This is a genomic window from Amycolatopsis roodepoortensis (assembly GCF_024628825.1).
Classification (GTDB): Bacteria; Actinomycetota; Actinomycetes; order Mycobacteriales; family Pseudonocardiaceae; genus Amycolatopsis; species Amycolatopsis roodepoortensis.
This window is the reverse complement of sequence record NZ_CP102415.1, coordinates 2,888,417-2,944,213: the sequence shown is the minus strand read 5'-3', so window position 1 is coordinate 2,944,213 and position 55,797 is coordinate 2,888,417. Positions and strand designations below refer to the sequence as shown.

Genomic DNA, 55,797 nt, shown 5'->3' with positions numbered 1-55,797 from the left:
TTCGCCTACAACGTCGCCGCGCTGCCGCTGGCCGCGCTCGGCCTGCTCAACCCCATGATCGCGGGGGCCGCGATGGCGTTCTCCTCGGTGTTCGTCGTCACCAACAGCCTGCGGCTGCGACGCTTCAGGACCGGACCAGCCGGGCGATGGCGTCGGACGCCTCCCGGACCTTGAGGTCGGCCTCTTCACCGCCGGCGGCGGCGGCGTGGACCACGCAGGTGGCGAGGTGCTCGTCCAGCAGTTCGAGGGAGAACGACTGCAGCGCCTTCGTGGCCGCGGACACCTGGGTCAGGATGTCGATGCAGTACTTGTCCTCTTCCACCATCCGCTGCAAGCCGCGGATCTGCCCTTCGATCCGGCGCAGGCGCTTGAGATAGGCCTCCCGCTCGGTGCCGTAGCCCGTCATTCCGCACCCGTTCTCTCGTCGTTCCCTGTCCTCGACCACTATACCCTCCCCACGTATATGCGTGGGTTGGCCGAATTCCAGGATGCCAGGATGTCGAGGACGATCCGGCGGCTCCGACTCCTGCGTGAGTGGCCGGGGCACCGGCCGCCGGACGACCAGGAGGAACACCGATGAAGTACATGATCATGATCACCATGAACCCCACCGCCTGGGACGCGCTCCCCGAGGAGGAGCGCAACGAGGTGGTCGCGCGCATCGACCCTTTCATGAAGAAGCTCACCGAGAGCGGCGAACTGCTGGGGACGCAGGCGCTGGCGGAACCGAAGGAGAGCACGGTGGTCCGGGTGCGTGACGGCGTCCCGGTGGTCACCGACGGCCCGTTCGCGGAGTCGAAGGAGTACCTGGCCGGCTTCTACCTGGTCGAATGCGACAGCAAGGAGCGCGCGATCGAGATCGCGGGCCAGATCCCGGACGCGCATATCAACGCGATGGAGATCCGGCCGGTCGTCTTTTCTTCAGGCGACCCCGCCTAGGTCGCGGCCGCTTCGGTGCCGGTGCGGGCTTCGGGCCTGCTCCGGCGCTGAACGGGCACTTCCGGTTTCGGTGTGGGGGACACGGCAAGCACCGAACCGGCCTCGGTGAGCAGCTCTCGGCAGCCGACCAGCTGTTTCAGCACGTCGTCGCGCAGGCGGAGGGCCACGTCGGCCTTCTGCCGCGCTTCGGCGACCAGGCGCTCGCTCTCCGCGGCGGCGTCGTCGAGCAATTGTTTCGCCCGGGCCTGCGCGGCCTCGTCCCGTGCTGCGAGCGCGCGCATCGCCTCCGCGCGGCGCAGCGACATGGCGAGCTCGAAGTCTTCGGCGACCCGCTTCCGTTCCGCCTCGGCCTTGGCGGCCTGCTCGGCGGCGCGGGCGGTGATGTCCTCGGCTTCTTCGCGGGTGAGTTCGAGCATCCGGCGCGAGCGCTCCTGCAACGCGTCCGGCGCGATCGGGACACGGCTGATCCGGTCGACCGTGGCCTTCAATTCGCGAATGTCCTCGCGCGCGCCGGTGAGTTCGGCGTCGAGAGCCTCTTCGCGGCGGAGAGCCTCGTCGCGTTCGGCTTCCACTCGTCGTAGTTCGGCTTCCACCTCGCGAACGAATTCCCGGACCTGCGCGCGATCGAAACCACGCCACGCCAGATCGAAGCCGGGCATCTCCATTGGTCACCTCCACAGTGGTCGATGTGTCGCCATTGGGCGCTTTCTCTTGCCACACGGGGCTTTCACCGACCAGTGTGCCTGAAGCCGCGGCGACACGCGCCACGGGTGGGTGGTCTTTGCGTTGAACGGTACGCGCAAGCGGGAAGAAGCGTGAAGCCGGCGAACCGGTGGGAGAATGGACGACCATCGCTTACCCCTACTGGAGGTGGCCGCGTGACGAGCAGCCGAATTCGGGTCCCTGGCTGGAATACGGCGACAGCGGCCGAAGGGTATCGGCAGGTCAGAGAGAACTTCGCGATCTTGCTCGCCGATCACGCCGGTGCCGCCGAGCGGGCCGTCCCGGCTTGTCCACAGTGGACCGTCCGGGAGCTGGTCGCGCATCTGGCCGAGATCTGCGATCGGGTGATCACCCGGTTCGGTGGCGAGGCCTGCCCGGTACCGGAGACGGCGTCGGCCGCCGAAGTGCTGAAACTCTGGCTCGAACGCGGCCCCGAGGCCGACACCCTCCTCGCCGCCGACGGCGACGGGAAGGGCCGCGGCGACATCATGGTGATGGACGCCTTCACCCACGAGCTCGATCTCCGGTACGCGCTCGGCGTTCCGCCGCCCGGGGCGCACGCCGCCTGGCTGCGGGGATTCGAAGTGCTCGTCCGCGGCCTCGGCGACTCGCTCGGCAGGCACGGACTGCCCGGCATGCGGATCGAGACCGAGGGCGCGACCTGGGTCGCGGGTACCGAGCCGGTCGCGGCGGTGCTTTCGGGTGCGCCCGTGGACCTGTACCGGTCGCTCGCCGGGCGTCGGAGCCCGGCCCAGATCGCCGCCATGGACTGGCTTGGCGATCCCGAGCCGTGGCTCCGGGCCTTCACCTGGGGGCCGTTCGCCCCGCCGGAGGAGGAGATCGAGCGGTGATCAGCCGGTCGGGGACATCGAGGACAGCGCCGCGGCCAGCGCGAGCACCACGGCGACGATCAGCACCTCGACCCCGACGCTGATCCGCAGTTTCCGCAGGTCGGCGGTCACCACACCGGTACCGCCGCGCCCGGAGATCCCGCGCCGCACGGCGTTGCGGCTCACGTTCGCCACCAGCAGCAGCGCGGTGAATCCGGCCAGCTTCGCCACGAAGAGGATGCCGTAGGCCGACGTCCAGAGCGCCTCGACCGACGGCACGAGCCGGAAGCCGAGGTAGGCGCCGCTGACCACCATGATCACGATCGACCGGGTGGCGATCGGGTGGAACCGCGCCAGCGCCGGTTCGGCTTCGGATGCCGAATACGTGCCGCGCAGGAGCACGGCCAGCTGGATCAGCCCGCCGACCCAGACGGCCATCGCGCCGAAATGCGCCAGATCGGCGCTGACCGAGAGGAACATGATCTTGTCGGCCACCGCGTGCCCGGTCGCGGAGAAGCTCAGCATCACGATGAACCCGGCGGCGATGCCGAGGTTCTCGTAGCGAGAGCGCAGCCGGTCCGGCAGGTCGCCCGCGAGCAGCCGTCGCACGATCACAGCGAGCGCGACGATCGCGGCCAGGCGCAGGAGCAGGAGCTTCCCGTACGCCACCCGCAGGGTCGCCTCGATCAGTGCCGGATCGAAGATCGCGCCCGCCCCGCGGCCCGCGACGTACGGACCTTGCAGCAGGAATCCGGCCACGGCCGTGACCCCGGAGACCCAGATGCCCGCGCGGATCAGCTTCCGCGCCGACGGATCGGTGCGGCCTTCCGGGCGGCAGACCAGCAGGAACACCAGCCCGCCCAGCAGCGCGACACCACCGAAGGAGCCCCAGCGGAAGGTGGTGAACAGCGCGTCGGTCACCGGGTCGGTCCCGGTGGAGGCGGACACCGCGCCCGCCGACGTGATCAGGGGACCGGTGCCGATCACGAAGGCGATCGTGCCGCGCACCGGATGCGAATCCGTCGAGACGAAGGCGTACTCGACGAGGTAACTGCCGTCGGGAAGATCGGGCTCCAGTTCGACGGCGACCTCTTCGGCGACCTCGCCCGGCTGGAAGACCGGACCGGCCACCACGTCGGTGCCTTGCTGGTCGAGCACCTTGATCGAGTTCGGCTGGATGCCGATGTTCTCCGACAGGGTGAGCGAGACCCGGGCGGGGGCCGAGGTGAGCCGGGCGCCGTCGGCGGGGTTCGAGGAAAGGAGTTCGACGTGGGCCGAGGCCGGGGCCGCGGTGAGCACCGCGACCCCGAAACACGCCGCCAGCAACGCCAGTAGCGCGAAGAGCCTCCTGGTCACGACGCCGCGGTCGCCAGCTCACGCCGGCTTTCGGGCGAGCACGTGCACCCGGTCAGCTCCCGCTCGGCGGCGGGGGCCTTCCGGTGCACGATCATCGCGATGATCATCGGGATGGTGACGATCGTGTTGTAGAACAGGTGCAGTTCCACGCGCGGGATGAACAGCTGGATGATGCTGCTCGGCGCGGTGCCGCCGCCGAGCCGCCAGCCGGTCTGCGCCTGGATCAGCAGGAGCAGGTGTTCGATGTGGTGCCAGAACTGCAACCCGAGCGCGAGGTTCCACCACTGCCGCGAACGGCCGGCGAAACCTTTGCGCAGGGCGAACAGGAAGACCAGCATGACGATGGCGTAGCCGTAGTGCAGCCATTCGGAGCTGATCAGTTTCGGGAAGGGGATCCCGAGTACGCCGCGCGCGTCCGGGGTCTTCCAGCCCAGGGCGTAGATCTGGAACGCCTGCACCAGGTGTTCCGCCCAGTGGGCCACGACCACCACCGCGAAGGAGAGAAGAGCCGCGCGGTGGTATTTCCCGTTGAGCGCGGCGAGTAGACCCGGACGCGAATCGAGTGTGGCCATGAAGGGCTCCTATAACGAAAGACCGACCGGTGACGGATCCTGACGATAGCCCGCGATCCGGAGGTTTCCGTTACTCCGGATTGCTGATCCGACCTGCGGTATTACGCCGGATGGCTCAACGGACGACGATTCCTTCGGTCACTTTCGGAGCCGCGGGGATGTGGAACAGTTCCGCGAACAGTTCGAGGTATTCGAAGGCGCCTTCGAGGCGGATCTTGCCGGTTCGCGTCGCGTCGGCGGCGGTGAGGTCCCCGGTCAGGAGGTCCTTGATGAACGGGCCGAGCGGTTCGATGACCGCGTCGGCGCCGGGGTGCGCGCCCTCCGCGACCTTGAGCGCGCCGTCCTCGACGATCGCGTGCAGGATCATCTCGCCCGGGTAGCGCAGTTCGTAGGTGACCTGGACGCCCTTGGCCTTCTCGCTCCGGAAGGTCGTGTACAGCGAGAGGATCGCCGAGTCCAGGGTGAAGACGTCGTCGGCGGACGGCTGCCCGAGCGACCGAGCGCCCCAGAGGCCGAGGTCCAGCACGATCTGGTCGAGTTCGCTGCCGTACTCGGTGAGTTCGTAGACCACCGCGGCGTCGAGCTGGGGGAGCAGGCGGCGGCGGAGCACCCCGGACTGCTCGAGTTCGTTGAGCCGCGCGGACAGCGTGCTCGGCGGGATCTTGGGCAGGCCTGCCTGCAGCTCGGTGAACCGCTTCGGGCCGAGGACGAGGTCACGGACGATCAGCAGTGACCAGCGTTCGCCGATGATCTCCAGCGCCCTGGCCAGACCGCAGAACTGTCCATAGGTACGAATGCTCATCCGTCGATCCTCACTTTCGTTCCGTTGCGGGGAGTGGTGTTCACGCGGGTTCACCCTCGGACAGCAGGCCGTGGTGCAGTACCTGCAGTTCGTCACAGGGCTCGACGCCGAGTTCGTGGTTGAGCCGGGTCCGCACCTGACGGTACGTGGCGAGCGCGTCGGAACGCCGCCCGCTGCGGCCGAGCACGCGGATCAGCTGCCCGTGCAGGGCCTCGTCCAGCGGGTTCGCGGCGACCAGGGACCGCAGTTCGCCGATCAGCTCGTGCCGCATCCCGGCCGCGATGTCCGCCTCGATCCGCAGGTGCAGCGTGCTGCGCCGCTGCTCGACCAGATCGACCGAGTACGCCGACAGCACCGGTCCACAGTGGACGTTCGCGAGCGGCGGGCCCGACCACAGGGCGAGCGCGGAACGGAAGGCCTTCGCCGCTTCGGCGTGCTCGCCTCGCAGTTGCAGCTCCCGGCCCCGCTGCTGCAGCTCCTGGAACTCGAAGACGTCCACCTGCTCGGGGGCGATCCCGAACACGTACCCCGGCGGTTTCGTCGCCAGCATGGTCTCACCGTACGGGGCGAGCTCGTTCTCCTCGATGCACTTGCGAAGCTGGTAGACGTAGGTGTGCATGGTGGTGCGGACGCTGCGCGGCGGGTCGTCGGCCCACAGTTCCCGCACGATCGTGTCGATGGGGACGATCTTCCCCGGGCTCATCACCAGCATGGCGAGCACCTGCAACAGCTTCGGTGTCGTCGGCGCGTAGTCGATCCCGTCCCGCACGAGTTCGAGCGGGCCGAGGAGGGTGAAACGGAGGGGGCTTGCGGGCGCGACCGGAATCGGGTTGGGTGCCGAGCCGTGGTGCGTGTCCGCTACTCGTGATCCGGTGTACATCGCAAGCGCCCTCCAGCTCGATACGCGTCGAGACCTGATTCCCAGTACTTCGACAGTGGCAGAGCGGCCCGGCGCGGGCCAGTGAGCCGTCCACCAGCTGTCGCGTGCGTGCGTCCCGGAAGAACGTGGGTTTTTCATGTCCGAGGCGTGAATCGCGCACTGGCCGGGGTGGAGCCCGCCGAGCAGGATTCGAGAATCGAACCGACCTACTGGGGGTCTTCATGCGCGAGGCGTCTTCCACGACCGGCTCGATCAACGGCGCGCTGGGGTTCAAACGGCATCTACGCGCGGAGATCCGCGAGGGGAGCGGCGCCTACCTGTTCTCCGAACAAGGGGTCATCGCGATGCGCGGCGCGCAGGTCGCGTCGGTGGCGGCCCTGCTCGACGGCACCCGCGACCTGGACGGGCTCCTGGCCGCCCGCCCGGACGGAATGAGCGCCGAACAGGTCACCGGCGTGCTGGCCAGGCTGGTCGAGGCGGGTCTGGTCACCGTCCACGTCCCGGACGAGATCAGCGGGGACGAACGCGCGCTCGCGTACTGGGACGCGTGCGGTCTCGACGCCTCCGCGGTGGCCAGCCGTCAGAAGCCGGCGACGGCGAGCCTGACCGCTGTCGGCCGGGGCATCGACACGTCGCAGGTGGCGAGCGGGCTGGCCGCGAGCGGGATCGAAGTGGTCGGCACGGCGTCCGAACTGGCCATCGTGCTGTGCGACGACTATCTCGACCCGCGGCTGGCGGAGATCGACGCCGAGCACCGGCGTACCGGGCGGCCCTGGCTGCTGGCCCGGCCGTCGGGTGCGCAGGTGTGGATCGGCCCGATCATGCAGCCCGGCCGGTCCGGCTGCTGGCACTGCCTGACGAACCGGCTGTGGGGGCACCGGCACGCCGAGGCCTGCGTGCAGGAGGTCCTCGGGCACGACGGCCCCGCGTCGTTCCCGATGCCCGCCGTGCCGCCGCTGACCGCGGCCGCGTCGCACCTCATCTCCCTCGAAGCGTCCAAATGGCTGGCGGGACACCGCTATCCGGGGCAGCAGGCCGTGTGGATCCTGGACACGCTCGACCTCCAGGGGCGCCTGCACGAACTGCGGCGCCGCCCCCAATGCCCCGAATGCGGTGACGAGGGGATCGTCGCCGCGCGGACGGCCGAGCCGGTGGTGCTGCGGGAGGCCAAGAAGGCGACGTCGGGCGGTGGCGGGCATCGGACCCTCACCCCGGTCGAGGTGCTCGACCGCTACGGCCACCTGGTCAGCCCGGTCACCGGGATCGTCAAGGAGATCTCCCGCGACCCGCGGGCGCCGGCGTTCGTGAACGCGTACCACTCCGGCAAGAACGTCGCGCGCCGCGTGCGCGGCGAGGCCGGGTTGCAGGCCGGGCTGCGCGGGGAGAACGGCGGCAAGGGCGCGAGCCCGATCGACGCCGAGGTCGGCGCGCTGTGCGAGGCGATCGAGCGGTACTCGGCGAACTACCAGGGCGACGAACTGCGGATCCGCGACACCTTCCGCGCGCTCGGCGAGGACGCCGTCCACCCGAACTCGTGCATGCTCTTCGACGAGCGTCAATACGAGGGCCGCGCCGAGTGGAACGCCCTGCACGCCGACTTCCAGTACGTCCCGGAACGGTTCGACACCGAGGCCGCCATCGACTGGACGCCGCTGTGGTCGCTCACGCGGCAGCGCCGCAAGCTGATGCCGGCCGCGTACCTCTATTACGGGGTGCCGTGGGAATGCGGGCTCACCGGGATGCGCGCGGACTCCAACGGTTGCGCGGCCGGAAGCAGTATCGAGGACGCGATCCTGCAGGGACTGCTCGAACTCGTCGAACGCGACGCCGTCGCGCTGTGGTGGTACAACCGGCTTCCCGTTCCCGGCGTGGACATCGCTTCGTTCGACGACCCGTGGGCCGAGGAGATGGTCGGCCAGTACGCGCGCGCCGGCCGGGAACTGTGGATCCTCGACCTGACGGCGGACCTCGGTGTCCCGGTGATGGTCGCGCTTTCCAGGAGTATCGTCGGGCCCCGCGAAAACGTCATGATGGGTTTCGGCGCCCACCTGGATCCCAGGACGGCGCTGCGGCGGGCGGTCAGCGAGCTCAACCAGTTGATCCCGGCGGTGCTCGCGAACGACGTCGAACTCGACGACCCCGACGCGGCACGATGGCTCCGGTACGCGACGGTCGCGAACCAGCCGTATCTGCTGCCGGCGCCCGGCCGATCGGCGAAACGGGCCGCGGACTTCAAGTTCGTCCGTCGTCCCGACGTCCGTGACGACGTGGAGTGCTTGGTACGGAGGCTTTCCGTGCTGGGAATGGAGACGCTGGTGCTGGACCAGACGAGGCCCGACATCGATCTCCCGGTGGTCCGGGTGGTCGTTCCGGGGCTGCGTCCGTTCTGGAGCCGCTTCGCCCCCGGACGGCTGTTCGACGTACCGGTACGCCTGGGCAGGCTCGCCGAACCGACTCCCTACGAGCGGTTGAATCCCTTCCCCATGTTCTTGTAGATCAAGCTGGAGCAACAGTTGACGACAGATCCCCTCGGCGGTGTGGCCGAAACGATCCCCCTGTGGTCGCTCACCGACGACAGCCTCGTCGAAATCAGTGAGGACGGCTCACTGGTGGTCGTCACGCGCTGGGGTGAGCACGAATTCCCGCACGCGGAACCGCTGGTGGTGGAATCGTTGCGGCGCATGGCCTTGGGGCCGGTGTCGCTGGCGAACGTGACGTCGTCATGGGAGCCCGTCGAACGGGAACCCGATCTCGAAGGCGAACTGAGCTGGACGGCCGAGGGCGCCGACGCGCTGCGGCAGGTGCTCAAGGAACTCGGCGGCTCCGTGGTGCGCTCGCTGGGTCTCGCCGACGGCCGCGGACCGCTGCTGTCGGTGATCCCGGTCGTGCTCGCGCCGGTGTTCGCACCGGTGGCGATCCCCGCCACGCGCCCGATCCGGTTGTCCCGCTTCAGTTCCCTGCGTTCCGACGCCGACGGGATGGGGCTGGAGTCGCCGTCCGCGCGTTATCGCGTGGTGCTGTGCCAGCCGTGGGCGGTGCACGTCGCGGCGACCCTCGCGACGGCGAAGTCGGTCGGGGAGATCGTGACCACGACCGGGATCGATCGCGTCGTGGTGGGCCCGATCGTGTCCTATCTGGTCGCCGCGGGGGTCGTCCAGGCCGCCGGGGAGAACGGCAGGTTCGCCGAGGACGACGATCCCGAACTGGGCGTGTGGTCTCCGGACGAGTTGTCGTTCCACACCACGAGCCGCACCTGGCGGCCCGGCGGCCCGGCCGATCTCGCCGGGCTCGGGAATCCGCCGGTGGTCAAGGCTCCCACCGGTGAAGGCCCGAGCTACTCGTTGTTCCGGCCGGATCTGGCCGAGCGCGCGGAAACCGATCCGACGCTGACGGCGTTGTTGGAGAACGACCACAGCTGCCCGGAGTTCACCGAAAGCGTGTTGTCGGCCGAGCAGATCGGCGAATTCCTGTTCCGTGGCGCGAGAATCCGGTCGATCGGGCCCGCGCATCTTCCGAACGGGCCCGCGCACAGCGCCTCGCAGCGCCCGTATTTCAGCGTCGCCTGCCTGTACGAACTCGAGCTGTACGTGTCGGTGAACCGCTGTTCGGGGCTGGACCGCGGGATCTACCACTACGATCCGCTCGACCACCGGCTCAGCCTGGTCAACGACGACGTGGCCGATCTCGACGAGATGCTCGACATCGCGATGATCGGCGGCGGCAACCATCGTCGGCCCTCGGCGCTGATCACCGTCACCGCGCGGACGCCTCGGATGGCGTCCGTGCTCGGCGGTGGCGCGTACGCCACGACGCTGGCGCATGTCGGCGCGTTGCAGCAGACGCTCTATCTCGTCGCCCGCGCCATGGGGCTGGCCGCGCACGCCGTCCCGGTGGACGCCGGCGACCGCGTCGACCGCGCCCTCAAACTCGACTGGCCCGCCGAGGTGGGCGTCGGTGAATGCGTGCTCGATCTTCCGGTGGACGCCGTGGGGGAGTGAACGGCGAGGTGGTCGTGAGTGGCGTTTCGGGTTAGAACCCGAAACGCCACTCACGACCGTCCGCCGATCGCGCAAGTTCGGACAAGACCGCAGGACCCATCTCGATCGCTCGTCGAGCCCGCTGAAATCACCGACGCGTTAGCTGGCGTACAGAGAAAAGCGACAGCGAATCCGAGGTTGGTCTGATGCAGCTACGAACAGTCGCCATGGCGGCGAACGAGAAAGGCGTCACCGAACCCGGTCGGCACCCTGAGCCGGCGTCTCCCTTGCAACCCGCGGTGCTGCAGGCCATCTCCGCGATGCACGCGAGGTATTTCGACCCGATCACCTTGAGCGACCTGGCACAGGAAGTCTTCGTCAGCCCGTTCCATTTCTCGCGGATCTTCGCGAAGGCGACCGGGGTCACCCCCGGCCGCTACCTCACCGCGATCCGGCTCTTCGAAGCGAAACGACTGCTGCTGACAACATCGCTGACGGTGTCGGACATCGTGTGCAGCGTCGGCTACAGCAGTGTCGGCACGTTCACGAGCCGCTTCACCCGTGCGGTCGGGATGACCCCGACCCAGTACCGCGATCCCGAGGTCGGCGAGCTGCTGGTGGCGATGGCGCCGCACTTCCAGCGGCTGCCGACCCTGGAAGCGTTGCACAGCGCCGGAATGGGCAGCCCCACGATGCGAACCGGTACCGGCACGATCAGCGTGCGGGTCGAGACCCCGCGCGGGGCAGGCCCGGCGACCGTCCTCATCGGACTGTTCGCCGAGTCGATCCCGCAGTGCGGCCCGGTCGCCTTCGGTGGCAGGGCGAACGTCCTGTCCGCGGACATCGAGATCCAGAACGTCCCCGAGGGCCGGTGGACCGTCATCGGGGTGGCCGAGCACGCCGCCGGGACCGCGGCGTCGTCGTTCTCCGTCGGCACCCTGCCCGGCCGCGTCGACATCACCCGGTACGGCATGGTGCACCTCCGGATGCCGATGCGGGCGCCGTCGCCGACCGACGCGCCGATGGCGATCACCCTCGCCGACGGCCCGGCGCCTGCCGGGAACCGGATGGTCGCGCCGGCGCCCGGCTACCTGCGCGCGGTGGCCTGACCGAAAGTCGTTCCCGCGTTCTCCCGGTCTCGCAAACCGGGAGAACGCGGACGCAACCGTGGAGTAGCTGGGCTATCGCCACGCATGTGACGCTTTAACCGATCCGGAATTCGAATCCACCCGATAGGGGGAGAGTGCGTTGGGCAATGGTTGGCGCACGATCAGACGCCGCATGATCACGCCGGACGTCTCCGAGACGTCACTGGACAAGCGCGGTTTCCACAAGAAGAGCCCGGCCGCTCAAGAATTGCTGGAGACCGTCGGTGAGAAATTCCTGCTCGGCTACGCGCACGCGGTCGAAGCGCGGTCCGTCGGGCAGGCGGAAGAATGGCTCGAGCGTATTCCGGTGAAATACCGCGGCTTCGCCTACGAAGGCGCGGGAATGGGTTACGGAATGCTGGACGGGCTGCCCGGCGGCGGCCGCCGTCACATCGAGGGATTCCTCGACGGGCCCGGTGAGAAGCACGACTACATCATCTACGTCGGCGTCGGCTGGGCGATGGCGCGGCTGCCGCGCTTCCGCTGGCCCTCCGCCGACGACTTCGACCCGTTGCTGCGCTGGCTGGTGCTCGACGGCTACGGCTTCCACCAGGCGTACTTCAAGACGGCGAAGTACATCGACGGTCAGTTCCAGGACCCCGGCTTCTCCTGGCCGCCCGGCAACGACGGGTACGCGCTGCGCGCGATCGACCAGGGGATCGGGCGGGCGCTGTGGTTCATCTGCGGTACCGACGTCGATCTGGTCGCCGACGCGATCGCGCGCTTCCCGGAGCGGCGCCACGGAGACCTCTACGCCGGAGTCGGGCTCGCCTCGACCTACGCCTGCGGGGTCACCTCCGACGAACTGCTGAAACTGGCCGAGTTCGCCGGTGAGCACCGCGGGAATCTCGCCCAGGGCAGCGCTTTCGCCGCCGAAGCCCGCGTCCGCGCCGGGCTGCTGATCCCCGAGACCGAGGTCGCCACGCAGGCGATCTGCGGGCTGCCGGCCGAGCGGGCCGCGGCCATCACCCAGGAGGTGCGCCCCGCGACCGTGGTCGACGGCGAACTCCCGGCTTTCGAAACCTGGCGACAGCGCATCGCCGAAGCGATTCTTTCTGGAGGTGCAGGGAAATGACCGCGACCTTGGGCTGGCTCCGCAAGCAGCTTGCGGGCATCGTGGCCTTGGTGCTGATGGCGGGTCTGTTCGTGGTGGCCCAGCTGCCTACGGTCTCGACCGCCGAGGCCGACACGATGGCCTCGAAGTACGCGTTCGAACCACTCACGATCGCCTTGCCGGAAGCGGCGAAGAGCCAGTCGATCCGGACGGTGAACAAGGACTACGAGCACATCCGGGCCTGGATCTCGTCGGTCGGCGCCGCGATCGCGGTCAACGACCTCGACGGCGACAAGCTCGCGAACGACCTGTGCTTCGTCGACCCGCGCAGCGACCAGGTCGTCATCACGCCGACGCCGGGCAAGGGCGGCGACCGCTACGCGCCGTTCGCGCTCGACGCGGCGCCGCTGCCGATGGGCAAGTACATCGCGCCCATGGGCTGTGTGCCCGCGGACTACAACGAGGACGGCCGGGTCGACCTGCTGGCCTACTACTGGGGCCGCACCCCGATCCTGTTCCTCTCGAAGCCGGACGCCACGAAGCTGGAGCCGAAGGCCTACGAGCCGGTGGAACTGGTGCCGGGCAACAACTCCAAGAACGGCGAGTACTCCGGTCCACTGTGGAACACCAACGCCGCTTCGGTCGGTGACTTCGACGGCGACGGCCACCAGGACATCTTCATCGGCAACTACTTCCCCGACAGCGCGGTGCTGGACGACCGTGTCCAGGGCGGGGTCGAGATGAACAAGTCGATGTCGCACGCGGACAACGCGGGTGGCAAGTACATCCTGCGGTTCACCGGCGCCACCCAGGGCGCGAAGCCGACCGCGTCGTTCGCCCTCGACGACAAGGCCATCCCGGCCGACGCCCAGGGCGGCTGGTCGCTGGCGGCCAGCGCGACCGACGTCGACGGGGACAACCTGCCGGAGCTCTACATCGGCAACGACTTCGGCCACGACCGCCTGCTGTACAACAAGTCCCGCCCCGGTCACGTCGAGTTCGCCGAGGTGAAGGGCGTCCGCGGGCCCAACGAGCCGAAGTCCAAGGTGCTCGGCAACGACTCCTTCAAGGGCATGGGCGTCGACTTCGCCGACCTCGACCACGACGGTCTCTACGACCTGTACGTCAGCAACATCACGACGTCCTGGGGCATCGAGGAAAGCCACTTCCAGTTCATGAACACCGCCAAGGACACCGCGGATCTGCGCGGCCGTCTGCAGGGCGGCGAGGCGCCGTGGGTCGACCGCAGCGCGCAGGCGGGCACCGCGTGGTCCGGCTGGGGCTGGGACGTCAAGATCGCCGACTACAACAACAGCGGCGAATCGGTGATCACGCAGGCGACCGGGTTCGTCAAGGGCGACGTCAACCGCTGGCCGCAGCTGCAGGAACTGGCGACCTCGAACGACGAACTGCTGAAGCACCCGTCCTTCTGGCCGAACATGGTGGCCGGTGACGACGTCGGCGGCGACCACACCCTGCACTTCTGGGCCAAGAGCGCCGACGGCCGCTACACCGACCTCGCCCCGCGCCTCGGGCTCGCGGTCCCGGTGCCCACCCGCGGTATCGCCACCGGTGACGCCGACGGCGACGGCAAGCTCGACTTCGCCGTGGCCCGCCAGTGGGAGCAGCCGATCTTCTACCGCAACGTCAGCCCCGACTCCGGGTCGTACCTGAACCTGAAGCTGGTGCACGACAAGGCTTCGGCGGACGGTCCGCTCCAGGCGGCGGGCACCGCGGCGATCGGCGCGCAGGTCACCGTCATCACCCCCGACGGCAAGAAGTACATGGACCGGGTCGACGGCGGCAGCGGCCACTCCGGCAAGCGCAGCCACGAGATCCAGATCGGACTCGGCAAGGTCACCGGGCCGGTGAAGGTCTGCCTGCAGTGGCGCGACCTGACCGGGCAGATCCGCACGCAGGAAGTCCAGCTGACCCCGGGCAGCCACACCTTCCAGCTCGGCGCTCAGGCTAAGGAGAAATGACCGTCATGGCTGAGCAGACACTCACGGCACCGAAGAGCAACAAGACGATCACGGCCCTTCGCCGGTTCGCGATCTCGATCACGATCTTCAACATCATCGGCTACACCGTGCTCGGTTTCGAGCAGCCCTACACCTATCCGTTCATCGCGCTGGCCACGGCGTACGCCACGGAGATCCTGCTGGAGATCATCGGCGCCCGGGCGCAGGGCCGGGGCGTCCGCTTCCGCGGCAACGGTTTCAAGGGACTCGTGGAGTTCCTGTTCCCGGCGCACATCACCGGTCTCGCGCTGAACATGCTCACCTACGTCAACGACCAGGTGCTGGTCATGATGTTCGGCGTGGTGGTCGCCGTCGGCGCCAAGTGGGTCCTGCAGGCCCCGGTGCGGGGCCGGCTGCGGCACTACATGAACCCGTCGAACTTCGGCATCACGATCATCCTTCTGGTGTTCCCCTGGGCGAGCATCGCGCCGCCGTATCACTTCACCGAGCAGGTCGACTCCTGGGTCGGCTGGCTGATCGTCGGCATCATCATCGTCTCGGGCACCGTGCTCAACGCGATGCTGACGCAGCGGATGTGGCTGATCGGCGCGTGGCTGATCACCTTCGCCCTCCAGGCGATCATCCGCGGGTGGATGTTCGACACCGCGATCCCCGGCGCGCTCGGGATGATGACCGGGGTGGCGTTCGTGCTCTACACGAACTACATGGTCACCGACCCGGGCACGACACCGTCGAAGCCCGCGTCGCAGATCCTGTTCGGTTCGGGCGTGGCGCTGGCGTACGGGTTCTTCATGGTCGTACACGTGGCGTATGGCCTGTTCCTCGCCACCGCGCTCGTCTGCCTCATCCGCGGCGCGTTCCTGTGGGGCCTGCACTTCTCCAAGAAGGCCACCGAGAAGTGGGAGGCCGAGCAGGCGAAGTCGGCCGAGATCACCTCCCTGCCCAAGCCGGCCGAGAAGCCGGAGACGGAAACCGGGGCCGTGGCGGCATGACCTCCGGTGCGGAAACCAGCCGGGCGGCGCGTCTCGCGCCGCCCGGCCCGCCGCGCCGGGCGACCTTCGGTCTGCTGAAGAAGCTCTTCACCGACCGGCTGGCGCTCATGTCGGATTCGGCCCAGGTGCACGGGGACGTCGTCCGGATCGCGATCGGTCCCAAGACGATGTACCTGGTGAACCACCCCGATCTGGCGAAACACGTGCTCGCGGACAACGCGGCCAACTACCACAAGGGAATCGGCCTCCAGGAGGCAAGGCGGGCGCTCGGCGACGGGCTGCTCACCAGTGACGGCGACGTCTGGAAGAAGCAGCGCCGGACCATCCAGCCGGTGTTCCAGCCCAAGCGGATCGCGCGGCAGGCCACGGTCGTCGCGAACGAGGTCGAAGGCCTCGTGAAACGCTTGCGGGACACCGAAGGACCGGTGGAGATCCTGCACGAGATGACCGGGCTGACCCTCGGTGTGCTCGGCAAGACGCTGCTCGACGCGGACCTCGGCGGCTTCACGTCACTGGGGCATTCGTTCGAAGCCGTGCAGGACCAGGCGATGTTCGAAGCCGTGACACTGAGCATGGTCCCGCAGTGGGCCCCGCTGAAGAAGCAACTGCGGTTCCGGGAATCGCGGGCCGACCTCCGCCGGATCGCCGACGAGCTCGTCGAGCAGCGGCTGGCCAACCCGGTCGAGAACGGCGAGGACGTGCTCTCGCGCCTCATCGCGACCGACGGGACCCGCGAGCAGATGCGGGACGAGCTGATCACCCTGCTGCTGGCCGGGCACGAGACGACGGCGAGCACGCTCGGCTGGGCGTTCCACCTGCTCGACGAACATCCCGACGTCTTGGCGAAACTGCGTGCCGAGGCCGACGCCGTACTGGGCGACCAGCTGCCGACCCACGACGACCTGCACCGGTTGCCGTACACGGCGAGGGTCGTCGAAGAGGTCATGCGGCTGTATCCGCCGGTATGGCTGCTGCCGCGGGTGGCGCAGGCCGACGACGAGATCGGCGGCTATCACGTCCCCGCCGGATCCGACGTCGTCGTCGTGCCCTACACGCTGCACCGGCACCCGGAGTTCTGGCCGGAGCCCGAGAGGTTCGACCCGGACCGGTTCGATCCGGACCGGCCGAGCGGACGGCCCCGGTACGCCTACATCCCGTTCGGCGCCGGGCCGCGATTCTGCATCGGCAACAGCCTCGGCGTGATGGAGGCCGTCTTCGTGCTGACGATGGTCCTGCGCGACCTCGAACTCAGGAAGCTCCCCGGCTACGACGTGGTCCCCGAGGCGATGCTGTCGCTGCGGGTGCGGGGCGGGCTGCCGATGACCGTGCACACCAGGAACAGGAGGTAGGTTCCGTGGATTCGGACGAACAGGTCAAGGTGTCCACTTTGGAGGCCTACGCGGACACGATCGTGCCGGGGGAGAAGCGGTTCCCCGGCGACCATGCGATCGCCGGCGCGTCGAAGGGGCCGGGCGCGGTCGTGGCGGGCGCGCTCGAACTGCTGCACACCGACGCGACCGGGGTGACCGTCGGGCTGCCGTATCTGGCGCAGTCCCTCAACGAACACGCGAAGGGCTACGCCAAGGAGCACGACCTCACCCTCGACGAGTCGCTGCCGCCGTTCGTCGCGCTGTCCTTCGAGCACCGGACCGCGCTCGTGCGGTCGCTGACCGCGCCCGGGCATCCGGAGAAGGACGGCTGGGTGAGCCTCGCCCTGTTCTGCAACATGTCCTTCGACAGCGCCGCGCACAAGCACACCGCCGAAGCCATCGCCGAAGGGCACCCCGGCCTGCTGGCGATGGGCTACACCGCGCCGGACGAAGACGGGCTGTGGCGGTTCCCGAAGTTCTCCTATCGCCGCGAGCTGGCGCGGCTCCACCCCGACACGACACCTTCCGGGAGCCCCGCATGACTGCCTACGACAAGACCGACGTCGTCATCGTCGGCAGCGGGTTCGGTGGCTCCATCCCCGCCTACCACTTGGCCGCGGGCGGGGCGAAGGTCACCGTGCTGGAACGCGGGCCGTGGCTGGAGACGAAGGACTTCGAGCACGACTATCTGCTCGGCTCGTCCTACACCCGGGCCTTCGATTTCGTCGTCGGCGACGGGATGAGCGTGCTCGGCGGGAACTGCGTCGGCGGCGGTAGCGTGGTGTACTTCGCCGCGATGCCGCGTGCGCCGAAGTTCGTGTTCGAGCGCCACGGCAGCATCGGCCGTCGCATGTGGCCTTCGGCGATCACGCGGGACACGCTGGAGCCTTGGTACGACCGGGTTTCGGAATCGCTTCCGGTGTCCAAACAGGACTGGAACGACGTCTCGTACGCGGGTGGCCTGTGGGCGGCGTTCTGCGACCACTCCGGCCGGACCGCCAACCCGGCGCCGGTCGCGGTGGACAACGACCGGTGCGTGAACTGCAACTTCATGATGGCGGGCTGCCGGTTCGACGCGAAACGCTCGCTGCTGACCAACTACCTGCCCGCCGCGCTCGCGCACGGCGCGAAGATCCGGCCGCTGCACGAGGTCCAGCGGATCGAGCGGATCGACGGCGGCGACTATCGCGTGCACTTCAACGTCGTCGACGACGAGGACTACCGCCTCCAGTCCGGCAGCGGGACGATCGACGCGAAGATCGTCATCATCGCCGCGGGCGCCGGCGCGACCCCGGTGATCCTGCAGCGTTCGGAGGCGGCGCTGGGCACCATGCCGCACGGGGTCGGCCGGTACTTCTCGGGCAACGGTGAGCGGCTCAACACCGCGATCATCAACGAGGAGCGGGTCCGCGAGGTGCTCGGACTGTCCCGTGAGGACGGGAAGGTCTACGAGGCCAACCACATCGGCAAGGGCCCGACCGTGGCGAACTGGGACAAGCTCGACGGTTCGCTGCCGGAGTACGAGCGGTACTCGCTGGAGCAGCTGTACTTCCCGCCGGGACTCGGCACGATCCTGGCGCAGGTGCCGGACGGTGACGAACCGCGTTGGTTCGGGGCGCAGAAGAAGGAGATCCTCAAGAAGTGGGCCTCCTGGCTGACCATCTTCTTGATGACCGAGGACGACAACGAGGGCGTCTTCGGCGCGCCGCCGCCCACCGGCAACGCCTACCGCATCTCGCAGCAGATGCTCGGCCGCGGTCCGCTGAAGTACGACCCGACGCCGAACACCCGGCACGGCTGGGCGCTGGCCGACGCGGAGTGCAAGGAGATCCTCGAAAAGGACGGCCTGGCGAAGGTGGCGCCGTGGACCAACGACGTCGTCGGCGCGTACACCGTGCACCCGCTGGCGTCGTGCCGGATCGGTGACGACCCGGCGACCTCGGCACTGCACCCGAACCACGAACTCCGGGATCACCCCGGGATCTTCGTGACCGACAGCGCTTCCGTACCGGGCGCGCTGACGGTGAACCCGGCGATGACGATCGCGGCGCTGGCCGAGCGTTCGGTGCCGGGTATCGTGCGGGCGCTGCAGGCTCGCGGCGTCGATGTCACCTACGGCGCTCCCGCCCCGGACGGCTCCATCACCGGGCGGCGTGCTGTCAGCAAGCTGTCGCTGGTCGCCGGGAACTGATCATGGCGCCTGCGCTGGTGAAACTCGCGCTGAGGCGTGCGTTACGCGAAGTCCGGTACGTCCGGCCGGTGTCTTTCGGCCGGGCGACCGGGCTCGTGCGCGACGTCTACGGCCGGCTGGAACGCGACTTCGGCATGCTGGCCCCGCCGGTGGCACTGCATTCGCCGTCGCCGGACGTGCTCGCGGCGAGCTGGGTGATGCTGCGGGAGTCGTTGGTGGCGGCCGGAGAGACGAGCCGGGCGGACCGGGAGATCGTCGCGACCCTGGTGTCGCAAGAGAACTCGTGTCCGTACTGTGTCGAGGTCCACGGGATGGCGCTGGACTCGCTCGGGCGCTCTTCGGAGGCCTCGGCGATCGCTTCGGGGCGGCCTGTGGCGGACCCACGCGCGGGGACCCTTTCGCCGGGTGCCCGTGCGGAGCTGACCGCGGTCGCGTTCGCGTTCCACTACCTGAACCGGGTGGTGAGCGTGTTCCTCGGGCCGTCGCCGTTACCTTCGTCCGTGCCGGATTCGGCGCGTGCCAAGGCCAAAGCGGTTCTGGGGCGGTTCCTTCGTCCGGTGGAGGATGCTTCGCCGGGGGAGTCGCTGGAGCTGCTGCCCCCGGGGTCGGGGGATTTCGGTTGGGCCGCGGGTAATCCCGTGGTCGCGGATGCCTTCTCCCGTGCTTCGTCGGTGTTCGCCGCATTGGCGGTGCCTTCGGCCGTTCGGGAGGTCGTCGAGCGAGAACTGTCTACTTGGGACGGTTTGCCGCCTGGGCTGAGCCGGTCCTGGGTGGATGCCTTCGACGGTCCCGGGGTCCGGTTGGCGTTGGTGGTCGCGAAGGCGCCTTACCAGGTCGACGACGCTCTGGTCGCGGCCGCGGGACTGGGTGATCGAGAGCTGGTCGAGCTGGTGGGGTGGGCGAGTTTCACGGCCGCCGCTCGTGCTGTTTCGGTCGCTTCGCCACGTGGTCGGTGAGGCCGCGCGGCCGGTGTCGTGTCGCGAAAGCCACTTTCGGGACGTCTGATGTCCCGAAAGTGGCTTTCGCGACGTCGTGGGCTTCGGGCCCGCCTCCCTCACTGTGTGGATTTCGGTGCGTTGGATGACTCGAAATCCACCCAGCCCGGTGAGACCGTCCCTGTCACGACCGGTGTGTGGAAATAGGGGCACTCAACGTCCATATTTCCACGCGCCCCACAATGGAACGCCCTTTGTCGCTCGCGACCCGGTCGAGAAGTGCTCGAATCTGGCGCCTCGGTCACGGCTTTTGTCCCGTGTGGACAGCCGAGGACGCGCCGATGCCGCCGGATGACGGCCCACCTTCAACAACCAGAGAGAAGACTTCGCACCCGCCGCCGGTTCATGCTTGACCGGACTGCGCGAACGGACGGTGGCCGCGTTTCTGGGGACAGAGCCCGGCGCCGGGACCGGATTCCGTGACTTGAGTGTTGAGAGCTAGGGGAGTGCGGTGGCATGAGCGTTGAGCGGATTTCGATTGTCGGTATCGGTCTCCGATACCCGGACGCCGGTTCCCCGGAAGAACTGTGGGAGAACGTCCTCGCCGGCCGCAGGGCGTTCCGGAGACTGCCCGACGAGCGGATGAACCGCGAGGACTACTACTCGCCCGACCCCAAGGCGCCGGACCGTTTCTACGCCCAGAAGGCCGCGGTCCTCCGCGACTGGGAATTCGACCGGATCAAGTACAAGGTCGCGGGCAGCACGTTCCGTTCGACCGACACCACGCACTGGCTGGCGCTCGACGTCGCCGCGCAGGCGCTGGCGGACGCGGGGTTCCCCGAGGGCGAAGGGCTGCCGCGGGCCGCCACGGGCGTCGTGATCGGCAACAGCCTCACCGGTGAGTTCTCGCGCGCCAACATCATGCGGCTGCGCTGGCCGTACGTGCGCCGCACGGTCGCGGCGGCGCTGGCCGAGCGCGGCTGGGCCGAGAGTGACACCGCCGAATTCCTCCACGATCTCGAGGCGCAGTACAAGGCCCCGTTCCCCGCGATCGACGAGGACACGCTCGCGGGCGGGCTGGCGAACACGATCGCCGGCCGCGTCTGCAACTTCTTCGACTTCGGCGGCGGCGGGTTCACCGTGGACGGCGCCTGCTCGTCTTCGCTGCTTTCGGTGGTCACGGCGGCGAACGCGCTTTCCGAGGGAGACCTCGACGTCGCCATCGCGGGCGGTGTCGACTTGTCGATCGACCCGTTCGAGGTGATCGGTTTCGCCAAGACCGGCGCGCTCGCCAAGCGGGAGATGAAGGTCTACGACGCCGATTCCAACGGTTTCTGGCCCGGCGAGGGTTCCGGCATGCTCGTGCTGATGCGCGAGGACGACGCGATCGCGCAGGGCAAGCGGATCTACGCCAGCATCGGCGGCTGGGGTGTCTCTTCCGACGGCAAGGGCGGCATCACCCGTCCGGAGGCCTCGGGTCACCGTCTCGCGCTCCAGCGGGCGTACGAGAAGGCCGGCTACGGCGTCGAAACCGTTTCCTACTTCGAGGGCCACGGCACCGGGACCGCGCTGGGCGACGCCACCGAGATCGAGGCGCTCTCCACCGCCCGCCGCGACGCCGACCCGCTCGCCGACCGCGCCGCGCTGAGCACGATCAAGGGCAACATCGGCCACACCAAGGCCGCGGCCGGTGTCGCCGGGCTGATCAAGGCGACGCTGGCGGTGTACCACCAGGTCATCCCGCCCGCGACCGGCCACTACGAGCCGCACGAGTCGCTGATCGGCGACTCCGCGCGGATGTACGTCCCGACCGAGGCCGGGCTGTGGCCCGCGGACCACCCGGTCCGCGCGGGTGTCTCCGCGATGGGCTTCGGCGGCATAAACTCGCACGTCACCGTCACCGAGGCGCCGGGCGCGGCCCGGCGCAAGGAACTCGACGAGCGGACCCGTTCACTGGTCGCCGGACGGCAGGACAGCGAACTGCTGCTCCTCGACGCCGACGACGCCGCGTCGCTGCGCGGCAGGCTGACCGGTCTGCTGGAAGTCGTGCCGAAGCTCTCGCTGGCGGAGCTCGCGGACCTCGCGGCCACGCTTTCCGCGGAACTGTCCGGGAAACCGGTCCGCGCCGCGATCGTCGCGACCAATCCCGAGGACGCCGAGCGCAAGCTGGCCAAGCTGCTCGACCTCCTCGGCGAGGGAGAGCCGGAAGTCTTCTCCACCGGCGACGGCATCTTCGCGGGCTCCCGCGGCAAGGACCCGAAGATCGGTTTCCTGTTCCCCGGCCAGGGTTCCGGACGCGGCACGGTCGGCGCGCTACGCAAGCGCTTCGCTCACGCCGACGACATCTATCGCGCGGCCGCCCTTTCGACCGGCGCCGACCAGGTCGCCACCGAGGTCGCGCAACCGCGTATCGTCACCGGTTCGCTCGCCGGGCTTCGCGTGCTGAAGAGCCTCGGCATCGAAGCACAGACGGTCGCCGGTCACAGCCTCGGTGAACTCACCGCCCTGCACTGGGGCGGCGCGCTCACCGAACGCGAAGTCCTCAAGCTGGCCAAGATCCGCGGCAAGGTGATGGCGACCGCGAGCGACGGGAACGGCGCCATGGCGGGGATCGCCGCCGGCCCCGGGGTCGCCGAACGCTTCGCCGAGGGCGAGGACGTCGTCATCGCAGGCTACAACGCGCCCGAGCAGACCGTCCTTTCCGGACCGTCGGAGGCGATCGACCGGGTGGTCGCCCGTGCCCGCGCGGAGGGCGTCACCGCCACCCGCATCAACGTCTCGCACGCGTTCCACTCGCCGGCGGTCGTCCCGGCCGCCGAGGCGATGACCGAGGAGCTGGCCGCGTTCGACTTCGCCAGGCTCGACCGGCCCGTCGTCTCGACGGTGACCGGTGACGTCCTGCACGCCGCCGAGGACCTGCGCGATCTGCTCCGGGACCAGGTGGTCCTGCCGGTCCGCTTCCGCGAGGCGGCCGCGAAGGTCGCCGAACGCAGCGACCTGGTGATCGAGGTCGGCCCCGGCCACGTGCTCACCGGCCTGGTCGGCGAGATCGCGCCCGGCACGCCGGTGCTCGCGATCGACACCGACAGCCCGAAGCTGGCCGCGCTGCTGAAGGTGGCGGGTGCCGCGTTCGCGTTCGGCGCCCCGCTGAACACCTCCGCGCTGTTCGACGGCCGGATCGTGCGGACGCTGCCGGTGGACGGGGAGTTCTCGTTCCTCACCAGCCCGTGTGAGGCCGCGCCGTCCATCGGTGCCGACCTGACCCGCGACCGCGTCGCCGACCCCGCCGAGGCCGCCGACGCCCCGGCCGGAACGGCTTCGGAAAGCGGTGGCAGCAGCACCCTCGACCTGCTGCGCAAGCTCGCTTCCGAGCGGGTCGAGCTGCCGCTCGAAGCGGTCACCGCCGACACGCATCCGCTCGACGACCTGCACCTTTCGTCGATCACGGTCGGCCAGCTCGTCAACGACGTGACCCGGGCGCTCGGACGGCCCGCGCTGGAGGGCATGCCGAACTTCGCGACCGTCTGTCTCGGCGAACTCGCCGAGATGATCGACGAACTCGCCCAGACCGCCAAACCCGCCGACAACAACCAGGCCGAGGTCGCCGGCGTCGGACCGTGGGTCCGGCCGTTCGGGGTCGAATACGTCGTCGCGCCGAAGCCGTCGCCCGATCTCACGCCGGGCCTGTCCACCGCCGAGTGGACGGCGTTCGCGCCGGACGGCCATCCGCTGGCGGAGCCGCTGCGCGCGGCACTGGCCACCGCGGGCGTCGGCGACGGTGTCCTGCTCTGCCTGAACTCCGACAGCGGTTCCGGCGACGTCGGCCTGTTCCTCGACGCGGGCCGCGCCGTGCTGGCCGCGCCCAACGGCACGCGGTTCGTCGTGGTGCAGCACGGTCTCGGTGCCTCCGGTCTGGCGAAGACGCTGCGGCTGGAGGACCCGTCGGCCCGCACCACGATCGTCGATCTCGCCGACGTCGGCCCGGTCGACCCCGAGGCCGTCGAAGCCGCGGTTTCCACCGTGGTCGCCGAAGTGGCGGCGACCAACGACTTCAGCGAGGTCCGCTACGACGCCGCCGGGATCCGCACGGTGCCGAAGCTCGCCGCGCTGACCCCGGCCGAGGCCGAAGGGACCCCGCTGGGGACCGAAGACGTCCTTCTCGTCACCGGTGGCGGCAAGGGCATCACCGCCGAGAGCGCGCTGGCGCTGGCCAAGGACTCCGGCGCGAAACTGGCGCTGCTCGGCCGGAGCGACCCGGCCGACGACGCCGAACTGTCGGAGAACCTCGGCCGGATGGCGGCGGCGGGCATCACCTACCGCTACGAACGCGCCGACGTCACCGACGCCCGTCAGGTGGCCGACGCGATCGGCCGCGTGCAGGCCGAGTTCGGCCCGGTCACCGCGGTACTGCACGGCGCGGGCCGCAACGAGCCCGCCGCGCTGTTCTCCTTGACCGAGGAGAGCTTCCGCAAGACGCTGGCCCCGAAGATCGGCGGCCTCAACGCCGTCCTCGACGCCGTCGACCAGGACAAGATCAAGCTGCTGGTGACCTTCGGCAGCATCATCGGGCGGGCGGGCCTGCGCGGTGAGGCGCACTACGCCACGGCCAACGACTGGATGACCGAACTGACCGTGCGGTTCGGCCAGGAGCACCCCCAGGCCAGGGCGATCGCCCTCGAATGGTCGGTCTGGTCGGGGACGGGCATGGGCGAAAAGCTCGGTGTCGTCAGCGCTTTGATGCGCGACGGCATCACCCCGATCCCGACCGAAGAGGGGATCGAGATCCTCCGCCAGGTCGTCGGCGATCCGGCCGCCCCGTCGGTACTGGTCGTCTGCGGCCGGACCGGGGGCCTGGCCACCCTGCCGGTGGAGAAGCGCGAACTGCCGCTGACCCGCTTCGTCGACCGCGCCGTCGTGCACTACCCGGGCGTCGAGCTGATCACCGAGGCCGACCTGTCCGCGGGCAGCGACCCGTATCTGGCCGACCACCTGCTCGACGGTCAGCTGCTGTTCCCGGCGGTGATCGGCATGGAGGCGATGACCCAGGTCGCGAAGGCCGCCCTCGGCGCGGAAACGCTGCCGGCTCCGGTGCTCTCCGACGTCGAGTTCCTGCGCCCGATCATCGTCTCGCCGGGCGGGTCGACCACGATCCGGCTCGCCGCGCTGGCCAGGGACGCCGAAACGGTGGACGTGGTGCTGCGCAGCGGCGAGACCGGGTTCAGCGCCGACCACTTCCGGGCCCGGCTGAGCTTCTCCCGGCCGGATCCGCTCGGCGAGACCGTCGTCCGCGACGTCGCGCTGCCGCCCGTCCCGGTCGATCCGACCACCGAGCTGTACGGCACGGTCCTGTTCCAGGGCAAGCGGTTCCAGCGGGTCACCGGATACCGGCGGGCCAGCGCGCGGCACGCGGTCGCGGAGATCGCGACCGGCGCCGAGGTCGACTGGTTCGCGCCGTTCCTCCCGCAGGAGAAGCTGCTGGCCGACCCGGGCACCCGCGACGCGATGATGCACGCGATCCAGTGCTGTGTCCCGGACGCGACCCTGCTGCCGCAGGGGATCGAGCGGCTGTACCTCGCCGAACCCGGCGAGCAGGACCCGGAGTACGTGCTCCTCGACGCCCGCGAACGTTCGCAGGACGGCGACAGCTACCTCTACGACCTCGACGTCCGCAACCCCGACGGGAAGCTGGTCGAGCGGTGGGAAGGGCTGAAGCTGCGCGCGGTGCGCAAGCGTGACGGCGAAGGACCGTGGGTCCCGTCGATGCTCGGGTCCTATTTGGAGCGTTCCGTCGAACGGCTGCTCGGCTCGTCCCGCGCGATCGTCGTCGAACCGGACCCGGTGGGCGTCTCCGTGGAGACCACGCCGGAACGGCGGGCGCAGACGGCACTGGCCGCCGGCCGCGCCGTCGACGCCCCGCTCGAGATCCGCTACCGCCCGGACGGCAAACCGGAGGCCGACGGGGTCGAGGTGAGCGCGTCGCACAGCTCGGACCTCACCCTCGCGATCGCGGGCAGCGGCCGGGTCGCGTGCGACGTCGAAACCGCGATCGAGCGGACGCCCGAGGACTGGGCGGGGCTGCTCGGCGAGGATCTGCTGTCGGTGGGCGAACTGCTCGCCGCGGACGCCCGCGAGCCGCTTTCGGTCGCGCACACCCGGGTCTGGAGCGCGCTGGAATGCGTGCGCAAGACCGGGGACATGACACAGGCGCTCACCGTGCACCGGGTCGACCCGGACGGCTGGGCGGTGCTTTCCCACGGCGCTGCCCGCATCGCCACCTGGGTGACGACCGTCAACGACCGGACCGATCCCGTCGTCTTCGCGGTGCTCCAGGGAGAGGAGAACTGACATGGCCGACTACTACGAGATCCTGCATACCGTCGGGTTCGAAGAGACCAACCTGGTGGGCAACGTCTACTACGTGAACTACGTGCGCTGGCAGGGCCGGTGCCGCGAAATGTTCCTGAAGGAGAAGGCGCCCGCGGTACTCGAAGAGGTCCGCGACGACCTGAAGCTCTTCACGCTCAAGGTGGATTGCGAGTTCTACGCGGAGATCACCGCGTTCGACGAGCTGTCCATCCGGCTGCGGCTGGAGGAGCTGACCCAGACCCAGGTCCAGTTCACCTTCGACTACGTCCACCTCACCGCGGAGGGAGAGCGGCTGGTGGCCCGCGGGCGGCAGCGGATCGCGTGCATGCGCGGCCCGAACACGGCCACGGTGCCCAGCCGGGTGCCCGAACAGCTGCGTGAGGCGCTGGCCCCGTACGCGGTCGACGGCAAGGGGGAATGACGTGGGCACGCTGGACGAGCCTTCGCGGCCCGTGCTGAAACGCCTGCCGTCGCCCGCGGCCCGCCGCCGGTTGTCAGCGCAGGCCGGGTTGCGGGAGGTGATGGGCCAGTTCGCCACCGGGGTCACCGTGCTGACCGCCGGGGGCGAACGGGCCCACGGGATGACCGCCAACGCCGTCACCTCCGTGTCGCTGGAGCCGCCGATGGTGCTGTGCTGCGTTTCCCGCGCGGCCCGGATGCACGAGGCGATCGTGACGGCGGGTTCCTACGCGGTCACGGTGCTGGCGTCGGATCAGAAGGACCTGGCGAAGTACTTCGCCGACTGGCGCCGCCCGGCCGGGCTCGCGCAGTTCGACTCGGTGGACTGGACGGCCGGGCCGCAGACCGGCGCCCCGCTGCTCGACGGCGCGCTGGCGTGGCTGGAATGCGAGCTGGCCGAAGTCTACGAAGGCGGTGACCACTCGATCTTCCTCGGCAAGGTGGTCGCCTCCAGCCGCGGCACCGCACAGGACTCGCTGGTCTTCTACAGCGGCGGCTACCACCAGATCGACGGCCGGATCCGGGCATCGGCCTGACAGGAGAGGAAAACGTCATGACCATCAACGAATCCACCCCGCCCGCCACGGCGCCCACGGCCGAACGGCCGCCGGTGGTGACCACCATGCCCCGCCTCGGGCGGGGGGTGTGCTGGCGCGACATCGTGCGCGAGATCGAGCTTGACGAACTCGAGCGCGATGCCCGGCTACGGGACGCGGCGTGACCCTGCAAGGTGATCCGGGCGCACAACGCGCGGAGGACTCCGAGGTGGTGCCGCTGCCGGAGGACCGGCTGCGGCGCTCCCGGGTCCCGAGGGCGACCGACGGGCGGGTGATCCCCCTCGCCCGCGGCGCCGAGCCCGTGCACCCACCGCAACCGACGATGCCGTTGCTGCGCGCCCAGCGCGACGAGCTGCGCGAGCACATCGTCGACGGGCGGCTCGACGGCGTCCGGCGGCAGCACTCGCTCGGCAAGCACACCGCGCGTGAGCGGCTGGAACTGTTGCTGGACGAGGATTCCTTCACCGAGATCGAGCTGTACCGGCGGCATCAGGCGAGCGGGCTGGGGCTGGCGGACAACCGGCCGTACACCGACGGCGTCGTCGCCGGCTCGGGCACCATCGACGGACGGCGGGTGTTCGTCTACGCGCAGGACTTCACCGTCTTCGGCGGTTCGCTCGGCGAGGCGCACGCGGCGAAGATCCACAAGGTGCTGGATCTGGCGATCGCCACCGGTTCGCCGGTGATCGGGCTCAACGACAGCGGGGGAGCCCGGATCCAGGAAGGCGTCATGGCGCTCGACGGCTACGGCGGCATCTTCCGCCGCCAGGTCGAGGCGTCCGGCGTCATCCCGCAGATCAGCGTCGTGCTGGGGCCGTGCGCGGGCGGGGCGGCGTATTCGCCCGCGCTCGCGGATTTCGTCTTCATGGTGCGCGACACCGCCCGCATGTACCTGACCGGGCCGGACGTCGTCGAGACCGTGACCGGGGAACGGGTCAGCCACGACGAACTGGGGGGCGCGGACGTGCACGGCGCGTCGTCCGGCGTGGCGACCGTGGTGCACGACGACGAGGAGAGCTGCCTCGCCGACGTCCGCTACCTGGTGTCTCTGCTGCCGTCGAACTACCTGGAGCCCGCGCCCCGCGAGCCGTCGCAGGACGCGGGCAGGGACCGGCGGCCCAGGTTCGCCGAACTCGTCCCGGTGGAGCCGAACAAGCCCTACGACATGCGCGAGGTGTTCGCGGAACTGGCCGACGACGGCGAGTTCTTCGAACTGCACGAGCGATGGGCGGGCAACGTGCTGTGCGCGCTCGCGCGGATCGACGGGCGAGTGGTCGGCCTGGTCGGCAACCAGCCGGTGGTGTTCGCCGGCGTGCTCGACGGCCCGGCGTCGCAGAAGGCGGCGCGGTTCGTGCGGTTCTGCGACGCCTTCAGCATCCCGCTGGTGACGCTCGTGGACGTTCCCGGCTTCCTGCCGGGGGTCGAGCAGGAGCATTCGGGGATCATCCGGCACGGGGCGCAGCTGCTGCACGCCTACTGCGAGGCGACCGTGCCGCGCGTCCAGGTGATCCTGCGCAAGGCGTACGGCGGCGCGTACATCGTGATGGACTCGCGGTCCATCGGGACCGATCTCTCGCTGGCGTGGCCGACCAACCAGATCGCCGTGATGGGCGCCGAGGGCGCGGTCAACGTGCTGTTCCGCAAGGATCTCGCCGCCGCGCCCGAGCCGGACGCGCTGCGCGCGCATCTGGTCGCCGAATACACCGAGGAGTTCATGAACCCGCAGTATTCGGCCGAACGCGGGCTGGTCGACGACCTCATCGACCCCGCGGACACCCGGTCCGCCGTCGCCAGGGCGCTGGACATGCTGCAGGACAAGCGAAAGACGGCGCCCCAGCGCAAGCACGGCAACCACCCGATCTGAACGGGGAAACCATGTCACCGTCCGGAATGGACAGTGCACCCGTCTTCCGGGTCCTGCGCGGGGACCCGGAAGACACCGAACTGGCGGCCCTCGTGGCCGTCTTCACCGCGTTGGCCTCCGCCGCGCCTTCGCCCGCGGCGCCGGCCCGCTCGGCCTGGTCACCGCTCGCCGCGCCGACTTGGCGCACCTCGACGCTGCGCTAGATTGGTGCGGCGTCGTAAGTGACAATGGGGGCTATTGAGGGGTAAGTCAAACCTGGCGTGCTTCCCAGCCGATGGCTCACCCGCGGGACCCGACTTACCCTAACTGTCCACAAAGGACGCCAATTCGGTCATTCGTGTCCGATCGGGCGCTTTGCGCGGGGGTCGTGAGTGGCAACGGTCGTTCTACGCTCTTTTTCACTCACGACCTCCGCGAGAACCGGACATCGTTATACCAATCGGGCGCTCAATCGGCTAGACATGTCCTTTTTGGACACTTCGCGGCGAGGCCGGGCCGTGAGCCGGCCCGGGACCCTGTTTTCCAGGGGGCCATCTGTCCCGTGGGGGCGCCCGGGCGTAAACGGACCCTCACCGGCCGGCCACGTTCGCCTCGCCCCTGCTTACGCGAGACGTCGCGCGGCCTCGATTTCCCGCCGCGGCGGATACGTACTGTGGCGCGCGTGCACCGCGACGTAGAGGATCCCTCCGTCGAGCACGGCCTCCAGGCCCGTTCGCTCCCCGGGCTCGAACGGGCCCCCGCAGGCCGCGCAGGTCCGCTGCCGCATCGCGGCGCTCATTGCCGATCCCGCTGCTCGGGGACCGCGGGGTCGGGCCACGACAGGCCAAGCAAATCGACGTCGAGCTCGTCGTCGGCGTAGATCTCGTACGGGTCGAGGCGTTCGGTCATGGTGCGCTCCCTGGGTTTCGAGGTACCTCAAGGGCACTACCGACGGCCCTTCGGCGGCCACCTTTCCTTTGCTCACCGAGACCTCAGCCCGTCCTCGAGCGCGTCACGATCGGAGGGGTCCATCCTTGGTTGTCAAGTGAGTCGTTCATCGAAGGCCGGGAGGAACGTCATGACGGCACAGGTGCGAATTTGGGTCGTGACCGATGATTTCGACCCGTGCGGGGCCGCGGAGGCCGTCCCGGCGGCGGTCGTCCCGGAGCCGAGGCACGCCCCCGAAAACGATTTCCCGGCCGAGCACATCGTCCTCGGTTACAACTAGGTATGGCGCACGGACGAAGAAGACCATCAGGTATCGCGCGCGCGAAGATGAAGATCGCCCGCGAACCGACCAGACCACGAGGAGGCCTCCGGATGGCTATGCGCCTCCAGCTCACGTCGGGTTTGCAGGTGTTGGAAGAATGGGCGATCAATGCTCCGCAGGCCGACCGGAATGTCGTCTACGAAGCGCTTTTCGCGGTGGCGGACGGCTCCGCCTTCCTCATCTACGACATTTTCGGCGACAGCAGGGAACCGCATCAGTTTCTTTTTCTGGTGAAACACGATCTCGTCCTCCGTATCGGGATCGATCGCGCCGATTCCTCGTTCGAGATCGTCTACATCGGGGCGCTGGAGCAGGGCACTCCCGCGGCGGCCTGGGCTGAGGATTCCGACGAATCCTGACCCGGGTACCGCCGAACGGCCCAGTCCCGGCGGGAGTGGATCATGTGTTCCTCATCTTGACATCGTCCAGTTCAGCGTGAAATTCTTCCGGTGTTTGCGGCTGGGGGGATCATGCCGGGGATTGAATTGCGATATCGAGGTCTGGGAGGCGTGAAAGATGTCATCACCTGAATTCCCGGGATTGGACGTTTCCACTCGGGTACGCGCACGTGACATTCAGATGGCAGGCGTCGCCGACGTCCGGCGGCGGGTGCTGATGATCTCCGGGGCGATCGACACCACCGATCACGACATCTCGGTGAGTGTCAATCTCCCGGAACCGGGCCGCTGGCAGGTCATCAAGTCCGAGACCAACCTGACCGACAAGACCTGGGTCGCGATGCAGGTCGTCACCGACGAGGACTCGACCTTCGTCAACGACGCCGAGACGCTCGTCCTCTCCCGCCAGTTCTCGAAGTCCTTCATGACGCCGGATCAGCGCCGCCTCACCTTCTACGACGGTGAAGTCCGGCCCGGCGAAGCGGTGCTCAAGGTGTACTCGCTCGACGCGGGCGGCCGGAAGCCGACCTACTCCTACTCCCGCTACAGCCCGATCGCGACCGACACCGCCGAGCAGTCCCAGCAGACCCTGGACGAAATGATCAGCAACGGGATGAAGCAGCGGCCCGTGATCGAGCTGATCGTCCCGGTGACCGTGATCGGCTGAGCACACCGGTGATCACCTTCGTCCCGGAACCCCATCTCCTCGAATCGCCGCGCGGGCGTGAGTGGCCGGTACTCCCCGGCACCCGCGCGGCGGTCACCGCCGAACCGCCGTCCGCCGCCGACGTGGTCGTCGTCGGGGCGGGCCCGGCCGGGCTCGCGGTCGCTTCCGCGCTGTGGCACCACGGCGTGACCGACCTCGTCGTCGTCGACCGCGACGGCCGTCCCTGCGGCCGGTTCTTCGATCGCATCGATCTGCTCGGCCAGCGCGTGCTGCGGTCGCCGTACGAACACCACCCCGGCGTCGAGGGGTACCGCGACTGCGAACTCCTGGACTTCGCCCGGCTGCACTGGTCGGTGCTCACCCCGGTGGAACGCCGGGAGATCCGCATGGCGCAGGCCGGGCACCGCTCGGTCGTGCCCGTCGACGTCTTCGAGGCCTACTGCCGTCATCTCGCGGCGAGTCATCACGTCACCGAGCGGACCTGGCGCGGTTCGGTCCGCGAGGTGCTGCCGACCGCTGACGCCGTCACCGTGCGCGCCGACCGGTTCTCCGTCACCGCGCGCCACGTCGTGCTGTGCCTCGGCGAGGAGCGCCGAGCCGCCCCGGACACCTGGTGGGGCGGCGGTCGTCCGCCGCGCGGGGTGAGCTACTGGGACGAACCCGTTCCCGATGGCGGGAACCGGCTCGCCGTCGTCGGTGCCGGCCTCACCGCCGCGCACCTGATCTCCAACGGTCTCGCCCAGGGCCGCGAGGTGCACTGGGTGGTCCGCGAAGCGGGCGAACGCTACCAGTGCGCCGACGTCAACTCGTCGTTCTTCCGGCCCGAAGGCCGCGCTCGTTTCGACGGCGTGAGCTGGTCCGAGCGGCTCGAACTGATGGGCCGGTTCCGGCGGGCGTCGATCATGTTCGAGTTCCGCCCGATGCTCGAAGCGGCCGAAGCCGAAGGCAGGCTGATCGTGCATCGCGGCAGGGCGATCACGAAGGTGACGCCCGGCGTCGGCCTCCACCTCGAAGACGGTTCGCGGGTGTCCGTGGACCACGCCGTCCTGGCGCTCGGCACCACGCCGTCGATCGGGGACGGCCTGATGCCCGACGAGGCCGTCCTCGACCGCGGCGGCTGGCCGCGACTGGACGAACGCACGTTCGCCTACCTCGGCGCGCCCCGGGTCTTCGCCGTCGGCGCGGCCGCGGGGATGGCGCTGGGGCCCGCCGCCCGCAACATCGACGGTCACCGCGTCGCCACCGCGCGGGTCGCGGCCACCGTCGCCGAGAACCTGCGGCGCCACCTCCCGCTGCGGACGGCCACGAAGGACGTCGCCCGTGTCTGAGCCTTACGACTCCCGCTTCACCCTTCCGTCGATCGACGACGCCCCCTCGACCGAGGCGGGGGTGATCCTGCTGGGGCTGGACGCCGAACGCCTGCTCGCCGGCGTCGGACTCGCCCGGATCGCCGACGAGCCCGCGCTGGTCGCCCTCGCCGTGGACCAGGCCCGGCACGACGCGCTCGACCTCCGCACCGAAGCGCTGGTCGAGGCAGGCATCCTTCGCTGGCGCGCGGTCCGCCCGCTGATCGAAGCAGGTCCGGAGATGGCGTCGGCGGGTTCCCTGCGCCGAGAATGGGAGCACGCGACCGCGCGCGTCACCGCCACGGTGACCGGGCTGGGACCGGCGTCGGTGTCCTGCCTCGCGGCCTGCTGGCTGCGGCGCGACGACATCGACGACGCGGTCCGGTCCGCCTCGACCCTGCGGTCGCCGGAACAGGGGAGCGCACAAGATGTCCTATCTCGGGTCTTTGCCGACTGACGCCACGCTGCTGCAGGTGTTCCAGCGGTTTCCCGCTCCGGCGGCGAAGCTGCTGGACTTGCACGAGCTGATCATGCGGGCGCCGTCGGCGTTCGGCGCGGGGGAGCGGGAGCTGATCGCGGCCTACGTCTCCGGCGTCAACGACTGCGGCTACTGCCACGGGGTCCACACCGTCACCGCGGAGGCTTTCGGTGTGCCGGAAGGACTTCTGACCGCCGCACTGGCCGACCTCGACGCCGCGCCCGTGGACGAGCGCATGAAGCCCGTGCTGGCCTATGTGGGCAAGCTGACACGTACGCCGTCCCAGGTGACCGAAGAGGACGCTGAGGCCGTCTTCGCGGCGGGCTGGGATGAAGCCGCGCTGCACGACGCGGTGCTCGTGTGCGCCCTGTTCAACTTCATGAACCGGATGGTCGAGGGGCTCGGGATCCGCGCCGACGCCGCGTACGCGAAGACGTCCGGCGTGCGCCTGAAAGAGGGCGGATACGCCGGCCTGGCGACCCTGCTCGGTTCTTGAAACCTCTGTCCACAGTGGACGCGTCGATTGGTCTGTTCGAGGTATTCCGATGACTATCGGTGATCGTGTCGCAATGAGATCGGTCGACCGCGTTCCGTCATCGGCGACCGTCCACATTACTCCATTCGATGGCGTTGATCGCGGGGATGGCGCAGTCGGAAGAACCTTCCGGAGTAGGTAAAAAGCACATTCCCGCGATGATGCACGACACTGGCTGCGAACTGGGTGCTCAGGCACGATTTCCTCATCGAACAAGAACACCCGACCAGCCTGGGAGCCATTTCGATGAAGAACGCTGTGACCGACAACGTCCGTTCGCTATTCGCCGTCCGGGGAATCGACACCACTTCCGCCGGGCACCAGGTCGAGCTGGTGATCGACCGGTTCGACAACTGGTCGAACCGGCAGGGTGGGCAGGTCTTCGGCTGTTTCACCACCTGTGAGGTCCCTCCGCCGCTGGCCGAGGCGAGCTGAAGCCGACCACCGCTCCGCCGACCGCCTCTCACGTCGCGAACGTGAGAGGCGGTCGGCTTTGTGAGATCACGGAAAGTCGCCCATGAGTGCGGAACTCGTATCCGGGTAACTCGTTCGCCGCGTAATACACCAAGCCGGACACCTCGTGGCAGAGCCGACTCATCACTCGAATGGTGGAACGCATTCCGGTTGGCCGTGTTTAGGTTGGGTGACGGGGACAGCGTGCGCGGAGGGGGCGGCGCCGATGGTGATCAGAGTTCTCATAGCCGAGGACATGCATATCGTCAGGGGGGCGCTGGTAGCGCTCCTGCGGCTGGAGCCGGATATCGAAGTGGTGTCCGAAGTGGCGTCCGGAGACGAGATCCTGGCCGCCGCGCGGAGTTCGCGGACTCAGGTCGCGATCATCGACATCGACCTTCCAGGCAAGGACGGCCTCACCGCGGCCACCGAAATCCACGAGCAGCTTCCCGAGGTCAGGACGCTGATCCTGACCAGCCTCGGCAGACCGGGCACTCTTCGCCGGGCGCTGGCGGCCAAGGTCAACGGTTTCCTGTTGAAAGACGCCCCCGCGGAGAAGCTCGCCAACGCGGTGCGCGGGGTGGCCGCCGGACGGAGGATGGTCGACGGCGAGCTGGCGCTGGCCGCCTGGGACACCGTGGACTGCCCGCTGACCCCGCGCGAGATCGACGTCCTGCGGTTGACCGCGGAGGGCCGCGACACCCTGGAGGTCGCGGCGAAGGCGTTCCTCTCCACCGGAACGGTGCGCAACTACCTGACCACGATCGTGGCGAAGCTCAACGCACGCAACCGGGTCGACGCGATCCGGATCGCGAAGGAATCCGGCTGGATCTGAGCGGTGCTGGACCGCGGTCTATACAGGCACGACGGCACGCAACCGGAACCGTCCGTCGGCCTCGACACCGGCGGTCAACTCGCCGCCCAGGCCGGCGACGCGATCCGACATGTTCGTGATGCCACTGCCCGCGACCTCGACCCGCGCAGGCTTGCCCGGATTCTGGGATCGCCCGTTTTCGACGCCGTCGTTGACGATGTCCAGCGCGACCCCGTTGCCGACCCGCCGCACCGCGATCTCGCATCGTTCGACCTTGCTGTGCCGCAACACGTTCGTCACGCTCTCGCGCAGCACCACGGCCAGCACCGTGCGCACCGGGGCGGGCAGATCCCCGTGCTCCATCTCCAGCCGCACCTGGACGTCAGCGGCCGTCAGCACCGCCTGTGCGGACCGCGACTCCTTGTCCAGCGACAGTTCGCGGTAGCCGCTCGCCACCGAGCGTACGTCGGTCAGTGCCTGCCGGGTCAGACCGAGGATCTCCAGCAGCTCGTCGGAGGCCCGCGTGGTGTCGATGTCCATGATCCGGCTGGTCAGCTCGCTCTTCAGCGCGATCGCCGAGAGGCTCATGCCGAGCAGGTCGTGCAGGTCGCGGGCGAAGCGCAGCCGTTCCTCGGCGACCGCGACCTCGGCGAGCCGTTTCCTGGTCTCACCCAGTTCGGTCACCAGCCGGGTCAGCCAGATGAGCCCGAAGACCATCAGGCCGGTGTTCACTTGGGACGCGAAGGTGTTGAACGCGTCGAGGAAGCCGGCGCCGGAATCGATCCGGATGAGCACGGGCCCGGCGACCGTCGCGGCGAACGCGGCCCATCCCGCGATCGGCGGCAGCACCAGCAGGGCGGTGCCGGCGAACAGGCTGGGCAGGCTCACCCAGGCGTGCCCGAGCGGGATCAGCGGCAGAAAGACCAGACAGGCCTGAACGAACAGCAGCGCGTAGCTCCGCCGTGAGCGCAGCCGGACGTTCGGCCGGGCGAAATAGGCCAGTTGCAGGGTGACGAGTGCGGTGATGGGGCCGGCGATGAGCGCGATGCGCCAGCCGTCCCCGGTCAGGTTGAACACCCGGGACATGGCCGAGAGACCGAAGGCGATGAAGACCGCCGTCAGCATCCACTGGACGTTCCTGGCGTCGATCCGGGACCAGTGACTGGGACTCCGCGCCAGTGCTGCTTCGGCGGGGTCGGCCTGCTCGGGCACCGGCAGTTCGGCATGGAGGCGCCATCGTCCGGTCGAGTCGGGACCCGCGCTGAGCGTCCCGCCGTGTCCGATGATCTCGTCCGTCACCTCGCGGAGGCTCTCGGCCGTCTCCGCCGGGACGTCCTCGTGCGCCGTGCCGTCGTGGACGATCTCCAGCGCGACGCGGCCCTCGCTGGTGCGCACGGCGATCTCGCAGTGCTGGACGCCGGTGTAGCGGAGCACGTTCGTGACGCCCTCTCGCAGCACCTTCGCCAGCAAGGTGCGCAGCTTCACCGGCAGCTCGACCTGCTCGAGATCGACCCGCACCGCGACGTTCGAGGCTGAAAGCAACGACACCGCGGTGCGCGATTCCTTGTCCAGCGACAGCTCACGGTACCCCCTGGCCACCGACCGCACGTCGGACAGCGTGCGCTGCGCGATCCCGGTGATCTCGGCCAGTTCCTCGCGCGCCCGCCGCGGTGACTTGCGCAGGAGCCGGTGCACCAGTTCGCCCTTGAGCGAGATCGCGGACAGGCCGAGCCCGAGCAGGTCGTGCAGATCCTTGGCGAAGGCCAGCCTCTGCTCCGCCACGGCCCGCCTCGCCAGTTCGGTGCGGGCCTGATGCAGTTCGTTCACCAGCCTCGCGAGCCAGGTCAGCAGATACGTGACCAGCCCGTAGACCACCGCGCTGATCGTGTCGATCGTCGCTCCGAGCGCGGAGTCGGCATAGAACCACAGGATCCACGATGTGGCCGCGATGAGGGTGGTGAACACCGGCCAGCCGACTCGCGGGCGGAGGATCAGCAGCGAACTGCCCGCCGCGATGGTGGTCAGCGAGGTCAGCGCCTCGTCGAAGTGCAGGACCGGCAGATAGGCGAGACCGGTCTGGACCCCCAGAGTCGCCTTCGCCCACCGGGTGTCCAGGGGGATCGCCGGACGGCTGAAGTACAGCAGCTGGATCGCGAGCACGGGCCCGACGTACAGCACGGCCAGCAAGCCGTGCTGCAGGTCCATCCCAGGCTGAAGCAGGACGCCGAGCAGACCGAAGAGGCAGGCGTTGACGAAGACGACGGTGATGACCAGCCCGGCGAGGAACAGCGCCCGGCGAGGACGCCGGTCGATGCCGGCGGTTCCGAGAGGTTCGGCGGTCACAGCGAGCTGGTCCGGCACAGGCACCCCAGTGGTAACAGAAAGACGGCTCGATCTGGTCGCGTTCCCCCTTCGCGACGGCCCGGGCCGTGACACGGCCTTCCATCGCTATGATTCGGATCATAGCCCATGTTCGTTACCCGGGCCGGTCTCTTCGGACGACGGAAGAACGGCGAACAGGGGGACGCTTTCCCTGCTGGGGACGGGAAAAACTCCGGCGTTCACCCGCACGGGTGTGGGCTGTTCGCACCACCCCGTTCATCGCGGAACATGCCACGATGGAAGACGCGGCGGCCGGGAACGGGCGCCGCGGAGATCCACTGTGTACGCGGCGCCCTCGCGGGCGGAAGGGAACGGGTGGCCTTAAGCTCTGCGCATGGCCAGGTATTTCGACGTACACCCGGAAAATCCGCAACGGCGCGCGATCGGACAGGTCGTCGACATCCTGCGCGAAGACGGGCTCATCGCGTATCCGACGGACTCCTGCTTCGCCCTCGGCTGCCAGCTGGGGAACAAGCAGGGCATCGACCGCATCCGGAGCATCCGCAAACTCGACGACCGCCACCATTTCACCCTGGTGTGCCAGGATTTCGCTCAGCTGGGCCAGTTCGTGCACGTGGACAACGCGGTCTTCCGCGCGGTCAAGGCTTCCACGCCCGGCAGCTACACGTTCATCCTCCCGGCCACCAAGGAGGTTCCGCGACGGCTGCTGCACGCCAAGAAGAAGACCGTCGGTGTGCGCATCCCGGACCACGTGGTCACCCAGGCGCTGCTGGGCGAACTCGGCGAGCCGCTGCTGTCGAGCACGCTGCTGCTGCCCGACCAGGAGGAGCCGATGACCCAGGGCTGGGACATCAAGGAACATCTGGAACACGTGGTGGACGCGGTGATCGACTCCGGTGACTGCGGGGTCGAACCCACCACGGTCATCGATTTCTCGTCCGGGGAACCGGAGATCGTGCGGCGGGGCGCCGGCGACACCTCGCGGTTCGAATAGGAAACGGCGGGACCGGTGTTCCGGTCCCGCCGCTGGAGAACGTCCTCAGTGCGTGACGAGCCCTTCGGACTTCGCCGGGGCCGAGGGGATGTGGAACATGCGGGTGAACAGCTCCAGCTTCTCCGGATCGCCCTTGACGGCCACGGCGCCGCTGGTGAGCGCGCTCGCGGCGTCCATCTCGCCGTTCAGCAGCTTCAGCATGACCGGGCCGCGCGGCTCGATGACGAGGTCCGGGTCCGGGTGCGGGCCCTCGCCCGCGGTCAGCGCGCCGTCCTCGACCACCGCGTGGACGACCATCTCGCCGCCGTAGTGCATCTCGAACGCGCAGTGCACGCCGCGGGCCGCGTCCGGCTGAAACGTGGTGTACAGCGACAGGACGGCGGAGTCGAGGGTGAACAGGTCGTCGGCCGTCGGATCGCCGAGCGAGCGGGCGCCCCACAGGCCCAGCTGCAGCACGATCTGGTCGAGGTCGTTGCCGTACTCGGTCAGCTCGTAGACCACCCCGGCGTCGAGCTGCGAGAGCACCCGGCGCTGGACGACACCGTGCCGCTCCAGCTCGTTGAGCCGGGTCGACAGGATGCTCATCGGGATCTTCGGCAGGCCCTGTTGCAGCTCGTCGAACCGTTTCGGGCCGAGCACCAGGTCACGGATCACGAGCAGGGACCAGCGTTCCCCGATGATCTCGAGGGCGCGGGCGAGGCCGCAGAACTGGCCATAGGTGCGAGCGGTCATGCTTGACTCCTCATATTCCTGGGTCTGGTGGTGGCGGTGGTGCTCGGTCAGCGGACCGGGTGTCCCTCGGAAAGCAGTTCGCGGTGCAGCTCTCGCAGTTCGGCGCTGGGTTTCACCCCCAGTTCGTCCTCGAGCCTGGAGCGCAGCCACTCGTAGGACGCCAGGGCGTCGCTGCGTCGTCCGCTGAGCCCCAGTGCGCGGATCAGGTGGGCGTGCAGGGTTTCGTCGAACGGGTCCGCGGTGGTCAGCGACCGCAGGACGCCGAGCATCTCCCGGTGCCTGCCGGCGCGGATCTCGGCCTCGATCCACAGGTCACGGGCATCGCGCCGCTCCTCCAGCAGATAGACGGTGTAGGCGGCGAGGGTCGGTCCACAGTGGATGTTCGCCAGCGGGGGACCGGTCCACAGGTCCAGTGCGGTACGGAAGGCGTGCGCGGCGGCCGCGTCGTCGCCTGCTTCGAGCAGTTCACGGCCGAGCCGGTGGAGCCGGTGGAATTCCGCCACGTCGACCACGCCCGCGTCGATCTCGAGCCGGTAGCCGGGCGGGCTGGTGACCAGCAGATCGCCGGTGCCGCCGGGGTCGAGGTGACGGCGGAGGTGGTGGACGTAGGTGTGCAGGGCCCGGCGGGCGCTGCGGGGCGGGGCTTCGTTCCACAGCTCGTGCACGAGGGAGTCGACGTGGACCGTCCTGCCGGGGCGGATGAGCAGCATCGCCAGCAGTTGCAGGAGTTTCGGCGTGCTCGGCGCGCGATCGGCGGCACCGATGTGCAGTTCGAGCGGGCCGAGGAGACGTGCGCGCACGCCGTGCGGCGCATCGGTCGAGGCGACCGTGTCACCCGGTTCGATCGTCATCGCGTGCATCCCCTGCCCCTCCGGACTCCCCCTCAATGACAGTGACAGAGGCGGAACCTTCGGAACAGTGCCGGCAACACACGGCAGACCGTGATTTTTTCTTTGCCCCGTATGCGATCGTCACGACTTGGAGCGCTGAACCGGTTGCGGCAAAAGAGAAGACGCGAGCCGGGTCAGAGCCAGTCCGAATCGCGGGCGATGCGGATGGCGTCCACCCGGTTGCGGGCGTTGAGTTTCGTCACCACGGTGGCGAGATAGTTCCGGACGGTGCCCGGCGACAGGAACAGTTCCGCCGCGATGTCGGCGACCGTGCGCCCGTTCGCGGCGAGGCGGAGGATCTCGGCCTCCCGCGGGGTCAGCGGGCAGTCCTCGGTTTCCCATGCGGACAAGGCGAGTTCGCTGTCGATGACCCGGCGGCCGGTGGCGACCGAGCGGACCGCGTTGGCGAGTTTGTCGGCGGGCGCGTCCTTGAGCAGGAAGCCGTTGACCTTCGCGTCGAGCGCTCGGCGTACGGTGCCCGGGCGGCCGAGCGACGTGAGGATCAGCGTGCGGACGTCGGGAAGTTGCTGGCAGAGTTCGGAAGCGGCGGTGAGCCCGTCTTTGGCGGGCAGATCGATATCGATGATCGCGACGTCCGGCAGGTACTCCGCCGCCATCGGGAGGATCTTGTCGCCGGAACCCACCTCCGCGACGACCTCGATGTCTTGTTCGAGGTTCAGCAGGGCCACCAAGGCGCCGCGGACCAGGTGCATGTCCTCGGCCAACAGGACTCGGATCACTCCGACCTCCTCTTCCCCAGAAACACGGTAACTCTCAGTGTAGCCAGCAAACCCGTAAGAGTGAATCTGATTCGCACGATACAAGGTTGCGCATTTTTCGGCGGCAGGTTCGCCATGATCGGCGATCCGGTGAGCTGCGACGATGGCGTGGCTTCGAGTGTGGTAAAACTGCGAGCGCTCGATTACTCACCGTCAGGCAAGAAGTCGGTAAAACAGGTTTGCCGAGTACTTTTCAGCCTCTGTTGAGTACTTTCCATTCCGGTGAATTCATCCGGCGAACGGGTGAATCAGTCCTTTTTCGGAGCCGGGAGATGGCCTGTTCGGCGGTACCGGCGCCCGCCTCGATCGGACGTCGATCCGGCGGCGACCGCGGCGTGGTGTCCTCGGCACGAGCCGGTTCGCGCGCGAATTCGCCACTATCCACAAAGGACGTATGTGATGAGCTCATTGCTGGGTGCTCTGCGTAAGGTGCTGTTCGCGCCTTCGCTGGCTTCGGTCGGTTTCGAGGGGCGCGGCTTCGGAGTGCCGCCGACGACGACGACCGCACGCCTGGAGTCGATCCCGCAGGCGGTGGTGTGCGGGTTCGAATGGGGGATCGACGCGCCGGCGCTGTGGGAGGCCGAACGGCGGCTGGACATGGTCGAGCCCGAGATGCGCGGGTTCGCCTACGAGGGCGCGGCGATGGCGTTCACCATCCTCGATGTGATGCCCGGCGGCCGGAAGGACCGCACGGCCGAACTGATGAGCGGCCCCGGCCTCCCGCACGTGTTCCTGACCTACATCGGCATCGGGTTCGCGATGGCCCGGCTGCCCCGGCCACTGTGGAAGAAGGTGCTGCCGGAGCTCGACGGCGTCCCGTTCCACCCGACGATGAGCTGGCTGGCCGTCGACGGTTACGCCTTCGATCGTGCCTACTTCGACACGGACAAGTGGGTCGGTGAGCAGTTCGTGCCCAAGCCGTACCCGTGGGCGGGGGCCCCCGCGTACTTCCCCCGCGCCTGCGACCAGGGCATCGGGCGGGCGTTGTGGTTCATCAACGGCGGTGACCCGGTGAAGGTCGCCGAGGCGGTGGACCGCTTCCCCGCCGGACGCCGCCCGGACCTGTGGAGCGGTGTCGGGCTGGCCTCGACCTTCGCGGGCGGCTGCGACCAGGCCGGGCTGGAGAGGCTGCGCGAGGCCGCGGGTGAATACCAGGACGAACTCGGTCTCGGTGTCGTGTTCGCGGTGAAGGCGAGGACGTTCTCGTCGTTCGTCCCCCCGCACACCCGCCTCGCCGCGCGGACGCTCGCCGGGCTGAGCATCGAGGAGGCCGTCGACCTGGCCGACTCGACCGAGGTCACCGAGGACGCCGCGGACGGGACGCCCGCGTACGAGCTGTGGCGGCAGAACATCCGGGACGGTCTCGCCCCGTCGGCGGGCCGCCTGGCCGCCTGAGGGCCCCTGGATGTCGTGAAAGGGCCGTTCAAGACGTCCGGCGTCTTGAACGGCCCTTTCACGACACGCGGGGTGAGGCTCAGGCGGCCCGCCTGACCGGCTGCGGCCGGTGCCGCAGATCGGGGAGCGCGAGCAGGACCGGCGGGTCGAACAGGCCCTTGGGGCGCACCCGCAGGTCCGCCAGCCGCGCGGTGACGCCCGGTTCGACGGTGATCGGCCCGTGGTGCCCGGTGAGCCCGGTGCCGCGACGCGTGAGCGGCCCGGTCACGCAGTGCGCGACGAGGTGCCAGGTGCCTTCCGGGACGTCGGTCAGCTGATAGGGGCCGGGGACGTCGATGACCGTGTGCCGCACGGGCGCGCCCTCGGGGATACGGGTCGGGAAGAGGCCGACGAACACGAGACCGGGTGAGATCTCCGGCGGCGCGGACACGAAGCCGCGGACGATCGCCGGCTTCGCGCCGGGCAGGGGTTCGCCCGCCAGGCGGTGCTGGAAGCCGCCCTGCCGGCGGTACGCGGAGGGAGAGAGGCCCACGCGGTTGCTGAACCGCGTGCTGAAGGTGCCGACACCGTTGTAGCCGACGCGATGGCTGATGTCGGCGACCGAGATCGAGGTCGTCAGCAGCAGGCGTTTGGCCTCGTCGAGCCGCAGCGCGGACAGGAACCGGCCGGGTGAGACGCCGGTGGCCTGCTGGAACACCCTGCTGAAATGGAATTTGCTGAAGGTCGCGGCGCGGGCGATGTCGTCGATAGTGAGCTCTTCGCCCAGTTTCTCGTGCATGGCCCCAATGGCGCGCTCCACGGCTCGCCGGACAGTCTCATCCATTGTGCCGTCCTTTCGCTCGAGGATTTCTGGGATGTTTGCGGTTTCCGACACTACTGTTCGCCGTCGCTACTCCTGAAGTGCTTGATTCATCGCACGATATGTATCCATGTGCGCTACGACGTGAAAATTTCACGGTCGCCCGGAGCACGGCCCGGCCATGCGAAAACCACGGTCCGGCAATGGTGCGCGCACTGGATCCCGGCGCCGGGCGCCGGCAGAATTCCTGGTAGCGCATTCACGTCGGAACCCCCCGACCGTGTTGGCGTGGTGCGAAGAACGTATTCCCGCGACAACACAGAACCGGCTCTTGACCGCGCACCCCTCGGTGGTCAAGGGCCGGTTTCCATTTCGCGGAACGGGTGTGTGAGGATAGTATCGTCGGCTCGGGGGAGCGACGCGGGCGGAAAGGCAGATGGGGTCGATGATCAAGGTCCTGGTGGCCGAGGACATGCACATTGTCCGGGGGGCACTGGTCGCGCTGCTCGGCTTGGAAGCCGACATCGAGGTCGTCGCCGAATGCGCGAGTGGCGACGAGATCCTCCCGCTCGCCCAGTCCACGCGCCCCGACGTCGCGCTCATCGACATCGACCTGCCGGGCAAGGACGGCCTCACCGCGGCCGCCGAGCTGCACGAGCTGCTTCCCGGGGTCCGCACGCTGATCCTCACCTCGCTCGGCAGCCCCGGCACCCTGCGGCGGGCGCTGGCCGCGAAGGTCAACGGCTTCCTGCGCAAGGACGCGCCCGCCGACCGGCTCGCCAACGCGGTCCGCGGGGTCGCCGCCGGACGGCGCGTCGTCGACGGCGATCTGGCGCTCGCCGCCTGGGACAGCGAGGATTGCCCGCTCACCACCCGCGAGATCGAGGTGCTCCGGCTGGCGTCGGTCGGCTCCGACCCGACCGAGATCGCCGCCGAGCTGTTCCTGTCCGCCGGTACCGTGCGGAACTACCTGACGACGATCGTTTCGAAGCTCAGCGCCCGCAACCGGGTCGACGCGGTGCGGATCGCCAGGGAGTCCGGCTGGCTGTGACGCCGAGGCGGCTCACCTGGCCGGGACGGTCATCGTGGCGTGGGCGAGCTCCGCGGCGAACTCGCCGGTGGAAGCCGCTTCCGCGAGCAGCCGGCGTTGCCGGGCCGCGCCCGTGCCGTGGTCGAACAGCGCCTCCAGCCCACGTTCGACGTCCTCCTCGTCACCCGCCGCCCTGAGCGCCGGCCGGACGAATTCGACGAGTTCGCCGAGCAGATCGCGCTGACCGGCCTCCCCTCCGGTGAAGACGTCGACGCCCGGCCCGTCCAGCCCCCGGCGCGCGGCCGCCGTCAAGGCCGCGCCGATCCGGGTACCGCGGGCGCGCGGCGGCCTCGTCGTCGCCGCGCAGGTCGCGACCAGCCCGCGCACCAGCGCGGCGAGCAGCACCGCGTCGTCGACCGACAGGCAGACGTCGGCGATCCGCACCTCGACCGTGGGATATCGAGGGGAAAGGCGGGCGTAGAAGTACACCCCCGCCGCGTCGAGGGCGGCACCGTCGCGCACGGCCTCCCCGATGCTCCGGTCGTACGCGGCCGCGCCGGACCATTCGTCGGGTGGCCGGGCCGTCGGCCATCGGTCCCAGAGCGGGAAGCGCCTGCTCGACCAGCCGGAGTCGGCGCCGTTCTCGACCGGGGAGTTGGCGCTGAGCGCCAGCAACGGCGCGAGCCACGGCCGCAGCCCGGCGAGAACCCGTGCGCCCAGATCCCGCGACGGGACACCGACGTGCACATGGCAGGCGCAGGTCCCCGCCTGGCGGATCAGGTCCGGGAACGCCTGTGCCATCCGCCGGTACCGGGGCTCGGGGGTGAGCGTGTCTCCCCGCAGGCCGCCGGGCGGGATCCCCGTCGCCGCCATCAGGCACCCGTCGGCCCTTGCCGCCGTCGCGACGATCTGCCGCAGCCGCGTCAGTTCCGAGCGCACCTCGTCCAGGCCGCGGCAGACGCCGGTCGCGGTCTCGATCTGGAACCGCATCAGCTCACCGGAGACATCCGGCCCGGGTGGGAGGCTCTCGAGTATTTCGGGGGCCCGCAACGCGACCGAGCCGTCCACCGGGTCGAGCAGGACGAACTCTTCTTCCACACCAAGGGTGAACATGGTTCCCCGTTCCGTGGTTTTCGCCGGTGTCACTGAATCTGCCCTCTCGGGCGCGGAGAGGAAAGGGCCGGTGTGCTGAACTTCGTTGCGGCGAAAGTGTTTCGTGGCCTCACTGACGGTCTAGCCTATGGTTCATGATCGATCTGTATCCACCGGCCGAGCCCTACGACAGCGGGCTGCTCGACGTAGGCGACGGCAATCTCGTCTACTGGGAGACCTGCGGGAATCCGGCCGGGAAGCCGGCGGTCATGCTGCACGGCGGCCCCGGACAGGGCTGTACGCCGGGCATGCGGCGGATGTTCGACCCGGCCCGCTACCGTGCGGTGCTGTTCGATCAGCGTGGCTGCGGCCGCAGCACCCCGCACGCGAGCGACCCGGCGACCGGCCTCCGGCACAACACGACGGATCATCTCGTCGCCGACATGGAGCGGCTGCGGAAGCATCTGGGGATCGAACGCTGGCTCGTCACCGGAGGTTCGTGGGGCACGACGCTCGCGCTCGCCTACGCCGAACGGCACCCGGAGCGGGTCACCGAGATCATCGTCAGCTCCATCAGCACGACACGGCCATCGGAGATCGACTGGCTGTATCACGGCGTCGGCCGGTTCTTCCCCGAGGAATGGGCCCGCTTCCGCGGTGATCTCACCGGCGACCTCGTCGCCGCCTACGCGCGGCTCATGGACGATCCCGACATCCGGGTGCGGACCGAGGCCGCCCGCTCCTGGCTCGTCTGGGAAGACACCGTGCTGTCACTGGAGCCCGGCGCGACCATCCACAATGGACCGATCGGCGAATGGGAACTCGCGTTCGCCCGTATCGTCACGCACTACTACTCCCACGCGGGCTGGCTGGAGCCCGGCGCGCTGATCCGCGACGCCGGTCTGTTGCGGGACATTCCCGGCGTGCTGATCCACGGACGGCGAGACCTGAGCTGCCCGGTGGACACGGCCTGGGAACTCGCCCGAGCCTGGCCCGGCGCGGAGTTGCTGATCGACGACGACTCGGGACATCACTCGAGCGACGTGAAACGAGCGTGGAAGCTGGCGGCGCTGGACCGGTTCGCCGTCTGAGGTTTTAGGGCGACTCCAGCTGGGCAGGGCTCGCTCCGCCCTTCAACAAATACGCGTGCACACCTCCGTGACGGTCGTTCAGATGAGCCAGCGTCCGGAGGATCGTGTCACCGCTGGAGCCTTTCGTTCGTGCGTAATTCTCGGTGATCGAAGCGGGCGGCACGTCCGCGATCCGGCGATGGGTTTCGTCGAGCATGGTTAGGTAGGGGGCCGGCACGGTCGTGCCTTGTTCGGCCGGCTCGGTGCTCAGGGGTGCGGTCGTTCCCGCGAAGGTCGAGGACGCGACCGATTCTCGCGCCATGGACCGCGGCGATCCCGTCGGTGGTCAACCGGTTGTGGCTGTCCGATCGGAAAAGCGCGCCGCAACGAACCCGCCGGCCATCGGCCGAGGGTAATCCGCCAAGGTCGCGGCCGTTGGGCAGCCATCCCAAGCCGGCTTCATCGAGCGACTCCAAGGGCGAGCGGTCATCGATATCGGGGAGCTTAGGTTTACCGGGTTCGGCCTATGTTCTGAGGTGCATGGTGTTCCGCCTCGGTGTCCCGGTGGGGTCGAGGTAGGTAGGCGGGGTGAATTCGGGGAGTCCGTCTTGGGCGATCTGGACTTTCCATTCGCTGTGGTGGATGAGCCGGTGGTGTTTGGTGCAGAGCAGGACGAGGTTGTCGATTTTGGTTTCGCCGTGGTGGCGCCAGAAGACGATGTGGTGGGCGGTGCAGCGGGGTACGGGCATGTCGCAGCCGGGGAAGGCGCAGCCGCCGTCGCGGATCGTCAACGCGTACTTCTGAGCGAGGGAGACGGTGCGTTTGGAGCGGCCGATGTCCAGCGGTTCGCCCGCGGTGCCGAGGACACCGGGGCGGACGCGGGCGTCGCAGGCGAGGATGCGCGCGTCGGTGGCGCTGATCGGGCCGACCAAATCCAGGTGTGCTTCGCCGATGTCCCGGATCAGGTCGTCGTAGGACATGGTGACGAGAATGTGGGTGGCTTCGCCGGCTTGGCCGGGGAGGTTGCGGCTGGTGGTTTTCAGCCGGACGTAGTCGGTGAAGGCGTCTCCGTAGCGTTCGTCCTGGGTGCGGGAGTCCCGGATCCCGTCGATGGCTTTGTGGGGTTTGGCCATCGGGTCCAGATCGGATTTCAGGCGGGCGTAGGTTTCCAGGTCGAGTCTGGCTTTGAGGCCGAGGGTGCCGTCGCGGTGCTTGATGAACCGCAACTCCGGCCGGGTGTCCTTCGGGTCTTCGTTGCGGGGCTCTTTGCCGTCGGGGTCGAGTTCGTCCAGGAGGCGGCGTCCGGCGCGGGCGATCTGCCGTGGCCCCGCCCGGCGCGCCAGCTCGACCAGGATCGCCTCCCCGGCCCGCACGTCGTCCTCGGGCACGCTGGAGGGGATGCGGGCGAGGGTGCGGATGATCGCGTCGATCTGGCCACCACCGACCGCGCCCTCCGCGGCGGCCTGGGCGGTCAACGGTGCCAGGGGCGGTTCGGGGTCTCCGCCGATGGATGGGCCGGGATGCAGGGCCAGGACGCGGTCGGCGCGGGCGCTGGCTTCCTTGTCGGTCACCAGGAAGTCCTCGAAAATCAACGCGGCCAACGTCGAATGCCCGCTACACCCACGCACCCCGTGGGAATTGATTTCCGCCAGGATCGCGTTCTGTTCGGCATCCGCTTGGCGCTTCAGGACTTCGAGTTCTTGTTTGCGGGCATGCAGCGTCGCGGTGTCGACGCGCCACCACTCGGTGGACGTCCCCTGGGATGCATCGTTGCTGGCCACGACCCCAAAGCTACCCCAAATCGAACACCTGTGCTAGCCCGAACGGTCCAGTGGAGAGAATTGCCGAAAAATGGCAACCGCGAAGGAGCCTTAAAGCAGCGAAGCGTCCTTAAGTGCGCGAAGACCGCGAAGAGAAGTCAAAGATGTCCGCATTCAGCAATCGAGACACTCGATGCCCCGAAACCCCAGCGGCCACCGGCGTTAGCCTGCTCTGGCCACTTCAAACGAACGCAAAGCGCAAGGTGGTCGCAATCAGCCGACTGATTGCGACCACCTCGGACACCGGCGTCACGCGGCGCGGTGGATCACGATGTCGTCGAGCCGCGTACGCGCGTGGACCTTGACGCTCCCACCGGCGGCGACGGAGTTGCGCACGGATCCCTTGGTGCTCTTGGCATCCACCGACGCGGCGTCCGCGTCGACGCCGACCTCGATACCGCCGGACGCGTTCGCCAGCTCGGCGGAACCGCGCGACAGCCGTCCGACGCGGATCGGGCAGTTGGCGGCTTGTGCGACGACGTCGCCGTCGGCGCGGTCGATGTCGAAGCTCCCGCCCGAACCGGAGAGGTCGACGGCGGACCGGGCGTGCCCGATCCAGACCTTCCCGGTCGCACCCGAGTACTTGACGACGCCGCCGGCCTCGCCGATCCGCACTCCGGCCGAGCCGCCTTCGAGGTCCGTGGTCCCGGCGACGTGCCCGATCGCGACCTCACCGGCCGAGAGGTTGCCTCGCACCGCCGCGGCGCGGTCGATCCGGACCTGACCCGACGACATTTCCAGCGCGCAGTCGCCGAACTGTCCTTCGGCGTTGACGTCCGACCAGGCGGTGTTCAGGACCAGACGCGAACCGGTGGGCACCTCGATGGTGATCGCGACCGAACCGTTCTTGCCGCCCGCCTTCTTGGTCTCGATCGACAGGTTCCCGTCGTCGAAGCCGACCTTGGTGTTCGCGGCGACCTTCACGTCCGACTTGCTCGCGGCGTCGATCGGCTCGACCAGCACCACCGTGTCCGGGCGTTCGCTCGCGGCGACGCGCACCCGGGCACCGGCGATGGTCAGCGTGGCGGTGATCGGCTCCGGCGTGGGGAAGACAGACATTTCGAACTCCTTGGTGGTGGTGATCTCTCGTTGTGAAAGCAACGATCGCCGACCGTCCTGACACCGGACCGCCACGGCACTGACACGCGGAGGACACGGTCTGGCCGGTACAGGCCACGACGTCCCGGCCCTCGCCGAGCGGCCGGAAAATCGCCCGAAAGGGAAGGGAGGCCCGATGTCCGTCGACATGGATATCAGCACGGTGAACCGGATCGGGGCACAACTCGTCGCGATCGGTGACGACATGGAACGTGAGTGGGGCAAGTTCCGCCGGACCATCGAAACCGAGCGGGCGGGTATCGGCGTCGACCCGCTCGGCACGGCTTTCCTCGGCGAATACCGGCCGTCGGAGGTCTCGGTGCTGAGTCACGCCGATCCGCTCCCGGCGCTGTGGCAGGCCGACGGCCACGGGGCGAGGATCTCCGCGGCGACCTATGCCCAGGCGGATCGGGACGCCGCCGCCGGGCTCGGGAAGTAGGGCCGGGATGGTCGTGCCGCCGCCGAACAACGCCCACGGATTGTGGGCGGCCGTCAGATCCGAGATCGAAGCCGTCCGGGGGAGCCGGGAGCCCGCGATGGCCTGGCCGGACACCGACGAGGACAGGGTCCAGGCGCTCGCGGTCGCCTGGCGTGACGCGTCACTGGCGTTCGCGCCGGTGCGGGTCGAGCCGGACGACATCCGGGACGCGTGGCGGGACAAGGCCGGCGAGATGTTCGCGCAGCGCGTCGAGGGCACGATACGGACGACCACCAACGTCAGGACGAGCTGTCAGCAGCTGTTCGACCACGTCAGCCGGTTCGCGTCGCTGGTCGCGCAGGTGAAGGAGGCCATCCGCGCGACGGTCGACGACCGGGAGCGGCCCTACGCGAACATGCGGAACGAAGAGGAACGGCGCGATTTCGTCCTCGTCGTGGCCAACGCGGTCCGGGACCTGCTCACCGCGGGCGTCGCGTCGGTCGAAGGCCTCGATTCGGGCGTCACCACTCAGAACGCTTCGGAGAACCCGGTCGCCGAATACGACGCCATTCTCGCGTTCATCACCGACGAGATGGTGCGCAACGGGCAGTCGTCGGAGCTCCAGAACATCCGGGATCTCTTGAAGGACAAGGTGAATCCCTTCACCTCGATCGCCGACAAGGTCGAGGCGCTCAAGGCGTGGTACGACCTCGTGAACACCGGCGCCCAGTGGGACCACAAGGGCCGGATCCTGGACATGACCACGGGGGACAACACGTTCACCCCGCTGCCGGGGCTGCAGGGACAGATCCGGTACGACGTCTGGTCCAACATCCACTACGGCTACGTCGGCACCCTCGGCGGAATCGACGAATGGACCCTGCACGCCGGCGCCAACGCCGCCGACTGGAAGGACGGCCATCCCACCGATCCCGCCGACCAGGCGTCCGTGCAACTGGGGATCGACCTCGCGCACGAGTACGGCCCGGGCGCGTTGACCCCGGAGGCCGTCACCAAGGCGATCCTCGATCGCCGCGACAGATTCGAGCAGGCGGACGCCATCCGGCCGCTGTGAGCCTGGCTCCTCGCGCGGGGCCAGGCTCACAGCGGTGATCACTCCGCGTAAGGCTGATCCGTGCCCTTCGCGCTGTAGCTGATGCTCCAGATGTAGCCGTCCAGGTCCGCGAAGGTGCCGCCGTACCCGCCCCACGGCAGGGCGCCCGCGGCTTTCAGGATCGTGGCGCCGGCCTTCTCCGCCTCCGCGACGACCTCGTCGACGCGGGTTTCGCTGCGGACGACGTAGGTGAGGACCAGCCCGCTGAACCCGCTGCCTTCGGCGCTAGTGCCCACCTGACCGGCCAGTCCTTCGCGGCCGTAGAAGCCGACCCACGAGCCGCCGTCCGGTTCGAAGAACACCGAGACGCCGTAGTCGTTCTTGATCTTCCAGCCGAGCCCCTCGGTGTAGAACGCCTTGGACCGGGCCAGGTCCTGGACACCGAGGAGGATCGAGCTGACGTGCGCTTTCATGATGTTCTCCCGTGGATTCGAAAGGGTGGTCGGACCGGCGATGTCACATCGGGACGGGTTCGCCGGTCATTCGATGTGACCGACCCGGACGGAGGAATGTGACAGATGGCCGAGCACGATTGGGTGAGCGAGCGGTTCGCCGAGCACCAGAGCCGCTTGCGGGCCGTGGCCTACCGGATCCTCGGCTCACCCGGGGAGGCCGAGGACGCGGTGCAGGAGGCGTGGCTGCGGGTCAGCCGCGCGGACACCGGCGAGATCGAGAATCCGGCGGGCTGGCTGACCACGGTCGTCGCCAGGGTGTGCCTGAACATGCTGGAATCCCGCCGCGCCAGGCGGGAGGACGCCGCCGGGGCGCTGCCGCCCGAGCCCGCCGCACCGGATACCGGCCGGCAGGACCCCGAGGACGAGGCGTTGCTGGCCGACTCGGTCGGGGTCGCGCTGATGGTGGTGCTGGACAGGCTGACCCCCGCCGAGCGGCTCGCGTTCGTCCTGCACGACGTGTTCGCCGTGTCCTTCGGTGAGATCGGCACGGTCCTCGGCCGTTCCCCGGCCGCGTCCCGGCAGCTCGCGAGCCGGGCACGGCGCCGGGTGCAGACCGCCTCCGACGAGACCGACGCCGCGCGATCCCCGAAGCGTGAGGTCATCGCCGCCTTCCTGGCCGCTGCCCGGAACGGGGATTTCGAAGCCCTGCTCGAACTGCTCGACCCGGACGCCGTGGTCGGCGAGGTCCGCGGCGGCCAGGCGGTGGCGGCCTTCTTCTCCGGACGCGCCGAGGCGGCCCGGCTCGCGCTGGTCGACGGCGTCCCGTCGGCCGTCTGGTCACATCGCGGCGAGGCGAAGGCCGTTTTCACGTTCAGCTTCGCCGGCGGGAAGATCACCCGGATCGACATCGACACCGACCCGGAGCGCCTCCGCGGGCGCGAGATCGCCTTTCTCAGCGCCAAAGTCAGCGAGGTCTGACCGGCATGGAGCTCCGGTTCTCCTCCTGCACGCTCGTCGTCCACGATGTCGGCAGCGCGCTCGGCTTCTACCGTGACGTGCTCGGCTTCACCGTGTGGGACGACGGACCGGTGAGTGTCGGCCCGCCTTCGCAGCCGGACGTGCGGATCGTCCTCGAACCACCCGGCCGGGGCGCCTCATCGGCGGACCGGTCCGCGATCGAAGACCTGATGGCCAAAGCCTTGCTGAGCCGTCTCGTCTTCGCGACCGACGACTGCGACGGCATTTTCGAGCGCATCGAGGCCTCGGGCGCGGAAGTGATGCAGGAACCGATCGACCGGCCCGGCGGAGTCCGCGATTGCGCCTTCCTCGATCCCTCCGGCAACCTGCTGCGGTTCATCCAGCGGAGGGAAGCCTGACGTCATCGGGTGTCTTGTCCGCCCGCAGTCCTCGCCAGGTCGTGTGCCGCAGACGGCCGTCCGGCGTCCAGTTCCGGTGCACGACCTCCCCGACGAGTTCGGGCTCCACCCAGTGCACCCGCCGGGCCCGGTCGCGCGGGACCTCCGACGCGAACGGTGGCTTCTTCCGCTCCAGCGGGGTGAGCCGGGCGTGCAGGTCGTCGAGGACCTTGTCGCTGAACCCGGTCCCGACGTCGCCGATGTACCGAAGGTCGCCGGCTTCGTCGTGCGCGCCCAGCAGCAACGCGCCGAGCGTCCCCGCGCGCCGCCCATCGCCGGGCCGCCAGCCGCCGATCACGACCTCCTGGGTGTGCCACAGCGCCCGTTTGATCCATTGGCGGGTCCGCTTGCCGGGGTGGTAGCGGCTGTCGAGCTTCTTCGCGATCAGCCCTTCGAGCCCGTGCTGCCGGACGACGTCGAGCAGCTGATCGGGGGAGATGTCGTCGTCGGTGTAACCCGGTGGGATGGCGATGCGGCCGCCGGCGCCCAGGGACGTCAGCACCTCGCGCCTGGCCTCGTATGGCTCGTCGAGCAGGGCGTCACCGTCGAGGAACAGCACGTCGAAGGCGAAGAAATGCACCGGGCTGCGTTCCAGCAGGGACGCGTCCGGGGTGCGCAGGTGCCGGGTCTGCAACAGCGGGAAGCTGGGCCGCCCCTGCTCGTCGAGGACGACGATCTCGCCGTCGAGGACGGCTTCGTGCCCGCTCAGTGCTTCCGCGGTCACGTCCGGGTACGTCGCCGTGATGTCGAGGCCGCGACGGCTGGTCAGACGCGTCTCGCCGTCGCGCGCGACACGCAGGCAGCAGCGGTAGCCGTCCCATTTGTATTCGTAGCCCCACCCGCCGGTGGGCAGGTCGCCGTCGGTCGCCAGCATCGGGGCGATCGCGTCCGGCACGGTGCTCATGCCTCACGGTACCCCGGGAACCCCTCCGGTGATCTATCGTCGAAGGGTGCCTGAGCAGCGGATGACGGTCGAGGTCGAGGGGCGGCGGCTGGGCCTGTCCAATCTGGACAAGGTGCTCTACCCCGCGCACGGTTTCACCAAACGCGAGGTCCTCGACTACTACCGCCGGATAGCCCCCGTCATGCTCCCCCATCTGCGTGACCGCGCCGCCACGTTCCGCCGGTTCCCCGACGGGGTCGACGGCGAACCGTTCTACGAGAAGAACGTTTCCCGGCACGCCCCCGACTGGGTGCGCACGGCGCGGCTCACCAACCGTGGCCGCCGTGGCGGGGAGGAGACGCTCGACTACCCGGTGGTCGGTGACCTGCCGACGCTGATGTGGGCGGCCAATCTCGCCGCGCTGGAACTGCACATTCCACAGTGGACCGTCGGCCCGCGCGGCGCGCGGAAATCACCCGATCTGCTGGTGTTCGATCTCGATCCCGGGCCGCCGGCGGACGTCGTCGACTGCTGCCGGGTGGCCGAGACGCTCAGCGACCTGCTGACCGGAGACGGTCTCACGGTGTACGCGAAGACGAGCGGCAACAAGGGAATGCAGTTGTACTGCCCGGTGCGCACGCGGTCGGACGAACGCACCTCCGAGTACGCCAAGGCCGTCGCGGAGGAGCTGGCGCGCCGCTCACCGGAAACCGTGGTCGCCAAAATGGCGAAGGCCATCCGCCCCGGCCGGGTGTTCATCGACTGGAGCCAGAACAACACCGCCAAGACCACCATCGCGCCGTACTCGCTGCGCGGCCGCGCCATCCCCACCGTCTCCACCCCGGTGACCTGGGAGGAGGTCGAAGCCTGCCGCAAGGCCGAGGACCTGCTGTTCACCGCCGGCCAGGTGCTCGAGCGCGTCGAGGAGATGGGCGACCTGTTCGGCGACATCACCGAGCATCGCGCGGCCGTACCCCAACGGTGACCGGGGTCATGTTTGAACCGCCGCTGACGGGAAACTCCCAGGTCAGAGGAGTGACCCCGAATGAACGAGAGAGCGCAAGACCCCGAAGGCCTGTCGTACCGGGCCCTGGCCATGCTCCGAGCCGTGGCACAGGGACGGGCTGAAATCACCGTCAGCCTGGAGCCGGACCTCTATGTCGACGGCCTGCCGTGCAGCGACCAGAGCACGGCCCACCGCCTCGCCCACGCCGGCCTGATCCGGCTTCCCGCCGGTGGTGTTCCCGGCAGCCGGGTACCGGCGCGATTGTCCGAAACCGGACAAGAACTCGTGGAGCCCCTGGCGTCCGCCGCTTAGCCTCCGAAAGGCCACTGTGGACTCACGCCCGTTCCGCATACGATCTGCGGAGCGGGTGCGCGGGGGTGCGCGCCCACCGGGCTGGTACCTCCGGGGCCGGTGAGGATGTGGCTGTTGACCGGGTATCACACACTGGCCGAGACCGAGACCGCCGTGCGGGCCAAACTGGGCGGTATCCCGCTGCTGTGGGAGCGGATGGAGGCGGTGGCCAATCTCCACCGCGCCGCGACGGCCGTCCGGCTGCATTTCGAGAACTCGGTCCTGCGCACGGCGGGTCTCACCTGGACCGCGTTCGTGGTGCTGTGGGTGGTGTGGATCTTCGGCGAGAAGGAGACCAGGCACGTCGCCGCCGAGTCCGGTATCACCAAAGGAACGCTCACCGGCGTCATGAAGACCTTGGAGGCGCACGGCCTGGTCACCCGGCGCAAACATCCGGTCGACGGACGATTGGTGCTGCTCGCGCTGACCCCGGAAGGGGAACGGCTGATGCGGGAGCTCTTCCCGGAGTTCAACCAGGAGGAAGCGTTCGTCACCGCCCGGCTCAGCCCCGAGAAGTGCACCGAGCTGGCCGCTTCGCTGCGCGAGATCGTCCGGCAGCTGGAGGAGAAGGGCGAGGAGCGGCGAACCCGCAAGATCTGACCCCTACCGAAGACGGTTGCGCGCGGCCTTCACCGGCTCCTACGTTTTTTGGAGCCGAACGAAGCGAAGGGCGTGCTCGATGGACTTCCGGTACTGGCTCGGTCAGGCGTTGACGTCGAACGAGGCGTGGGCGGAGACGTTCGCCGCCTTCCGGCCGCATCCGTCGCTGGAGATCTCCGACGGGCGGTTCGAGGCCGCGTTCGAGGAGCTCACCGAGCGGCTGAAGGACAACTACCCGTTCTTCCACCCCTCCTACGCGGGCCAGATGCTCAAACCGCCGCATCCGGCCGCGGTGGTCGGCTATCTGGCCGCGATGCTGGTCAACCCCAACAACCACGCGCTCGACGGCGGCCCCGCGACGGCCGAGATGGAACGCGAGGTCGTCCGGCAGCTCGCCACGATGTTCGGCTACACGGAACATCTGGGGCATCTGACCACCAGCGGCACGATGGCGAACCTCGAAGCGCTGTTCGTCGCGCGGGAAACGCATCCGGGCAAGGGGATCGCGTACAGCGCCGAGGCGCATTACACGCACGGCCGGATGTGCGGCGTGCTCGGCGTCGAGGGACACACGGTGCCTGTCGACGCGCGCGGCGCCATGGACCTCGACGCGCTCGAAGACCTGCTGCGCACCGG

At 69.0% G+C, this 55,797-nt stretch carries 57 protein-coding genes (2 of these 57 only partly in view); 39 read left to right on the top strand and 18 right to left on the bottom strand.

Translation table 11 applies throughout. From position 1 onward, the window contains the following. On the top strand, window positions 1–174 hold the 3' portion of the coding sequence (locus NQK81_RS13845) for a heavy metal translocating P-type ATPase (protein ID WP_257489755.1). Its footprint begins 2,019 nt before the window's first position; only the last 174 of its 2,193 coding nucleotides appear in the window; its start codon lies off the left edge, out of view; it ends in the stop codon at window positions 172–174. On the opposite strand, the gene NQK81_RS13840 is transcribed toward NQK81_RS13845, so the two are convergent. Further along, window positions 125–406 carry a metal-sensitive transcriptional regulator gene (locus NQK81_RS13840; protein ID WP_007034631.1) on the bottom strand — a complete coding sequence of 94 codons (282 nt, stop codon included), beginning with the start codon at window positions 404–406 and terminating at the stop codon, window positions 125–127. The two genes, NQK81_RS13845 and NQK81_RS13840, sit on opposite strands and share 50 nt — an antisense overlap. 170 nt (window positions 407–576) lie before the next feature. Here NQK81_RS13840 and NQK81_RS13835 point away from each other — a divergent pair, with 170 nt between their 5' ends. Further along, window positions 577–939 carry a YciI family protein gene (locus tag NQK81_RS13835; RefSeq protein WP_126729944.1) on the top strand — a complete coding sequence of 121 codons (363 nt, stop codon included), beginning with the start codon at window positions 577–579 and terminating at the stop codon, window positions 937–939. Here NQK81_RS13835 and NQK81_RS13830 read toward each other — a convergent pair. Beyond that, window positions 936–1,604, bottom strand: coding sequence for a M protein (locus tag NQK81_RS13830; protein ID WP_257488511.1), 669 nt, complete (start codon window positions 1,602–1,604; stop codon window positions 936–938). The two genes, NQK81_RS13835 and NQK81_RS13830, sit on opposite strands and share 4 nt — an antisense overlap. Before the next feature lie 300 nt (window positions 1,605–1,904). Between NQK81_RS13830 and NQK81_RS13825 the strand changes: the two genes are divergently transcribed. Then, window positions 1,905–2,513 (top strand): maleylpyruvate isomerase family mycothiol-dependent enzyme, encoded by a 609-nt coding sequence (locus NQK81_RS13825; protein WP_257488510.1) that lies wholly within the window; start codon window positions 1,905–1,907, stop codon window positions 2,511–2,513. On the opposite strand, the gene NQK81_RS13820 is transcribed toward NQK81_RS13825, so the two are convergent. The 4 genes from NQK81_RS13820 to NQK81_RS13805 form a co-directional block, all read right to left on the bottom strand. After that, complete coding sequence (locus NQK81_RS13820) at window positions 2,514–3,848, bottom strand: copper resistance CopC/CopD family protein (protein ID WP_257488509.1); 1,335 nt, start codon at window positions 3,846–3,848, stop codon at window positions 2,514–2,516. It lies immediately after the preceding gene. Continuing rightward, window positions 3,845–4,420: a hypothetical protein gene (locus NQK81_RS13815; RefSeq protein ID WP_126729937.1), complete on the bottom strand. Its 576-nt coding sequence runs from the start codon at window positions 4,418–4,420 to the stop codon at window positions 3,845–3,847. Before NQK81_RS13815 ends, NQK81_RS13820 begins: the two co-directional genes overlap by 4 nt. A gap of 115 nt (window positions 4,421–4,535) precedes the next feature. Further along, window positions 4,536–5,222 (bottom strand): winged helix-turn-helix transcriptional regulator, encoded by a 687-nt coding sequence (locus NQK81_RS13810; RefSeq protein WP_034313734.1) that lies wholly within the window; start codon window positions 5,220–5,222, stop codon window positions 4,536–4,538. Between the two features lie 40 nt (window positions 5,223–5,262). Further along, the gene (locus tag NQK81_RS13805) at window positions 5,263–6,102 is read right to left on the bottom strand and encodes an AfsR/SARP family transcriptional regulator (RefSeq protein ID WP_257488508.1); all 840 of its coding nucleotides are present in this window, start codon (window positions 6,100–6,102) and stop codon (window positions 5,263–5,265) included. A gap of 221 nt (window positions 6,103–6,323) precedes the next feature. On the opposite strand from NQK81_RS13805, the gene NQK81_RS13800 reads away from it, so the two are divergent. The 16 genes from NQK81_RS13800 to NQK81_RS13725 all read left to right on the top strand — a co-directional run bounded on the left by NQK81_RS13800 (window position 6,324) and on the right by NQK81_RS13725 (window position 29,200). After that, window positions 6,324–8,597, top strand: a complete 2,274-nt coding sequence (locus NQK81_RS13800; RefSeq protein ID WP_257488507.1) for a TOMM precursor leader peptide-binding protein — start codon at window positions 6,324–6,326, stop codon at window positions 8,595–8,597. Between the two features lie 42 nt (window positions 8,598–8,639). After that, window positions 8,640–10,100, top strand: coding sequence for a SagB family peptide dehydrogenase (locus tag NQK81_RS13795; protein ID WP_257489754.1), 1,461 nt, complete (start codon window positions 8,640–8,642; stop codon window positions 10,098–10,100). A 185-nt stretch (window positions 10,101–10,285) separates the two neighbouring features. Then, window positions 10,286–11,188: a helix-turn-helix domain-containing protein gene (locus NQK81_RS13790; protein ID WP_371878869.1), complete on the top strand. Its 903-nt coding sequence runs from the start codon at window positions 10,286–10,288 to the stop codon at window positions 11,186–11,188. 172 nt (window positions 11,189–11,360) lie between these two features. Beyond that, window positions 11,361–12,302 (top strand): DUF1702 family protein, encoded by a 942-nt coding sequence (locus NQK81_RS13785; RefSeq protein ID WP_257488506.1) that lies wholly within the window; start codon window positions 11,361–11,363, stop codon window positions 12,300–12,302. Next, window positions 12,299–14,263, top strand: coding sequence for a CRTAC1 family protein (locus NQK81_RS13780; protein ID WP_257488505.1), 1,965 nt, complete (start codon window positions 12,299–12,301; stop codon window positions 14,261–14,263). The genes NQK81_RS13785 and NQK81_RS13780 overlap by 4 nt, the downstream gene beginning before the upstream one ends. Continuing rightward, on the top strand, window positions 14,260–15,255 hold the full coding sequence (locus tag NQK81_RS13775) for an enediyne biosynthesis protein (RefSeq protein WP_371878868.1): 996 nt from the start codon (window positions 14,260–14,262) through the stop codon (window positions 15,253–15,255). The genes NQK81_RS13780 and NQK81_RS13775 overlap by 4 nt, the downstream gene beginning before the upstream one ends. Then, entirely contained in the window at window positions 15,252–16,604 is a 1,353-nt protein-coding gene (locus NQK81_RS13770; protein WP_257488503.1) for a cytochrome P450, read from the top strand. Before NQK81_RS13775 ends, NQK81_RS13770 begins: the two co-directional genes overlap by 4 nt. 5 nt (window positions 16,605–16,609) lie before the next feature. Beyond that, entirely contained in the window at window positions 16,610–17,167 is a 558-nt protein-coding gene (locus NQK81_RS13765; RefSeq protein ID WP_192745966.1) for a DUF5987 family protein, read from the top strand. Further along, a complete protein-coding gene (locus tag NQK81_RS13760; protein WP_257488502.1) occupies window positions 17,164–18,816 on the top strand; it encodes a GMC family oxidoreductase N-terminal domain-containing protein in 1,653 nt (550 codons plus the stop codon). The genes NQK81_RS13765 and NQK81_RS13760 overlap by 4 nt, the downstream gene beginning before the upstream one ends. A gap of 2 nt (window positions 18,817–18,818) precedes the next feature. Beyond that, window positions 18,819–19,772, top strand: coding sequence for a carboxymuconolactone decarboxylase family protein (locus NQK81_RS13755; RefSeq protein WP_257488501.1), 954 nt, complete (start codon window positions 18,819–18,821; stop codon window positions 19,770–19,772). 495 nt (window positions 19,773–20,267) lie between these two features. Beyond that, window positions 20,268–26,096, top strand: coding sequence for a type I polyketide synthase (locus tag NQK81_RS13750; RefSeq protein ID WP_257488500.1), 5,829 nt, complete (start codon window positions 20,268–20,270; stop codon window positions 26,094–26,096). Between the two features lies 1 nt (window position 26,097). After that, complete coding sequence (locus NQK81_RS13745; protein WP_126729920.1) at window positions 26,098–26,538, top strand: acyl-CoA thioesterase; 441 nt, start codon at window positions 26,098–26,100, stop codon at window positions 26,536–26,538. A 1-nt stretch (window position 26,539) separates the two neighbouring features. Continuing rightward, window positions 26,540–27,112, top strand: coding sequence for a flavin reductase family protein (locus NQK81_RS13740; RefSeq protein ID WP_257488499.1), 573 nt, complete (start codon window positions 26,540–26,542; stop codon window positions 27,110–27,112). A 17-nt stretch (window positions 27,113–27,129) separates the two neighbouring features. Next, window positions 27,130–27,297 (top strand): DUF6222 family protein, encoded by a 168-nt coding sequence (locus NQK81_RS13735; RefSeq protein WP_257488498.1) that lies wholly within the window; start codon window positions 27,130–27,132, stop codon window positions 27,295–27,297. Beyond that, entirely contained in the window at window positions 27,294–28,997 is a 1,704-nt protein-coding gene (locus NQK81_RS13730; RefSeq protein WP_257488497.1) for an acyl-CoA carboxylase subunit beta, read from the top strand. The genes NQK81_RS13735 and NQK81_RS13730 overlap by 4 nt, the downstream gene beginning before the upstream one ends. Before the next feature lie 26 nt (window positions 28,998–29,023). After that, window positions 29,024–29,200, top strand: a complete 177-nt coding sequence (locus tag NQK81_RS13725; protein ID WP_371878867.1) for an acyl-CoA carboxylase subunit epsilon — start codon at window positions 29,024–29,026, stop codon at window positions 29,198–29,200. Window positions 29,201–29,598: 398 nt separating this feature from the next. Here the strand turns inward: NQK81_RS13725 and NQK81_RS13720 are convergent, their stop codons facing one another. Continuing rightward, window positions 29,599–29,775: a hypothetical protein gene (locus NQK81_RS13720; protein WP_257488495.1), complete on the bottom strand. Its 177-nt coding sequence runs from the start codon at window positions 29,773–29,775 to the stop codon at window positions 29,599–29,601. 306 nt (window positions 29,776–30,081) lie between these two features. On the opposite strand from NQK81_RS13720, the gene NQK81_RS13715 reads away from it, so the two are divergent. From NQK81_RS13715 to NQK81_RS13680, 8 genes are all read left to right on the top strand, one after another. Beyond that, on the top strand, window positions 30,082–30,204 hold the full coding sequence (locus tag NQK81_RS13715) for a hypothetical protein (protein ID WP_257488494.1): 123 nt from the start codon (window positions 30,082–30,084) through the stop codon (window positions 30,202–30,204). Window positions 30,205–30,296: 92 nt separating this feature from the next. Beyond that, entirely contained in the window at window positions 30,297–30,605 is a 309-nt protein-coding gene (locus NQK81_RS13710) for a DUF6235 family protein (RefSeq protein WP_126729915.1), read from the top strand. A 220-nt stretch (window positions 30,606–30,825) separates the two neighbouring features. After that, window positions 30,826–31,311, top strand: a complete 486-nt coding sequence (locus tag NQK81_RS13705; RefSeq protein WP_257488493.1) for a DUF6423 family protein — start codon at window positions 30,826–30,828, stop codon at window positions 31,309–31,311. A gap of 8 nt (window positions 31,312–31,319) precedes the next feature. Beyond that, entirely contained in the window at window positions 31,320–32,639 is a 1,320-nt protein-coding gene (locus tag NQK81_RS13700) for an FAD-dependent oxidoreductase (protein ID WP_257488492.1), read from the top strand. Next, the gene (locus NQK81_RS13695) at window positions 32,632–33,114 is read left to right on the top strand and encodes a DUF6187 family protein (RefSeq protein ID WP_257488491.1); all 483 of its coding nucleotides are present in this window, start codon (window positions 32,632–32,634) and stop codon (window positions 33,112–33,114) included. The genes NQK81_RS13700 and NQK81_RS13695 overlap by 8 nt, the downstream gene beginning before the upstream one ends. Further along, on the top strand, window positions 33,086–33,631 hold the full coding sequence (locus tag NQK81_RS13690) for a carboxymuconolactone decarboxylase family protein (protein ID WP_257488490.1): 546 nt from the start codon (window positions 33,086–33,088) through the stop codon (window positions 33,629–33,631). Before NQK81_RS13695 ends, NQK81_RS13690 begins: the two co-directional genes overlap by 29 nt. Window positions 33,632–33,916: 285 nt before the next feature. Further along, a complete protein-coding gene (locus tag NQK81_RS13685) occupies window positions 33,917–34,105 on the top strand; it encodes a hypothetical protein (protein ID WP_192745954.1) in 189 nt (62 codons plus the stop codon). A gap of 247 nt (window positions 34,106–34,352) precedes the next feature. Then, window positions 34,353–34,958, top strand: coding sequence for a response regulator transcription factor (locus NQK81_RS13680; protein WP_478264112.1), 606 nt, complete (start codon window positions 34,353–34,355; stop codon window positions 34,956–34,958). A gap of 18 nt (window positions 34,959–34,976) precedes the next feature. On the opposite strand, the gene NQK81_RS13675 is transcribed toward NQK81_RS13680, so the two are convergent. Continuing rightward, a complete protein-coding gene (locus NQK81_RS13675) occupies window positions 34,977–37,298 on the bottom strand; it encodes a sensor histidine kinase (protein WP_257488489.1) in 2,322 nt (773 codons plus the stop codon). Window positions 37,299–37,653: 355 nt separating this feature from the next. Between NQK81_RS13675 and NQK81_RS13670 the strand changes: the two genes are divergently transcribed. Continuing rightward, window positions 37,654–38,274 (top strand): L-threonylcarbamoyladenylate synthase, encoded by a 621-nt coding sequence (locus NQK81_RS13670; RefSeq protein ID WP_005154159.1) that lies wholly within the window; start codon window positions 37,654–37,656, stop codon window positions 38,272–38,274. 45 nt (window positions 38,275–38,319) lie between these two features. On the opposite strand, the gene NQK81_RS13665 is transcribed toward NQK81_RS13670, so the two are convergent. The 3 genes from NQK81_RS13665 to NQK81_RS13655 form a co-directional block, all read right to left on the bottom strand. After that, window positions 38,320–39,006: a winged helix-turn-helix transcriptional regulator gene (locus NQK81_RS13665; RefSeq protein WP_192745951.1), complete on the bottom strand. Its 687-nt coding sequence runs from the start codon at window positions 39,004–39,006 to the stop codon at window positions 38,320–38,322. A gap of 47 nt (window positions 39,007–39,053) precedes the next feature. Next, window positions 39,054–39,866 carry an AfsR/SARP family transcriptional regulator gene (locus tag NQK81_RS13660; RefSeq protein ID WP_257488488.1) on the bottom strand — a complete coding sequence of 271 codons (813 nt, stop codon included), beginning with the start codon at window positions 39,864–39,866 and terminating at the stop codon, window positions 39,054–39,056. Between the two features lie 164 nt (window positions 39,867–40,030). Continuing rightward, on the bottom strand, window positions 40,031–40,636 hold the full coding sequence (locus NQK81_RS13655; RefSeq protein WP_465484252.1) for a response regulator transcription factor: 606 nt from the start codon (window positions 40,634–40,636) through the stop codon (window positions 40,031–40,033). Window positions 40,637–41,074: 438 nt separating this feature from the next. Here NQK81_RS13655 and NQK81_RS13650 point away from each other — a divergent pair, with 438 nt between their 5' ends. Further along, on the top strand, window positions 41,075–42,070 hold the full coding sequence (locus NQK81_RS13650) for a DUF1702 family protein (RefSeq protein WP_257488487.1): 996 nt from the start codon (window positions 41,075–41,077) through the stop codon (window positions 42,068–42,070). Between the two features lie 79 nt (window positions 42,071–42,149). Here the strand turns inward: NQK81_RS13650 and NQK81_RS13645 are convergent, their stop codons facing one another. Continuing rightward, window positions 42,150–42,848 (bottom strand): helix-turn-helix transcriptional regulator, encoded by a 699-nt coding sequence (locus tag NQK81_RS13645; protein ID WP_257489751.1) that lies wholly within the window; start codon window positions 42,846–42,848, stop codon window positions 42,150–42,152. 466 nt (window positions 42,849–43,314) lie between these two features. Between NQK81_RS13645 and NQK81_RS13640 the strand changes: the two genes are divergently transcribed. Then, on the top strand, window positions 43,315–43,920 hold the full coding sequence (locus tag NQK81_RS13640) for a response regulator transcription factor (protein ID WP_192746871.1): 606 nt from the start codon (window positions 43,315–43,317) through the stop codon (window positions 43,918–43,920). Between the two features lie 12 nt (window positions 43,921–43,932). Here NQK81_RS13640 and NQK81_RS13635 read toward each other — a convergent pair whose 3' ends face one another. Further along, entirely contained in the window at window positions 43,933–45,012 is a 1,080-nt protein-coding gene (locus NQK81_RS13635) for a carboxylate-amine ligase (protein WP_257488486.1), read from the bottom strand. 134 nt (window positions 45,013–45,146) lie between these two features. Here NQK81_RS13635 and pip point away from each other — a divergent pair, with 134 nt between their 5' ends. After that, on the top strand, window positions 45,147–46,082 hold the full coding sequence (gene pip / locus NQK81_RS13630; RefSeq protein WP_257488485.1) for a prolyl aminopeptidase: 936 nt from the start codon (window positions 45,147–45,149) through the stop codon (window positions 46,080–46,082). A gap of 107 nt (window positions 46,083–46,189) precedes the next feature. Here the strand turns inward: pip and NQK81_RS13625 are convergent, their stop codons facing one another. The 3 genes from NQK81_RS13625 to NQK81_RS13615 all read right to left on the bottom strand — a co-directional run bounded on the left by NQK81_RS13625 (window position 46,190) and on the right by NQK81_RS13615 (window position 48,940). Continuing rightward, complete coding sequence (locus NQK81_RS13625; protein WP_257489750.1) at window positions 46,190–46,513, bottom strand: tyrosine-protein phosphatase; 324 nt, start codon at window positions 46,511–46,513, stop codon at window positions 46,190–46,192. Window positions 46,514–46,585: 72 nt separating this feature from the next. Then, window positions 46,586–47,842, bottom strand: a complete 1,257-nt coding sequence (locus NQK81_RS13620) for an HNH endonuclease signature motif containing protein (protein WP_257488484.1) — start codon at window positions 47,840–47,842, stop codon at window positions 46,586–46,588. 288 nt (window positions 47,843–48,130) lie between these two features. After that, window positions 48,131–48,940: a DUF4097 family beta strand repeat-containing protein gene (locus tag NQK81_RS13615; RefSeq protein ID WP_257488483.1), complete on the bottom strand. Its 810-nt coding sequence runs from the start codon at window positions 48,938–48,940 to the stop codon at window positions 48,131–48,133. A gap of 175 nt (window positions 48,941–49,115) precedes the next feature. On the opposite strand from NQK81_RS13615, the gene NQK81_RS13610 reads away from it, so the two are divergent. Then, window positions 49,116–49,418 carry a hypothetical protein gene (locus tag NQK81_RS13610; protein ID WP_126729889.1) on the top strand — a complete coding sequence of 101 codons (303 nt, stop codon included), beginning with the start codon at window positions 49,116–49,118 and terminating at the stop codon, window positions 49,416–49,418. A gap of 7 nt (window positions 49,419–49,425) precedes the next feature. Further along, window positions 49,426–50,472 carry a WXG100-like domain-containing protein gene (locus tag NQK81_RS13605; RefSeq protein ID WP_257488482.1) on the top strand — a complete coding sequence of 349 codons (1,047 nt, stop codon included), beginning with the start codon at window positions 49,426–49,428 and terminating at the stop codon, window positions 50,470–50,472. A 38-nt stretch (window positions 50,473–50,510) separates the two neighbouring features. Here the strand turns inward: NQK81_RS13605 and NQK81_RS13600 are convergent, their stop codons facing one another. Beyond that, a complete protein-coding gene (locus NQK81_RS13600; RefSeq protein ID WP_257488481.1) occupies window positions 50,511–50,924 on the bottom strand; it encodes a VOC family protein in 414 nt (137 codons plus the stop codon). A 105-nt stretch (window positions 50,925–51,029) separates the two neighbouring features. Between NQK81_RS13600 and NQK81_RS13595 the strand changes: the two genes are divergently transcribed. Together NQK81_RS13595 and NQK81_RS13590 are read left to right on the top strand one after the other, a co-directional pair. Then, a complete protein-coding gene (locus NQK81_RS13595; protein WP_257488480.1) occupies window positions 51,030–51,884 on the top strand; it encodes a sigma-70 family RNA polymerase sigma factor in 855 nt (284 codons plus the stop codon). A 5-nt stretch (window positions 51,885–51,889) separates the two neighbouring features. Continuing rightward, the gene (locus NQK81_RS13590; protein WP_257488479.1) at window positions 51,890–52,282 is read left to right on the top strand and encodes a VOC family protein; all 393 of its coding nucleotides are present in this window, start codon (window positions 51,890–51,892) and stop codon (window positions 52,280–52,282) included. On the opposite strand, the gene ligD (NQK81_RS13585) is transcribed toward NQK81_RS13590, so the two are convergent. Then, entirely contained in the window at window positions 52,260–53,225 is a 966-nt protein-coding gene (gene ligD, locus NQK81_RS13585) for a non-homologous end-joining DNA ligase (RefSeq protein WP_257488478.1), read from the bottom strand. The genes NQK81_RS13590 and ligD (NQK81_RS13585) overlap by 23 nt on opposite strands. A gap of 46 nt (window positions 53,226–53,271) precedes the next feature. On the opposite strand from ligD (NQK81_RS13585), the gene ligD (NQK81_RS13580) reads away from it, so the two are divergent. From ligD (NQK81_RS13580) to NQK81_RS13565, 4 genes are all read left to right on the top strand, one after another. Continuing rightward, on the top strand, window positions 53,272–54,189 hold the full coding sequence (ligD, locus tag NQK81_RS13580) for a non-homologous end-joining DNA ligase (protein WP_126729880.1): 918 nt from the start codon (window positions 53,272–53,274) through the stop codon (window positions 54,187–54,189). A 60-nt stretch (window positions 54,190–54,249) separates the two neighbouring features. Further along, the gene (locus tag NQK81_RS13575; RefSeq protein ID WP_126729878.1) at window positions 54,250–54,522 is read left to right on the top strand and encodes a hypothetical protein; all 273 of its coding nucleotides are present in this window, start codon (window positions 54,250–54,252) and stop codon (window positions 54,520–54,522) included. A 105-nt stretch (window positions 54,523–54,627) separates the two neighbouring features. After that, window positions 54,628–55,161 (top strand): MarR family winged helix-turn-helix transcriptional regulator, encoded by a 534-nt coding sequence (locus tag NQK81_RS13570; RefSeq protein WP_126730007.1) that lies wholly within the window; start codon window positions 54,628–54,630, stop codon window positions 55,159–55,161. Between the two features lie 79 nt (window positions 55,162–55,240). Next, window positions 55,241–55,797, top strand: partial view of a pyridoxal phosphate-dependent decarboxylase family protein gene (locus NQK81_RS13565; RefSeq protein ID WP_257488477.1) — the beginning only. It continues 808 nt past the right edge of the window; the window shows 557 of its 1,365 coding nt (coding positions 1–557); the start codon lies at window positions 55,241–55,243; the stop codon falls past the right edge of the window.

What these genes read in the sequence shown, in the direction of transcription:
- NQK81_RS13710 (WP_126729915.1), top strand. Translation starts at nt 30,297, where the DNA reads ATGGCTATGCGCCTCCAGCTCACGTCGGGTTTGCAGGTGTTGGAAGAA.
- NQK81_RS13760 (WP_257488502.1), top strand. Translation starts at nt 17,164, where the DNA reads ATGACTGCCTACGACAAGACCGACGTCGTCATCGTCGGCAGCGGGTTC.
- NQK81_RS13810 (WP_034313734.1), bottom strand. Translation starts at nt 5,222, where the DNA reads ATGAGCATTCGTACCTATGGACAGTTCTGCGGTCTGGCCAGGGCGCTG.
- NQK81_RS13745 (WP_126729920.1), top strand. Translation starts at nt 26,098, where the DNA reads ATGGCCGACTACTACGAGATCCTGCATACCGTCGGGTTCGAAGAGACC.
- NQK81_RS13640 (WP_192746871.1), top strand. Translation starts at nt 43,315, where the DNA reads ATGATCAAGGTCCTGGTGGCCGAGGACATGCACATTGTCCGGGGGGCA.
- NQK81_RS13720 (WP_257488495.1), bottom strand. Translation starts at nt 29,775, where the DNA reads ATGAGCGCCGCGATGCGGCAGCGGACCTGCGCGGCCTGCGGGGGCCCG.
- NQK81_RS13685 (WP_192745954.1), top strand. Translation starts at nt 33,917, where the DNA reads ATGAAGAACGCTGTGACCGACAACGTCCGTTCGCTATTCGCCGTCCGG.
- NQK81_RS13600 (WP_257488481.1), bottom strand. Translation starts at nt 50,924, where the DNA reads ATGAAAGCGCACGTCAGCTCGATCCTCCTCGGTGTCCAGGACCTGGCC.
- pip (WP_257488485.1), top strand. Translation starts at nt 45,147, where the DNA reads ATGATCGATCTGTATCCACCGGCCGAGCCCTACGACAGCGGGCTGCTC.
- ligD (WP_257488478.1), bottom strand. Translation starts at nt 53,225, where the DNA reads ATGAGCACCGTGCCGGACGCGATCGCCCCGATGCTGGCGACCGACGGC.
- NQK81_RS13775 (WP_371878868.1), top strand. Translation starts at nt 14,260, where the DNA reads ATGACCGTCATGGCTGAGCAGACACTCACGGCACCGAAGAGCAACAAG.
- NQK81_RS13735 (WP_257488498.1), top strand. Translation starts at nt 27,130, where the DNA reads ATGACCATCAACGAATCCACCCCGCCCGCCACGGCGCCCACGGCCGAA.
- NQK81_RS13840 (WP_007034631.1), bottom strand. Translation starts at nt 406, where the DNA reads ATGACGGGCTACGGCACCGAGCGGGAGGCCTATCTCAAGCGCCTGCGC.
- NQK81_RS13800 (WP_257488507.1), top strand. Translation starts at nt 6,324, where the DNA reads ATGCGCGAGGCGTCTTCCACGACCGGCTCGATCAACGGCGCGCTGGGG.
- NQK81_RS13650 (WP_257488487.1), top strand. Translation starts at nt 41,075, where the DNA reads ATGAGCTCATTGCTGGGTGCTCTGCGTAAGGTGCTGTTCGCGCCTTCG.
- NQK81_RS13575 (WP_126729878.1), top strand. Translation starts at nt 54,250, where the DNA reads ATGAACGAGAGAGCGCAAGACCCCGAAGGCCTGTCGTACCGGGCCCTG.
- NQK81_RS13690 (WP_257488490.1), top strand. Translation starts at nt 33,086, where the DNA reads ATGTCCTATCTCGGGTCTTTGCCGACTGACGCCACGCTGCTGCAGGTG.
- NQK81_RS13790 (WP_371878869.1), top strand. Translation starts at nt 10,286, where the DNA reads ATGCAGCTACGAACAGTCGCCATGGCGGCGAACGAGAAAGGCGTCACC.
- NQK81_RS13635 (WP_257488486.1), bottom strand. Translation starts at nt 45,012, where the DNA reads ATGTTCACCCTTGGTGTGGAAGAAGAGTTCGTCCTGCTCGACCCGGTG.
- NQK81_RS13660 (WP_257488488.1), bottom strand. Translation starts at nt 39,866, where the DNA reads ATGCACGCGATGACGATCGAACCGGGTGACACGGTCGCCTCGACCGAT.
- NQK81_RS13665 (WP_192745951.1), bottom strand. Translation starts at nt 39,006, where the DNA reads ATGACCGCTCGCACCTATGGCCAGTTCTGCGGCCTCGCCCGCGCCCTC.
- NQK81_RS13750 (WP_257488500.1), top strand. Translation starts at nt 20,268, where the DNA reads ATGAGCGTTGAGCGGATTTCGATTGTCGGTATCGGTCTCCGATACCCG.
- NQK81_RS13835 (WP_126729944.1), top strand. Translation starts at nt 577, where the DNA reads ATGAAGTACATGATCATGATCACCATGAACCCCACCGCCTGGGACGCG.
- NQK81_RS13755 (WP_257488501.1), top strand. Translation starts at nt 18,819, where the DNA reads ATGGCGCCTGCGCTGGTGAAACTCGCGCTGAGGCGTGCGTTACGCGAA.
- NQK81_RS13570 (WP_126730007.1), top strand. Translation starts at nt 54,628, where the DNA reads ATGTGGCTGTTGACCGGGTATCACACACTGGCCGAGACCGAGACCGCC.
- NQK81_RS13645 (WP_257489751.1), bottom strand. Translation starts at nt 42,848, where the DNA reads ATGCACGAGAAACTGGGCGAAGAGCTCACTATCGACGACATCGCCCGC.
- NQK81_RS13610 (WP_126729889.1), top strand. Translation starts at nt 49,116, where the DNA reads ATGTCCGTCGACATGGATATCAGCACGGTGAACCGGATCGGGGCACAA.
- NQK81_RS13830 (WP_257488511.1), bottom strand. Translation starts at nt 1,604, where the DNA reads ATGGAGATGCCCGGCTTCGATCTGGCGTGGCGTGGTTTCGATCGCGCG.
- NQK81_RS13705 (WP_257488493.1), top strand. Translation starts at nt 30,826, where the DNA reads ATGGCAGGCGTCGCCGACGTCCGGCGGCGGGTGCTGATGATCTCCGGG.
- NQK81_RS13780 (WP_257488505.1), top strand. Translation starts at nt 12,299, where the DNA reads ATGACCGCGACCTTGGGCTGGCTCCGCAAGCAGCTTGCGGGCATCGTG.
- NQK81_RS13670 (WP_005154159.1), top strand. Translation starts at nt 37,654, where the DNA reads ATGGCCAGGTATTTCGACGTACACCCGGAAAATCCGCAACGGCGCGCG.
- NQK81_RS13805 (WP_257488508.1), bottom strand. Translation starts at nt 6,102, where the DNA reads ATGTACACCGGATCACGAGTAGCGGACACGCACCACGGCTCGGCACCC.
- NQK81_RS13590 (WP_257488479.1), top strand. Translation starts at nt 51,890, where the DNA reads ATGGAGCTCCGGTTCTCCTCCTGCACGCTCGTCGTCCACGATGTCGGC.
- NQK81_RS13815 (WP_126729937.1), bottom strand. Translation starts at nt 4,420, where the DNA reads ATGGCCACACTCGATTCGCGTCCGGGTCTACTCGCCGCGCTCAACGGG.
- NQK81_RS13595 (WP_257488480.1), top strand. Translation starts at nt 51,030, where the DNA reads ATGGCCGAGCACGATTGGGTGAGCGAGCGGTTCGCCGAGCACCAGAGC.
- NQK81_RS13605 (WP_257488482.1), top strand. Translation starts at nt 49,426, where the DNA reads ATGGTCGTGCCGCCGCCGAACAACGCCCACGGATTGTGGGCGGCCGTC.
- NQK81_RS13615 (WP_257488483.1), bottom strand. Translation starts at nt 48,940, where the DNA reads ATGTCTGTCTTCCCCACGCCGGAGCCGATCACCGCCACGCTGACCATC.
- NQK81_RS13770 (WP_257488503.1), top strand. Translation starts at nt 15,252, where the DNA reads ATGACCTCCGGTGCGGAAACCAGCCGGGCGGCGCGTCTCGCGCCGCCC.
- NQK81_RS13785 (WP_257488506.1), top strand. Translation starts at nt 11,361, where the DNA reads ATGATCACGCCGGACGTCTCCGAGACGTCACTGGACAAGCGCGGTTTC.
- NQK81_RS13725 (WP_371878867.1), top strand. Translation starts at nt 29,024, where the DNA reads ATGGACAGTGCACCCGTCTTCCGGGTCCTGCGCGGGGACCCGGAAGAC.